The 57,671-nt window shown below is 32.3% G+C and carries 55 protein-coding genes (1 of these 55 cut by a window edge); 30 read left to right on the top strand and 25 right to left on the bottom strand.

All coding sequences use genetic code 11. The annotated features are described in order from the left end of the window. Positions 1-862, top strand: the 3' portion of a protein-coding gene (locus ABGB03_RS08375) for a hypothetical protein (protein WP_347921810.1). The gene continues 23 nt to the left of window position 1, outside the view; only the last 862 of its 885 coding nucleotides appear in the window; the start codon falls outside the window, past its left edge; it ends in the stop codon at positions 860-862. Between the two features lie 90 nt (positions 863-952). On the opposite strand, the gene dnaN is transcribed toward ABGB03_RS08375, so the two are convergent. The 4 genes from dnaN to ABGB03_RS08355 all read right to left on the bottom strand — a co-directional run bounded on the left by dnaN (position 953) and on the right by ABGB03_RS08355 (position 5,664). Beyond that, positions 953-2,071 (bottom strand): DNA polymerase III subunit beta, encoded by a 1,119-nt coding sequence (gene dnaN / locus ABGB03_RS08370; protein ID WP_347921808.1) that lies wholly within the window; start codon positions 2,069-2,071, stop codon positions 953-955. A 74-nt stretch (positions 2,072-2,145) separates the two neighbouring features. Further along, positions 2,146-4,530 carry a gliding motility-associated ABC transporter substrate-binding protein GldG gene (gene gldG, locus ABGB03_RS08365; protein ID WP_347921806.1) on the bottom strand — a complete coding sequence of 795 codons (2,385 nt, stop codon included), beginning with the start codon at positions 4,528-4,530 and terminating at the stop codon, positions 2,146-2,148. Next, positions 4,530-4,826, bottom strand: a complete 297-nt coding sequence (locus ABGB03_RS08360) for an antibiotic biosynthesis monooxygenase family protein (protein ID WP_347921804.1) — start codon at positions 4,824-4,826, stop codon at positions 4,530-4,532. Before ABGB03_RS08360 ends, gldG begins: the two co-directional genes overlap by 1 nt. A 1-nt stretch (position 4,827) precedes the next feature. Further along, on the bottom strand, positions 4,828-5,664 hold the full coding sequence (locus ABGB03_RS08355; RefSeq protein WP_347921802.1) for an SAM-dependent chlorinase/fluorinase: 837 nt from the start codon (positions 5,662-5,664) through the stop codon (positions 4,828-4,830). 110 nt (positions 5,665-5,774) lie between these two features. On the opposite strand from ABGB03_RS08355, the gene ABGB03_RS08350 reads away from it, so the two are divergent. Both ABGB03_RS08350 and ABGB03_RS08345 read left to right on the top strand, forming a co-directional pair. Next, on the top strand, positions 5,775-6,728 hold the full coding sequence (locus tag ABGB03_RS08350) for a PhoH family protein (protein ID WP_347921800.1): 954 nt from the start codon (positions 5,775-5,777) through the stop codon (positions 6,726-6,728). Between the two features lie 78 nt (positions 6,729-6,806). Further along, positions 6,807-7,754, top strand: coding sequence for a phosphoribosylaminoimidazolesuccinocarboxamide synthase (locus ABGB03_RS08345; protein WP_347921798.1), 948 nt, complete (start codon positions 6,807-6,809; stop codon positions 7,752-7,754). Between the two features lie 4 nt (positions 7,755-7,758). On the opposite strand, the gene ABGB03_RS08340 is transcribed toward ABGB03_RS08345, so the two are convergent. Then, positions 7,759-10,590 carry an ATP-binding protein gene (locus ABGB03_RS08340; protein ID WP_347921796.1) on the bottom strand — a complete coding sequence of 944 codons (2,832 nt, stop codon included), beginning with the start codon at positions 10,588-10,590 and terminating at the stop codon, positions 7,759-7,761. Between the two features lie 212 nt (positions 10,591-10,802). Here ABGB03_RS08340 and ABGB03_RS08335 point away from each other — a divergent pair, with 212 nt between their 5' ends. After that, complete coding sequence (locus ABGB03_RS08335; RefSeq protein WP_347921794.1) at positions 10,803-11,210, top strand: hypothetical protein; 408 nt, start codon at positions 10,803-10,805, stop codon at positions 11,208-11,210. Between the two features lie 319 nt (positions 11,211-11,529). Here the strand turns inward: ABGB03_RS08335 and ABGB03_RS08330 are convergent, their stop codons facing one another. After that, the gene (locus tag ABGB03_RS08330; protein ID WP_347921793.1) at positions 11,530-11,898 is read right to left on the bottom strand and encodes an RNA methyltransferase; all 369 of its coding nucleotides are present in this window, start codon (positions 11,896-11,898) and stop codon (positions 11,530-11,532) included. Between the two features lie 151 nt (positions 11,899-12,049). Here ABGB03_RS08330 and ABGB03_RS08325 point away from each other — a divergent pair, with 151 nt between their 5' ends. Both ABGB03_RS08325 and ABGB03_RS08320 read left to right on the top strand, forming a co-directional pair. Then, positions 12,050-13,432 carry an alanine/glycine:cation symporter family protein gene (locus tag ABGB03_RS08325; RefSeq protein ID WP_347921791.1) on the top strand — a complete coding sequence of 461 codons (1,383 nt, stop codon included), beginning with the start codon at positions 12,050-12,052 and terminating at the stop codon, positions 13,430-13,432. A 15-nt stretch (positions 13,433-13,447) separates the two neighbouring features. Further along, on the top strand, positions 13,448-14,377 hold the full coding sequence (locus tag ABGB03_RS08320) for a hypothetical protein (RefSeq protein ID WP_347921789.1): 930 nt from the start codon (positions 13,448-13,450) through the stop codon (positions 14,375-14,377). On the opposite strand, the gene ABGB03_RS08315 is transcribed toward ABGB03_RS08320, so the two are convergent. Next, entirely contained in the window at positions 14,374-14,793 is a 420-nt protein-coding gene (locus ABGB03_RS08315; protein ID WP_347921787.1) for an Lrp/AsnC family transcriptional regulator, read from the bottom strand. The genes ABGB03_RS08320 and ABGB03_RS08315 overlap by 4 nt on opposite strands. A 128-nt stretch (positions 14,794-14,921) precedes the next feature. Between ABGB03_RS08315 and ABGB03_RS08310 the strand changes: the two genes are divergently transcribed. The 3 genes from ABGB03_RS08310 to ABGB03_RS08300 all read left to right on the top strand — a co-directional run bounded on the left by ABGB03_RS08310 (position 14,922) and on the right by ABGB03_RS08300 (position 18,286). Next, positions 14,922-15,644 (top strand): sulfite exporter TauE/SafE family protein, encoded by a 723-nt coding sequence (locus tag ABGB03_RS08310; protein WP_347921785.1) that lies wholly within the window; start codon positions 14,922-14,924, stop codon positions 15,642-15,644. 166 nt (positions 15,645-15,810) lie between these two features. After that, a complete protein-coding gene (acs, locus tag ABGB03_RS08305) occupies positions 15,811-17,739 on the top strand; it encodes an acetate--CoA ligase (protein ID WP_347921784.1) in 1,929 nt (642 codons plus the stop codon). Positions 17,740-18,001: 262 nt separating this feature from the next. After that, positions 18,002-18,286, top strand: a complete 285-nt coding sequence (locus ABGB03_RS08300; RefSeq protein WP_347921782.1) for a DUF2188 domain-containing protein — start codon at positions 18,002-18,004, stop codon at positions 18,284-18,286. A 70-nt stretch (positions 18,287-18,356) separates the two neighbouring features. On the opposite strand, the gene ABGB03_RS08295 is transcribed toward ABGB03_RS08300, so the two are convergent. Further along, complete coding sequence (locus tag ABGB03_RS08295) at positions 18,357-19,061, bottom strand: hypothetical protein (RefSeq protein ID WP_347921780.1); 705 nt, start codon at positions 19,059-19,061, stop codon at positions 18,357-18,359. Between the two features lie 178 nt (positions 19,062-19,239). On the opposite strand from ABGB03_RS08295, the gene ABGB03_RS08290 reads away from it, so the two are divergent. The 3 genes from ABGB03_RS08290 to ABGB03_RS08280 all read left to right on the top strand — a co-directional run bounded on the left by ABGB03_RS08290 (position 19,240) and on the right by ABGB03_RS08280 (position 22,716). After that, a complete protein-coding gene (locus tag ABGB03_RS08290) occupies positions 19,240-21,012 on the top strand; it encodes an ABC transporter ATP-binding protein (protein ID WP_347921778.1) in 1,773 nt (590 codons plus the stop codon). A 10-nt stretch (positions 21,013-21,022) separates the two neighbouring features. Beyond that, positions 21,023-21,469: a large conductance mechanosensitive channel protein MscL gene (mscL, locus tag ABGB03_RS08285; protein ID WP_347921777.1), complete on the top strand. Its 447-nt coding sequence runs from the start codon at positions 21,023-21,025 to the stop codon at positions 21,467-21,469. Positions 21,470-21,948: 479 nt separating this feature from the next. Next, the gene (locus ABGB03_RS08280; RefSeq protein ID WP_347921775.1) at positions 21,949-22,716 is read left to right on the top strand and encodes an NYN domain-containing protein; all 768 of its coding nucleotides are present in this window, start codon (positions 21,949-21,951) and stop codon (positions 22,714-22,716) included. A 453-nt stretch (positions 22,717-23,169) separates the two neighbouring features. On the opposite strand, the gene ABGB03_RS08275 is transcribed toward ABGB03_RS08280, so the two are convergent. After that, the gene (locus tag ABGB03_RS08275; protein ID WP_347921773.1) at positions 23,170-23,922 is read right to left on the bottom strand and encodes a LytTR family DNA-binding domain-containing protein; all 753 of its coding nucleotides are present in this window, start codon (positions 23,920-23,922) and stop codon (positions 23,170-23,172) included. After that, complete coding sequence (locus ABGB03_RS08270; protein WP_347921771.1) at positions 23,915-25,786, bottom strand: histidine kinase; 1,872 nt, start codon at positions 25,784-25,786, stop codon at positions 23,915-23,917. Before ABGB03_RS08270 ends, ABGB03_RS08275 begins: the two co-directional genes overlap by 8 nt. Before the next feature lie 577 nt (positions 25,787-26,363). Between ABGB03_RS08270 and ABGB03_RS08265 the strand changes: the two genes are divergently transcribed. The 3 genes from ABGB03_RS08265 to ABGB03_RS08255 are packed head-to-tail and all read left to right on the top strand — an operon-like array spanning position 26,364 to position 29,766. Next, on the top strand, positions 26,364-27,335 hold the full coding sequence (locus ABGB03_RS08265) for a hemagglutinin protein (protein WP_347921769.1): 972 nt from the start codon (positions 26,364-26,366) through the stop codon (positions 27,333-27,335). 21 nt (positions 27,336-27,356) lie between these two features. After that, positions 27,357-28,166, top strand: coding sequence for a T9SS type A sorting domain-containing protein (locus tag ABGB03_RS08260; protein WP_347921767.1), 810 nt, complete (start codon positions 27,357-27,359; stop codon positions 28,164-28,166). 10 nt (positions 28,167-28,176) lie between these two features. Next, positions 28,177-29,766 (top strand): tail fiber domain-containing protein, encoded by a 1,590-nt coding sequence (locus tag ABGB03_RS08255; RefSeq protein WP_347921765.1) that lies wholly within the window; start codon positions 28,177-28,179, stop codon positions 29,764-29,766. 81 nt (positions 29,767-29,847) lie between these two features. On the opposite strand, the gene ABGB03_RS08250 is transcribed toward ABGB03_RS08255, so the two are convergent. After that, a complete protein-coding gene (locus tag ABGB03_RS08250) occupies positions 29,848-31,041 on the bottom strand; it encodes a multidrug effflux MFS transporter (protein WP_347921763.1) in 1,194 nt (397 codons plus the stop codon). A gap of 99 nt (positions 31,042-31,140) precedes the next feature. Between ABGB03_RS08250 and ABGB03_RS08245 the strand changes: the two genes are divergently transcribed. Then, positions 31,141-31,755 (top strand): DEAD/DEAH box helicase, encoded by a 615-nt coding sequence (locus tag ABGB03_RS08245; protein WP_347921761.1) that lies wholly within the window; start codon positions 31,141-31,143, stop codon positions 31,753-31,755. Here ABGB03_RS08245 and ABGB03_RS08240 read toward each other — a convergent pair. The 3 genes from ABGB03_RS08240 to ABGB03_RS08230 form a co-directional block, all read right to left on the bottom strand. Next, positions 31,752-32,522: a response regulator gene (locus tag ABGB03_RS08240; protein WP_347921760.1), complete on the bottom strand. Its 771-nt coding sequence runs from the start codon at positions 32,520-32,522 to the stop codon at positions 31,752-31,754. The genes ABGB03_RS08245 and ABGB03_RS08240 overlap by 4 nt on opposite strands. A 228-nt stretch (positions 32,523-32,750) precedes the next feature. After that, positions 32,751-34,343 (bottom strand): tetratricopeptide repeat protein, encoded by a 1,593-nt coding sequence (locus tag ABGB03_RS08235; RefSeq protein WP_347921758.1) that lies wholly within the window; start codon positions 34,341-34,343, stop codon positions 32,751-32,753. A 190-nt stretch (positions 34,344-34,533) separates the two neighbouring features. After that, positions 34,534-35,091 (bottom strand): hypothetical protein, encoded by a 558-nt coding sequence (locus ABGB03_RS08230; RefSeq protein ID WP_347921756.1) that lies wholly within the window; start codon positions 35,089-35,091, stop codon positions 34,534-34,536. A 336-nt stretch (positions 35,092-35,427) separates the two neighbouring features. Here ABGB03_RS08230 and ABGB03_RS08225 point away from each other — a divergent pair, with 336 nt between their 5' ends. From ABGB03_RS08225 to ABGB03_RS08180, 10 genes are all read left to right on the top strand, one after another. Then, positions 35,428-36,780, top strand: coding sequence for a hypothetical protein (locus tag ABGB03_RS08225; RefSeq protein WP_347921754.1), 1,353 nt, complete (start codon positions 35,428-35,430; stop codon positions 36,778-36,780). 213 nt (positions 36,781-36,993) lie between these two features. Further along, positions 36,994-37,245, top strand: coding sequence for a hypothetical protein (locus ABGB03_RS08220; RefSeq protein ID WP_347921753.1), 252 nt, complete (start codon positions 36,994-36,996; stop codon positions 37,243-37,245). A 44-nt stretch (positions 37,246-37,289) separates the two neighbouring features. Further along, on the top strand, positions 37,290-37,628 hold the full coding sequence (locus ABGB03_RS08215) for a hypothetical protein (protein ID WP_347921751.1): 339 nt from the start codon (positions 37,290-37,292) through the stop codon (positions 37,626-37,628). A 122-nt stretch (positions 37,629-37,750) separates the two neighbouring features. Further along, entirely contained in the window at positions 37,751-38,197 is a 447-nt protein-coding gene (locus ABGB03_RS08210) for a DUF1572 family protein (RefSeq protein WP_347921749.1), read from the top strand. Positions 38,198-38,208: 11 nt separating this feature from the next. After that, entirely contained in the window at positions 38,209-38,622 is a 414-nt protein-coding gene (locus ABGB03_RS08205) for a hypothetical protein (protein ID WP_347921747.1), read from the top strand. A gap of 17 nt (positions 38,623-38,639) precedes the next feature. Beyond that, on the top strand, positions 38,640-39,254 hold the full coding sequence (locus tag ABGB03_RS08200) for a hypothetical protein (protein WP_347921745.1): 615 nt from the start codon (positions 38,640-38,642) through the stop codon (positions 39,252-39,254). 10 nt (positions 39,255-39,264) lie between these two features. After that, positions 39,265-39,738 carry a hypothetical protein gene (locus tag ABGB03_RS08195; protein WP_347921743.1) on the top strand — a complete coding sequence of 158 codons (474 nt, stop codon included), beginning with the start codon at positions 39,265-39,267 and terminating at the stop codon, positions 39,736-39,738. 81 nt (positions 39,739-39,819) lie between these two features. Then, positions 39,820-40,455, top strand: a complete 636-nt coding sequence (locus ABGB03_RS08190) for a MarC family protein (RefSeq protein ID WP_347921741.1) — start codon at positions 39,820-39,822, stop codon at positions 40,453-40,455. A 75-nt stretch (positions 40,456-40,530) separates the two neighbouring features. Next, the gene (locus ABGB03_RS08185; protein ID WP_347921740.1) at positions 40,531-41,619 is read left to right on the top strand and encodes an amidohydrolase family protein; all 1,089 of its coding nucleotides are present in this window, start codon (positions 40,531-40,533) and stop codon (positions 41,617-41,619) included. A gap of 12 nt (positions 41,620-41,631) precedes the next feature. Next, on the top strand, positions 41,632-42,096 hold the full coding sequence (locus ABGB03_RS08180; protein WP_347921738.1) for a hypothetical protein: 465 nt from the start codon (positions 41,632-41,634) through the stop codon (positions 42,094-42,096). 11 nt (positions 42,097-42,107) lie between these two features. On the opposite strand, the gene ABGB03_RS08175 is transcribed toward ABGB03_RS08180, so the two are convergent. From ABGB03_RS08175 to ABGB03_RS08155, 5 genes are all read right to left on the bottom strand, one after another. After that, the gene (locus ABGB03_RS08175) at positions 42,108-43,649 is read right to left on the bottom strand and encodes an acyl-CoA carboxylase subunit beta (protein WP_347921736.1); all 1,542 of its coding nucleotides are present in this window, start codon (positions 43,647-43,649) and stop codon (positions 42,108-42,110) included. Positions 43,650-43,655: 6 nt separating this feature from the next. Then, a complete protein-coding gene (gene accC / locus ABGB03_RS08170; protein WP_347921735.1) occupies positions 43,656-45,095 on the bottom strand; it encodes an acetyl-CoA carboxylase biotin carboxylase subunit in 1,440 nt (479 codons plus the stop codon). Between the two features lies 1 nt (position 45,096). Next, positions 45,097-45,582 carry an acetyl-CoA carboxylase biotin carboxyl carrier protein subunit gene (locus ABGB03_RS08165; RefSeq protein ID WP_347921733.1) on the bottom strand — a complete coding sequence of 162 codons (486 nt, stop codon included), beginning with the start codon at positions 45,580-45,582 and terminating at the stop codon, positions 45,097-45,099. A gap of 95 nt (positions 45,583-45,677) precedes the next feature. After that, complete coding sequence (locus ABGB03_RS08160) at positions 45,678-46,349, bottom strand: PrsW family glutamic-type intramembrane protease (protein ID WP_347921731.1); 672 nt, start codon at positions 46,347-46,349, stop codon at positions 45,678-45,680. A gap of 18 nt (positions 46,350-46,367) precedes the next feature. Continuing rightward, a complete protein-coding gene (locus tag ABGB03_RS08155; RefSeq protein ID WP_347921729.1) occupies positions 46,368-46,916 on the bottom strand; it encodes an NUDIX domain-containing protein in 549 nt (182 codons plus the stop codon). Between the two features lie 101 nt (positions 46,917-47,017). Here ABGB03_RS08155 and ABGB03_RS08150 point away from each other — a divergent pair, with 101 nt between their 5' ends. Next, positions 47,018-49,408 (top strand): penicillin acylase family protein, encoded by a 2,391-nt coding sequence (locus ABGB03_RS08150; protein ID WP_347921727.1) that lies wholly within the window; start codon positions 47,018-47,020, stop codon positions 49,406-49,408. A 5-nt stretch (positions 49,409-49,413) separates the two neighbouring features. Here the strand turns inward: ABGB03_RS08150 and ABGB03_RS08145 are convergent, their stop codons facing one another. Both ABGB03_RS08145 and ABGB03_RS08140 read right to left on the bottom strand, forming a co-directional pair. Beyond that, entirely contained in the window at positions 49,414-50,571 is a 1,158-nt protein-coding gene (locus tag ABGB03_RS08145; protein ID WP_347921726.1) for an aminotransferase class V-fold PLP-dependent enzyme, read from the bottom strand. Then, positions 50,572-51,660, bottom strand: coding sequence for a M42 family metallopeptidase (locus ABGB03_RS08140; protein ID WP_347921725.1), 1,089 nt, complete (start codon positions 51,658-51,660; stop codon positions 50,572-50,574). It abuts the gene before it with no gap. Positions 51,661-51,783: 123 nt separating this feature from the next. Here ABGB03_RS08140 and ABGB03_RS08135 point away from each other — a divergent pair, with 123 nt between their 5' ends. Both ABGB03_RS08135 and ABGB03_RS08130 read left to right on the top strand, forming a co-directional pair. After that, positions 51,784-52,494 (top strand): DUF4294 domain-containing protein, encoded by a 711-nt coding sequence (locus tag ABGB03_RS08135; RefSeq protein ID WP_347921723.1) that lies wholly within the window; start codon positions 51,784-51,786, stop codon positions 52,492-52,494. Further along, positions 52,478-53,101, top strand: a complete 624-nt coding sequence (locus ABGB03_RS08130; RefSeq protein ID WP_347921721.1) for a hemolysin III family protein — start codon at positions 52,478-52,480, stop codon at positions 53,099-53,101. The genes ABGB03_RS08135 and ABGB03_RS08130 overlap by 17 nt, the downstream gene beginning before the upstream one ends. Before the next feature lie 116 nt (positions 53,102-53,217). On the opposite strand, the gene ABGB03_RS08125 is transcribed toward ABGB03_RS08130, so the two are convergent. After that, positions 53,218-54,804, bottom strand: a complete 1,587-nt coding sequence (locus ABGB03_RS08125; RefSeq protein WP_347921720.1) for a serine hydrolase domain-containing protein — start codon at positions 54,802-54,804, stop codon at positions 53,218-53,220. Between the two features lie 177 nt (positions 54,805-54,981). On the opposite strand from ABGB03_RS08125, the gene ABGB03_RS08120 reads away from it, so the two are divergent. Continuing rightward, positions 54,982-55,734 (top strand): peptidase E, encoded by a 753-nt coding sequence (locus tag ABGB03_RS08120; protein WP_347921718.1) that lies wholly within the window; start codon positions 54,982-54,984, stop codon positions 55,732-55,734. On the opposite strand, the gene ABGB03_RS08115 is transcribed toward ABGB03_RS08120, so the two are convergent. The 3 genes from ABGB03_RS08115 to ABGB03_RS08105 are packed head-to-tail and all read right to left on the bottom strand — an operon-like array spanning position 55,731 to position 57,567. Continuing rightward, a complete protein-coding gene (locus ABGB03_RS08115) occupies positions 55,731-56,159 on the bottom strand; it encodes a DUF4268 domain-containing protein (RefSeq protein ID WP_347921716.1) in 429 nt (142 codons plus the stop codon). The genes ABGB03_RS08120 and ABGB03_RS08115 overlap by 4 nt on opposite strands. Next, complete coding sequence (locus tag ABGB03_RS08110) at positions 56,159-56,833, bottom strand: ZIP family metal transporter (RefSeq protein WP_347921714.1); 675 nt, start codon at positions 56,831-56,833, stop codon at positions 56,159-56,161. Before ABGB03_RS08110 ends, ABGB03_RS08115 begins: the two co-directional genes overlap by 1 nt. A 2-nt stretch (positions 56,834-56,835) precedes the next feature. Then, on the bottom strand, positions 56,836-57,567 hold the full coding sequence (locus ABGB03_RS08105) for a class I SAM-dependent methyltransferase (protein WP_347921712.1): 732 nt from the start codon (positions 57,565-57,567) through the stop codon (positions 56,836-56,838). Between the last annotated feature and the right edge of the window lie 104 nt (positions 57,568-57,671).

The following is a 57,671-nucleotide window of genomic DNA, read 5'->3' as shown; positions in this document are numbered from 1 at the left end:
AACACTTTTGAGTTATAGTTTTTGCTTAGCTCAATATGATTCAATAACATTACCTATTGGTGGTGTTAACAAATTTGATCTTAATAAAAACCATTACACTATTCATTATACTAAAGAAAAAGAGATGTTTTTTAATCATAAGAGAATAAGGTTTTGGGACCAAATAGCTAGTTCTATACTGGAAGAGGAAAGACAGCCCAAGTTAAATGCAGTTTCAAACATAATTATATATGCAGACAAAGAATTATCTTATGCATATATTGAAAGAATTAGACATGAAATTGGAAAGGTTTGGAATGGCTTTTTGCATTATAAAAGTGACGGTTATAAAACAGAAAATTGCTTATCTTTTTATATTAATGGGTCAGCAATGTCGGCAACTAAATATAAGGATACAGATTGGGTATATGGTCCCAAAATCATATATACTTCTAAAGAGTACACTGGAGAATCAACAATTCCAACTTTAGAAGGTTGGGTTTGGCCTATTAATACTGTTTGGCAACATAATTTTGCAGGTGATTTTTTTGATAATAATATTGCTTATGCAAAAAATATTTTGGAAGAACTAAGTTATAATTCTTTGGAAATAGTTTCAAAGTCAGCATTTATTTATAACTCAAAGCTTCAAAAGTTTGAAAATCTAGAGTTAATAAATAAAATTACTTTTAATAATGATTTATTGTTTGTAAAGACAAGAAGAGGCTTAAATTATAATACATATTTTGAAGCAATGACAATAATTCAAGATAATAGAATACAAGATAGAGAGCATGGAGTTTTAAAAAAGCCATTTATTATAGAAGTCCCTTACATTTATGAAAAAAAAATATCAGATAATAGTATTAAACTATTTAATTAAAAACTTGTTTTAGATTCTTTAAATTCATTTAAGGTATAAAAAAAGCAATAACTAAGTTATTGCTTTTTTTTGATTTTTATTTATGTTCGATTAGTTATTCAACATCACAGGCATTACCAACATAGTGACATTTTCACCTTCATCTAAGCCATCAATTGGCGTTAAAATTCCAGCTCTATTTGGTAAGCTCATTTCTAGCTGTACTTCACTTGCGCTAAGGTTACCTAACATTTCGCTTAAAAAGCGAGAGTTAAAGCCAATTTGCATATCATCACCTTGGTAATCGCAAGTAAGGCGCTCTTCGGCTTTGTTACTGTAGTCAATATCTTCAGCAGATATATTTAATTCTGCACCAGCTATCTTTAATCTAATTTGGTGTGTCGTTTTATTTGAGAAAATTGATACACGTTTTACAGAGTTTAAAAACTGTGTTCTATCTATCGTTAATTTGTTTGGATTCTCTTTTGGTATTACAGCCTCGTAATTAGGGTATTTTCCATCAATTAAACGACAAATTAACACAGAACTATCAAACGTGAATTTAGCGTTAGAATCGTTATATTCAATTAGCACATCTTCGTCGCTTCCAGATAAAATTCCTTTTAAAAGATTCAAAGGTTTTTTTGGCATAATGAATTCTGCTGTTTCATTGGCAGATACATCACTGCGTGTATATTTAACTAATTTATGAGCATCAGTTGCAACAAAAGTTAAACTATCTGTTGAAAACTGAAAGAATACACCACTCATCACAGGTCTTAAATCGTCATTTCCTGCAGCGAAAATAGTTTTTGAAATTGCTGTAGCTAGTACATCTCCAGAAAGTGTTGTAGCACTCGGATTTTCAAGAGCTACTGCTTTTGGGAATTCTTCTCCATTGGCATACGCTAACGCATATTTACCGTGGTTAGAACTTATTTCAACTGTATTATTCTCTTCAACAACAAAAGTTAATGGTTGCTCAGGAAATGTTTTTAAAGTATCTAGTAATAATTTTGCAGGTATTGCTACGCTCCCTTCACTATCGCTTTCAACATTTATTGTTGATGACATCGTAGTTTCAAGGTCACTAGCAGAAACTGTTAACTTAGAATTGTTAAGTTCAAACAAAAAATTATCTAAAATAGGTAAGGTATTCGAGCTATTAATAACGCCTCCTAAAACTTGTAACTGTTTAAGTAAGTAGGTACTTGATACTATAAATTTCATGTATATCTTTCGTATAATTAGTTATTACAAATATATCTTATCGCTGCTTAAATTGGAAACAAACTTATTAACAACTAAGTGGCATATTTTTTCTTTCTAATAAAGTTGAAAGCAAAGCCAAAAACCGCTAGCAAAATAAGTGGTAATGCGATATTTACAATTTGCCATTTACGCTTTTGTGCACTAATTTTTTCAGAATCCATAAAAGCAACTGCAATTTCTTTGGAACGAATGTTTATAAGTCCGTCGTCATCCAATAAATAGTTGATAGCATTTAGCAAAAATTCTTTGTTTCCATACATGCGTCCAGTCCATGCATCAAAACCTAATTCTAATGGACCGCTTCGTCTTATTTCATTCTTTATAACATCACCATCTGCAATGACAATCATTTTTGTAGACTTGCTAATAGATATATCATCTTTTAAGTCAAAAGGCTTTACACGATTGTTATAAACCGATGTAAATTCACCTTCTAGTAATACTGCTAGATTTTGATTTCCGTTATTATAAGTATTCCTGTCAGGTTCTTGCGTAATACTTTCCAAACTAATTTCTTTTGGTACACCAACTAACTTAGAAAGTGGCGAACTTTTTAAGAGTACAGTTTTTGAAACTGAATTTTTTAAAGTGTCAATCTGATTTGCAAAATCAAACTTCACCAAGTTTAAATTGTTGCCTATTGGATGGTTACTATTTCCAGAAGCTAAAGGCGAATATTGCCATTGTACAGGTTGAAATTGTGCATCACTACCTTCACCAATAGCTAACGCAATAGGAGCAGAGTACATATCGTTTACCAAAACAGGATTGATGCGAATACCATATTTAAAAAAGAAATCGGTTAAATTTAAGTCTCTAACTGTTGCAAAACTTACTCCAGATTCGTTATAAAGACTGTCCTTGTCCATGGCCACTTTATCAACTAACCATAAACTTTTTCCACCATTCATGGCATATTGATCTAGCACATATTTTTCTTGTTCTGTAAACGCTTCTGTTGGTTTTGCAGATACAATCAAATCGTAATTTTTTAAATCTTTGAGCGCTTTTTGAGGATTACTCGCAACGCTATCTAATGTAAAAGGTGCAGTTAAGTAGTATTGGCCAATGGTTTTAACAAAATCGGCTATATAGCGATTCTCTAATTGACCATTCCCTTTTAAAACAGCAACCTTTTTACTTCTTGGATTAATTAATTTATTAAAACCATCCGAAAAGGCATATTCTAAATGTTGAATAGAATTGGCTACTTTTTCTTCGGTTGAAGCTCCAATATTATTTTTTAGTAGTGAAATTTTTACGGTTTGGTCGTTGTAGCTTGCCAAGGCCCAAGGAAAAATAACTTCTTGAGTGGTTCTTCCGCTTTCTTGCACATTTAATTGCATTGGCGTCAAGCCTCTTTCAGATAATTGCTGAATATTTATATTTCTATTCGCTTCATCTGCAATGGGATTGATAAAACCAAAATTGATGTTTTTATTTGTGTTTACAAACTCTTCTAATAATTGTTGTGTTTCGGTTTTTAAACGTCTAAATTCTGAAGGAAACCCATCTCCTTCCAAAAACACATCAATAATAATTGGGGAATTCACATCTTTTATTAATTGTTTTGAAGCTTCACTTAGTGTATAACGTTTATCGGATGTTAAATCGAAACGTTTAAACATTGAATTCGAAAATATATTTGCAACAAGCAATCCTAAAAGAAGTATAGATAAAGCTGTCCACTCTTTTTTATAGACTTTTCTGTTACTAACCTTTACAACTGTTAACGCTAGAAAAAATACGGTGATACTTATAAAATATATCACATCTCTTGTGTCAATAACACCACGACCAATGCTTTTAAAATGATAATTCATACCAAATTGCTCTACAAAGGTGCTTGTAACAAAATCGGCAATAGCATCAAAACCGTAGTAAAAGAAAAAACTAATTGCAATAGCAGTAATAAAAGCTACTATTTGGTTATCGGTTATGATTGATGCAAAAATGCCAATAGAGGTGTATGCTGCAATAAGAAATAGCAATCCAAAATAGGATCCAATGGTGCTTCCTGTGTCTAAATTCCCAATAGGATTTCCTAATTGATAAACCGTGTAAACGTAAAGTAATGTTGGTAGTAAAGCTATAAGAATGAGTACAAAAGCACCTAAATATTTTTCTAAAACTATATTGGTATGTGATATAGGTTTAGTAAGTAAAAGTTCTAAAGTACCTTGTTTTTTTTCATCACTAAAACTTCGCATGCATACTGCAGGAATTAAAAAAAGCAATATCCAAGGTGCTAAAAAGAAAAAGGACGATAAATCGGCAAAGCCATAATCCAATACATTAAATTCACTTTTAAATACCCATAAAAACGATCCATTGGTTAATAAAAATATAGCGATTACTAAATAACCAATTGGTGAGGTAAAAAACGACTGAATTTCTTTTTTAAGGATTGCAAACATTATCGTAAACTTACAATTTTATCCACACTCCAAGCTTGTGGTTTATCATTAAATAGTATTTTGGTTTTTGACCAAACATTTTTAAACAATTCCGATGTTCTATAATTTTCTAAATCGGCTTCATCATTCCAGTAGCTATAGGTGAAAAATATATTAGAATGATTTTTATCTTGGTATAATTCTAATAAACGGCAACCAGGAAAATTTCGTATAGATTCTTTATTAGTGTTAAAAATACTTTTAAAAGTACTAATCATAGTTTCATCAAAACTCATTTTTACTATTCTAACAAACATATTAAGTGTTCAAAAAGTTAATAGTTACAGTATCTCTCATTGTTAATCCCATAAGTGTTGATGCACTTCCAACGGTTGTAGTATTACTTTTATAAATAGCAATTTCAAGATATTTTGAAGAATTGAAAACGACCATAGCTTTTCCTTCATCATTACGCTTATCCTCATCAATATCGAAGTTGACAATATCACTATATTTTGAAAACACAGTTTTGAATTTATAATTCCTAGCAGAAATCTCAAAAGGTCTACCTTTTTGAATTTCTTCAAAAAACTTCTTTCTAATATTGGTTACAACATTTCCGTAATTATCAATATAAATTACGTTACCAATAATTTGACTCTTTTCATCATTAACAAACGGAATCAAGTTTTTTATTGGTTTTATAGTAGCAATTGTTTTACCAATGACCTCTAATGTCCCACCTCTGGCAATATGACCAGCTACTTTTACAAACACATCCAATACAGGAAAACTAGTTTCTATTTTATCGTGAATATTTATTTCTACAATTTTTTCTGGTGCAATTTCTGAGCATATCATACTCATAATGCCATTATTGGCACAAATAAAATAATGGTCATCGAGCTTTACAGCAATATGTTTGTTTTCTTTATTAAGTTCGGAGTCAATCCCTATGACATGAATGGTGCCTTTTGGAAAACTACTATAAGCATTTTGAATAATATAAGCAGCCTCCGAAATATTAAAAGGAGATACAGAGTGTGAGATATCAACAATTTTTACTTCAGGCTGCTCGCTGTAAATGGCACCTTTAATAGCACCAGCAAAGTGATCCTTCTCTCCAAAATCTGTTGTTAATGTGATAATTGCCATTGGCAAATTTGTTGATATTTTTTTTAACCTTTTTGAAGGTAATTTTTGTACTTTTGAGACATACAAAACTAATAAATCCAAAGTGATTTATCTTATAAAATTTTCAGCATTTGAATGAACTAATTATCGAGCTTGAAGAGATAAGCCCAAAAGAGTTTTTTGGTGCCCAAAACGCCAACATTGAACTTCTAAAAAAATACTTCCCAAAATTAAAAATTGTTGCACGAGGAAATAAACTTAAAGCTTTTGGTGATGAAGAATTACTAGAGGAATTTGATAGACGATTGACTATGCTTATGACCCACTTTGGAAAATATAACAAGCTAGACGAAAACGTTATTGAGCGTGTACTTACAAGTCTTTCAAGTGACGATTATGCGACAACCGAAGCTAGTGGCGAGGTGTTGGTGCATGGTGTAGGAGGAAAACTTATTAAAGCGCAAACTGCTAATCAACGTAAATTAGTTGAGAGCATGCGTAAAAATGATATGGTGTTTGCTATTGGTCCAGCTGGAACAGGAAAAACCTATACAGGAGTAGCTTTAGCAGTAAAAGCATTGAAGAATAAAGAAGTCAAGCGTATTATTTTAACACGTCCAGCAGTTGAAGCTGGTGAAAACTTAGGATTTCTTCCAGGTGATTTAAAAGAAAAGTTAGACCCTTACATGCAACCTTTATATGATGCTTTAAGAGACATGATTCCTCATGAAAAGTTAGAGGGTTATATAGAAAAAGGGATTATTCAAATTGCACCTTTAGCGTTTATGCGTGGTCGTACGCTTGATAATGCCTTCGTGATTTTAGATGAAGGTCAAAACACCACACATGCGCAAATGAAAATGTTTTTAACCAGAATGGGAAAAAACGCTAAGTTTTTACTAACTGGTGATCCTGGTCAAATAGACTTACCAAGACGTACCATTTCTGGATTAAAGGAAGCTTTACTAATTTTAAAAGATGTTGAAGGTGTTGGTATTATTTTCTTGGATGATAAAGATGTAATTCGTCATAAATTGGTTAAAAAAGTTATTGCAGCATACAAAAATATTGAAAATAGAGAATAGAATTAGTTGGCAGTAGCAGTCAACAATAAAATTAGTTGTCACACTGAGCGTAGTCGAAGTGTCTTTTAAATTGTAAAAATGAACAACACCATCACAGATACCAATTTTAATTTTCCAAACCAGAAAAGTGTTTATAAAGGAAAAGTTCGCGAAGTTTATAACATTAATGATAATTTGTTAGTCATGATAGCTACTGATAGATTATCTGCTTTTGATGTGGTGATGCCTAAAGGAATTCCTTATAAAGGACAGATACTAAATCAGATTGCTACAAAAATGATGAAGGCTACAGAAGATTTAGTTCCAAATTGGTTATTAGCAACTCCTGATCCTAATGTCGCTGTCGGATATTTATGTGAGACTTTTAAAGTAGAAATGGTCATTCGGGGTTATATGTCTGGTCATGCTGCTCGAGAATATAAAGCTGGAAAGCGATTGCTTTGTGGTATGCCAATGCCAGAAGGCATGAAAGAAAATGATAAGTTTCCTGAGCCAATTATTACCCCTGCAACTAAAGCAGAAATGGGAGATCATGATGAAGATATCTCTAGAGAAGATATTTTGGCAAGAGGCATCGTTTCAGAAGCAGATTATGTAGTGCTTGAAGATTATACGCGAAAATTATTTCAACGAGGTTCAGAAATAGCAGCATCAAGAGGTTTAATTTTGGTAGACACTAAATACGAATTTGGTAAAACCAAAGAGGGCAAAATTGTGTTGATTGATGAAATCCACACACCAGATTCGTCACGCTATTTTTATGCAGATGGTTACCAAGAACGTCAAGATAGAGGAGAAGCGCAAAAGCAACTCTCTAAAGAGTTTGTGCGTCAGTGGTTAATCGCTAATAACTTTCAAGGACTCGAAGGACAAACGGTTCCAGAAATGAGTGATGCTTATGTAGACACCGTATCAGAACGTTACATTGAACTTTATGAAAATATTACTGGTGATGTTTTTAAAAAAGCGGATGTGTCCAATATTCAGGAGCGTATTGAAAAGAATGTTTTGGAATACCTAAGTTAGCACCTTATATTTTACTAGGTAATTTTCCGAACTTTTCCTTAAAGCTTTTAGTAAAGTATGATAAGTTAGAATATCCCACAGAATAGGCCACTTCTGAGACAGTTCCAGTTTTTAATGTTAACATTCTATGGGCTTCATTTAGTCGTATTTCAGTTATAAGTTGATTCGCTGATTTGTCAGATAATGCTTTTAGTTTTCGGTGTAATTGGGATCTACTAAAACCAACTTGTTTAGCAATATCTTCAACGCCAAAATGTTCATTATCTAAATTGTTTTTAATTGTTTTAAAAACGTCTTGTAAAAATTTATCATCTATGGATGATACATCAATATCATCCACTAAGAGCATATCTAAGGCCTTGAAGTGTTCCCACAGCTTTTTGCGAGATGCTATAAGGTTTTTCATTCTTAACAATAACTCTTTATCATCAAAAGGTTTGGTTAAGTAAGCATCTGCACCCTGTGTAAGGCCTTCCATTTTATGTTCATGTCCTGCTTTGGCTGTAAGTAAGATGATAGGTATGTGACTAGTTTTTGGATTTGCTTTTAATGAATTACAAAGCATATAACCATCCATTTTTGGCATCATAATATCGCTAACTATAATATCTGGTATGTGCTCAAATGCCATGCGTTCACCTTGCATGCCATCTTTAGCTGTTAAAATAATATAATGTTGCTTTAAAATGTCCGAAATAAAATATTGCAGATCTTGATTATCTTCCACAATAAGAGCAACTGGTAATTCTTTTGCATTTGTGGTAAGTGAATTGGTTTCTAAAAAAATATCTTCACTTGTGTTTAACTTTTTAGGTTTGGTTTTTGTTGTTTCTGTAAACGAAATTGCACGAGGCAAATTATCTAATGAGATAGGTAATCTAACTTTAAAAGTTGTTCCTTTATGTTTAACACTATCCACACTAATTTTTCCATTATGCAAATCAACCAATTCTTTGGTTAAGGCCAAACCAATACCTGACCCTTTTTCTTCACTACTTTCAACGCGGTAAAACCGTTCAAAAATACGTTTAACCTCATCTTTACTCATGCCTTTGCCAGTATCGGATATTTCTAAATTTATATAATGTAGGTCATTAACTATAGTCACGGTAATGGTACCTGTATTTGAGTTATACTTAAAAGCGTTTGATAAAATATTAGTAACAATTTTCTCTAATTTGTCTTTATCATAAAAGGCAAAATCAATTTCTTCAGGAAAGCTTGTGTTAAGACTGATGTTATTTCTTTCGGCCATACTTTCAAAAGAAAAGATAATTGACCTTAAAAATTGAATTAAGCCACCCTGTTTTAATGATAGATGCACTTTACCGCTTTCTAATTTTGATAAATCTAAAAGCTGGTCAACTAAGTTTTGTAATCTGGAAGTGTTATTTTTTACAATTTCATAAGATTTTTTGTCTAACACGACAACGTCAGTACCGTTAGAGCTGCTATTGAAGGCTTTTATTATCGGGCCCGAAATTAAAGCTAAGGGTGTTCTAAACTCATGGCTAATATTTGCAAAGAAACGTGTTTTTACCTCGTCTAAATCTTTTATACGCAGCATTTCTGAATAAGCTTCTTGTGCCAATTGCTTTTCATTTTGTGTTTTTTTTGCAAGTTGCTGTTGTCTAAATGCAATTCCAAATGAATAGATAACTATTTGTAAAAACATTCCAGTCGCATAAGGATCAGCGAAATTTTTTATGGGTGAAATAATTCCTAATGACCAAAATGTACCTGCTATTAAAAACAATGAGAAAATTATTGATCCAAAACCAAAATATTTTGCAAATAGATCACTTTTTAAAAGTAGTAATACTGAAATAATTAAACTTAAAAATGAATAAACACATAAAACTATAAAATGAATACCAATATTTAAAAATATAGGTTGTGTATCAAATACAGAAACAAAAATCACAGTGATTAATATTTCTGCTATTAAAAAATAAGACAAACTCAATATTATTTTATCTAGTTTAGGAAATTTATGCTTTGAATTAATAAATGAACGACCAAAAAACCACCATGAGTAAAACACACCATTTGAAATGATGATCTGCAACGGAAAGCGCATTGTAGTAATTGAACCTATAAAGAAACCGATAGTCATTGCTTGTGTGATTACACAGAATAGTAACCAAATTGAAAACCACAGAAAAACACTTTCTTTTAAATAAAAATATTGTAATAAATGATATAGAAAAATAATAAATGTGACTCCAAACAAAAAAAGATTAAAACTATTATTAAACTGATATATCTGATGATAATGGGGCTGTTTAGGACTTCTAGCTGTCAAATTAAAATAAGGAGGATATCCAAGTTGGTTACCTCTTACTTTTATAATAATTGTAATTAATGATTTTGGAGGTAATTCTTCCAAACTCACCTGATTTAAGATCCAATGATTTTTAACGTCGCGGTCTTTTTTAGTATATTCTACTCCAGTTTTTTTATGAAACAATGGTTGGTTGTTCGTAAACGCAAATACATCTACTTTACCATTGCTTTTAGTCCATGCTGGAGGTCCAATAAATTTGTCTTCAAAATGTAATGTCCAATCTTTTAAAGAATCAAGAGTAATAACTCTAAATTTTCCCCAATAGGTGGAGGTAATATTTAAGTGCTTTCCAAACTCATTTCTTTTTTTAAATGAAAGTGTAGAATCCATTAATACATCTTCTACGCTTAATTCTTCATTAGGATCCTCAATAATGTTTAAAGAGGTCATTAAATCATGAACAGGATATGTTGTATCTATGTTATAAACTTCTTGTCCATAACCAATCAAACAATACAAAAGCATAAAAAAAGACACAATGTATTTCATAGAACTTCTTTTCGTTTCTCAAAAGTCATTATTCATTGTCGAAAGGCATAACACTTATGTCGCAAATAGTAGCATATATGTTTCAAAGTACTAAAAATCCATGAATAACGCAACAAATGTGATATAAGTTACAACAGGAGTTATAGTAATTAAAACTGTATGTAAGTATCTTTGTTACAAATAGTTATAAATGTAATTTAAACCTATAAATCATGAAAACAAATTCAATTCATTCTAAATTCATTGTTAGCCTATTGGCTATAGTATTGATGTCTAACTGTAGTAGTGATGACGATAATAACGTTGCGCAGGAACAATGGAGAATAGAAATCGAACAAGCAAAAACGGCAACAGCAAATTATACAGATATTACTTTTGCAACTAACGAAGGTAGAATAGATGTGTCTGGTTATGTACCTAATATGGGGCATCATTATTTAAATCCTGCATTAGCTGATGGCACTTTTGAGCTAACACAACCAGAATTTATCCTATATGCTCCAGACGTTAACGGAGACATGCAAATGATAGCCATTGAGTATGGTATAGTTCCTGAAGATACTGAAAGCCCAGGCAATCCGCCAGAAGGATTTACTGGCAGTAAAGACGTATGGTATTAAAATGAAATGATTGGTATGTGGACTTTACATGTTTGGACTATTCTAGAAAACCCTAATGGTATTTTTAGTCCAATGAATCCAGCTATTGGAGATTGATATTAGTTTACTTGAGTTAGTACTATTTAAATGGGACAGTTATACTAAATATAATAGTCTCATTTAAATTTTTATTTACTGTCCTATTCGGAAGCAATATGTTTAAAACTTTGGAGTAATTAAAATAAACGTATTTAATTATTAAGACTCCATTAGTTCTATGAAATCCTAAGCCAAAAGTTATTTGACAGAGATAATAATCTCGAGTTACTTTCTGAATTTATTACTTTTTCTTTTTAGGCTTACTAGCTTTAGCTAAAGGGTTAAAAGTCAAACACAAATCTATATAATGTGATAAATCGTCTTCATTATCAAATCCACCAGGTGTTACAAAAATATAACCACGCATGGGTCGTCCTGTAAAATCCATTGGTAAACAATGTGGCTTATCTATTTCATTCTCATAGGCATCTTCACCAATACGCGCCATAAGTAAACTATCACCATATTTTTTATCGATATGGATACCACAAAACATTTTATTATCGACTTTAAAGAGCAACCCTCCCATCATTTTCATTTCTAAAAAGGGAATCCTTTTCTCTTTAAATTGTCTTCTTATTCTATCTGCTAGGTACTCGTCGTAAGCCATAAATTAATTGTAGTGTTGAGCTTGTAACGAAATTAGTTCTTAAAATTTTTAAAATCAATGGAATACAATGCTAATTAGTAAGAAATTATTAACATCCTCTAAAGTTTCATGCATCTTTCTTACATTTATAACTTAAACTAACTAAATTTCTATGGAATTACTTAACGACCTAACTGCAGCTTTTTCTAGTGCAGTATGGGGATTACCTTTGTTAATACTACTTATTGGAGGTGGATTATATTTATTAATCCGCTCAAAATTTGCGCCATTTTTAATGCTTGGTCATGCTATTCAAGTATTGAGAGGTAAGTATGACGACCCAAACGACCCTGGACAAATAAGTCATTTTCAAGCTTTAACAACAGCGTTGTCTTCAACCATTGGTATGGGAAATGTTGCAGGCGTTGCTGTAGCTATTTCTATTGGTGGACCAGGAGCAGTGTTTTGGATGTGGATAAGTGCTGTGGTAGGGATGTCTACTAAGTTTTTCACATCAACATTGGCAATTATGTTTAGAGGAAAAGATAGTGCTGGAGAATTGCAAGGTGGTCCCATGTACTTCATAATGGAAGGCTTAGGCAAATCTTGGAAGCCATTAGCTATTATGTTTGCTTTTTGTTGTATGATTGGAGCACTACCTGTGTTTAATGTCAATCAGTTAACACAAGCCATTAATGATATTTTATTAGCACCTAATGGCGTTGAGGTTGGTTTTTCTTCAAATTTAATTATCGGATTAGTACTAGTTGGGATTACATCCATAGTGATTCTTGGTGGTTTAGGACGTATTAGTAAAACAGCAGCCAAAATGGTACCATCAATGGTATTACTATACTTTGTATCTGTATTAATAATTTTAGCTGTAAATATTGATGTAGTACCAAAGTATTTAAGTTTGATTTTTACAGATGCTTTTACTGCTAATTATTTTCCAAAAGACGACACGTTTTTAGGAGGTGTAATAGGTGCATTGATTTTACACGGAATAAAACGTGGTGCATTTTCGAATGAAGCAGGTTTAGGGACAGCACCTTTAGCTCATGGAGCAGCAAAAACAGATGAACCAGTTCGCGAAGGATTAGTTGCTATGTTAGGTCCAGCTATTGATACCTTAGTGGTTTGTACACTTACAGCTTTAGCTATTTTGGTTACTGGTGTTTGGGAAACGACGTCTAATAATGGAGTGAGTTTAACGGCCTCTGCTTTTGGAGAAGCAATGCCTGGATTTGGTAAATATTTATTGTTAATATGTATTGCAGTCTTTAGTATTTCGTCTTTATTTTCATATTCATATTATGGCACAAAATGTATGTCGTTCTTAATTGGAGCCAATAAAAAACATTATTACAATTATATATATATTGTTAGTATTATACTTGGAGCAACAACGTCTTTAAGCGCCATGATAAACCTTATTGATGGTGTGTTTGCACTTATGGCAATACCAACCATGTTATCTACAATAATATTAGCACCAAAAGTGGTCAAAGAGCTAAGAGCTTATAAACAGCGATTAAAAGAAAATAGAACATAAATAAAAGTTAGTTGTATGCGTATAGTTTTAAGTATCTTGTTTATATGTTGTTTCATTAAAGGAAATGCATTTCAGGTGGAACCAGCTTTACCAATCTTAAAAGATTATGATAAGGTTAGGGACTTTACCATGAATAATAACCAAACCGAAGCATATGTGTCAGCTCAAAGCAATCTTGAAGAGAAATCAGTTATTCTAAGAATTTCTAAAGAAAATGGAGTATGGAGTAGGGTAGATATAGCTTCCTTTTCTGGGAAGTATAGAGATTTAGAGCCTTTTTTAACCCCAGATAATTTAAAACTCTTTTTTGTGTCTAATAGACCTTTAAATCAAGAAGGGGAATTAAAAGATGTGGATATTTGGTATGTAGAAAGAACGTCAATAACAAGTGATTGGTCTGAGCCTAAAAATATTGGAGCTCCTGTTAATACAGAAGCCGATGAGTTTTACCCTAGTATAGCAAAAAATGGTAACCTCTATTTTACATCCGTTGGACATAATGCTATGGGTGAAGATGATATTTTTGTAAGTGAATATAAAAACGGTACATATACGACACCAGTGGCACTTAAAGGTGGTGTAAATACCAAAAGTTATGAATACAATTCGTTTATTTCTCCAAATGAAGATTACTTGATTTTTGGCGGCTACAATAGAAAAGATGGTTTAGGTAGTGGAGATTTATACATTAGCTTTAGAAACAATGATAATACTTGGACGCTAGCTAAAAATATGGGAGACAAAATTAATTCTAAGTATATGGATTTTTGTCCTTTCGTAACACAATCTGGTGAAGAAATGTATTTCACAAGTAGACGAAGCAATTTAGAGTCAACTAAGGGCGTCACTTCAGTAAAAAATCTATTAGAAGAATTTAATAGTTACGAAAATGGTTTCAGTCGTATTTACAAGACTAAATTTAGTCTACTAGAGTTTAAAAATTAATCTTTTCCTAACTCGGATAGAATTAAATGTGTTGTAGGATCTCCATAATTGATTAGCTTATCAATGAATTGTTGTAAATGCATTTGATTTTTGAGTACAACTTTCATATGTATATTGTGAGATCCAGTAACTCTATAGCTTTCTTTTATTTCTGAAAAACTATTAATGTCAGATATAAATATTTTTAGTTTTCCGCTAAATAATTTAAGCATAATAAATACTTCCATACCTAATCCAAGCTTACTATTATCTAGTTCAAGTTTATAACCTTTAATAATGCCTAAATCTTCTAATTTTTGAATTCTTTCTCTGACCGACGAAGCAGAAAGATGAATTTGTCTACCTATATCTGCAAATGAAACTCTAGCATTTTTATTCAATTCCTCAATTATTCTGTAATCTGTTTTATCTACCATCGATTTGTTTGTTTTGTTAATAAAAATAACTTTTTAAATTGGTTTTATGAGCTAAATCTAGTGAAATCAATTTCATATAAAATTGTCCGTGAATTATTTTTGAGCAATATCTATAACTAATAGTATTAATGGAATTACAAGTGTTGTTTATTATATGTCTAGGCGTTTTTTTAGGCTTTTTTATTCAAACTATTATTGGTTTTGCTGGAGCTTTAGTGGCTTTACCTATTTTATTGCTAGTTATAGGATTACCAGATGCAATAGCTTATATATCAATATTTTATTTGTGTTCGAGTATTTATCTTATTTCAAAGGAATGGGAGAATATTGATAGAAAAATTATTATTAGGCTCGCTATTGCTTCCATTTTTGGAATTGCTTTAGGAATTTGGGTGTTGTCTCATGGAAAACCTCTCTACCTTAAAAAGGGATTGGGAATATTTATTTTAATATATGTAGTTTATACTATGTATTCGAATATGAAAATATGTAACCAATCAAAATTTGAGTTTATCTTTGGTTTTTTTGGAGGCTTTTTTTCTGGATTGTTTTCAGTTGGAGGGCCATTGTATGTTATCATAGTTAAAAATACGGCGATAGATATAAAAACTTTTAGAGCAACAATGCTTGGCATTATTGGTTTTGTGACTTTGGTTAGAGTTCCAATTTTATGCTTAGAGGGAATTTTAAATTTTAATCATTTATATTATTCACTGTATATATTTCCTTTTTTCATACTTGCAGTATATCTAGGAAAAAGAATGTACTTAAAATTAAATGAGTCAATATTGCGAAAAGGAGTTATTTTATTATTACTGCTGTCAGGATTTGTTTTAACTTTTAAATCGTAATCATTTATGTTATTAACAAGAGATACTATAAGTTTAGTAGGTAATTTATTGTTGTCAGTAGAAAAAAAATAGTATTTACTAAGTAATTTGTTAATTTAGTTAGCTCATAAATTTCTAGTTTAAGTTTACTAATTTATTTTCAATTTATTTTCAAATTAAAATACCAATGAGTAATTACCACATAAAACATTTAGAAGAATATTATCAAGTTTATAGAAAGTCTGTACAAAATCCCGAAGTGTTTTGGGAAGAAATTGCTGAAGAGCATTTTGTATGGCGAAAAAAATGGGATAAGGTATTATCGTGGGATTTCACTAAGCCAGAAGTCAAATGGTTTGAAGGTGCTCAATTAAATATCACTGAGAACTGTATCGATAGACATTTGGCGACTAGAGGTGATAAAACAGCTATTTTATTTGAACCTAACAATCCAGACGAGCCAGCAGAACATATTACGTACAAGCAGTTATACGCACGAGTTAATAAATTCGCTAACGTTTTAAAAGCGCAAGGCATTAAAAAAGGCGATCGTGTGTGTATCTATGTGCCAATGATTCCTGAGTTGGCTATTTCAGTATTGGCATGTGCTAGAATAGGCGCTATTCACTCTGTGGTGTTTGCAGGGTTTTCTGCAACAGCCTTAGCAACCAGAATAAACGATTCCGATTGTAAAATGGTCATTACAAGTGATGGCTCGTACCGTGGTGCAAAAACGATTGACTTAAAAGGTATTGTCGATGATGCTTTAGAGAATTGCCCTTGTGTAGAAACAGTATTGGTAGCAAAGCGTATCAATTCAAATATTGCCATGAAAGAAGGACGGGACAAATGGCTACAACCATTATTAGACGAAGCCTCTCCCGAAGGGAAAGCTGAGGTAATGAATGCCGAAGACCCTTTATTTATTTTATATACATCTGGTTCAACAGGCATGCCAAAAGGAATGGTGCATACAACCGCTGGTTATATGGTATATACTGCCTTTTCGTTTAAAAATGCCTTTCAGTATAAAGAAAAAGATGTGTATTGGTGTACCGCAGATATTGGTTGGATTACAGGACACAGTTATATAGTGTATGGTCCATTAACTAACGGTGCGACCACAGTGATGTTTGAAGGCGTACCTAGTTACCCAGATTTCGGACGCTTTTGGCAAATAGTAGAAAAGCATAAAGTCAACCAGTTTTATACAGCTCCAACTGCTATTCGTGCATTGGCAAAACAAGGTTTAGAAGTCGTTGAAAAACACGATTTATCCTCTCTAAAAGTCTTAGGATCTGTAGGAGAACCAATAAACGAAGAAGCATGGCATTGGTACAACGATAATATTGGTAAAAAGAACTCGCCTATTATCGATTCTTGGTGGCAAACCGAAACAGGAGGTATTATGATTTGTCCAATTCCGTATGTAACACCAACAAAACCTACCTATGCCACCTTACCATTTCCAGGAATTCAGCCCTGTTTAATGGATGAAGCAGGTGAGGAGCTTAAAGGCAATCAAGTAAATGGTCGTTTGTGTATTAAATTTCCTTGGCCAAGTATGGCAAGAACCATTTGGGGAAATCACCAACGCTATAAGGACACCTATTTCTCAGCTTTTGAGAATAAATATTTTACTGGTGATGGTGCCTTACGTGACGAAGTAGGTTATTATCGTATTACTGGTCGTGTAGACGATGTTATTATCGTGTCAGGACATAATTTGGGGACGGCGCCAATTGAAGATGCAGTTAACGAACATCCAGCAGTGGCAGAATCTGCAATTGTTGGTTTTCCACATGATGTAAAAGGAAACGCCTTATATGGTTATGTGATATTAAAAGATACTGGAGAGTCTAGAAACCATGATAATGTTCGTAAAGAGATTAACCAAATTATTACAGAACATATTGGTCCAATTGCAAAGCTAGATAAAATTCAATTTACTCAAGGTTTACCAAAAACACGTTCTGGAAAAATTATGCGTCGTATTTTACGTAAAATAGCACATAATGATACGAGTAACTTAGGTGATACAAGTACACTATTAAACCCAGAAGTGGTAGAAAGTATTATTGAAGGCGCTAAAGATTTTAAAAATACGAATTGGTAACCTAATTGTCACTTCGAGTGATTTGCGAAGCTTTAGCAAATAGTATTGAGAAGGAGTGAAATTGAGTAGCAATTTAGTATCGAGAACCTTGTTTACATGCATCTCGATACAAAACCTCACAAGTTCGGTTTCACTCGATGTGACATCATAATAAACGTATTGTCACTTCGAGTGATTCACGAGTTTCGAGTGAATTGTATCGAGAAGTTTTCACAACCTATAACATCAAAAAATAGTATCTTAGGCACATAACTAATACTCTATGCCAAAAAGCAGCAACTCAAAAAATTGGATAAACATACTCATCGAGTTACTAGAAGCGTTTTTTAAAAGCTCAAGTGCTAGACCAAGAACATGGCACCAACACGTCGTGCCTTATGAGGACGATTGGGCGGTACGACGCGAAGGCAACAAACGCATTACCTCTAAACACCGAAAGCAAAGCACTGCCATACGAAAAGCCAAAACACTAGCCAAAAAACACAAAGCCGATGTCATTATACATCGAGCAGATGGTACGATACGTGATAGGATTAGTTTTGACTAAGTTCTTTGTCTAGAGCAATGAATTATACACGTTGTTAGCTACAGTAAACTCCATTCTTTAACTATTGTATTCATTCATTAGAATTAATATCTAATCCAGGTGGTGGTGGTATCGTTTCATTAAGACCAATTCCATAAAATTTAGTCGTTTCTCTAGGTGGTGGAGGAGGAACAACAAATCTAGGTCTTTGTACTTTTTCAGCCAAGTCTTCCATGCTACTTATTCTTTTTTCAATTTCACCAAGTGAATTAAGAATTAGTTTTGATTCAGGTGATATTTCTTTACTTTCACCTAAAGCAGCTGATTTAATACCTAAAAGAGAAACTAAAGAATTCACATCTTCAATTTCTTTTTTTGAAGTAGAAGTAATTATTTCATTAAGTTTTTTTATCTCCTTTTGAACTGAGTCTACTCTAAGAGTTCCGTCGTATTCAAAATCTCGAAAACCTTGAATGTCAAAAATTCTTTTGGTTTTTGAATCTTTTATAAGGACTACAGGTTTGTCGAAAGCTTGTCTTATTCCTAGTTCATAAAGTACATTCGGGTTTTGCGAACTTAAATCACAGATAACCATGTCAGATTCTATGATTCTTCTTATTACATCTATTGCTATGTAATTCGTTTTTTTGACATCATCAGCTCTTAAAGGTTCATAATTAGCTTGCTCGCAAGCTGGTTTAATAAGATGTTGATAAACTCTACTAAAATGCCCTTCAGGATAATCAATGCTATCACTAATTGGCATTATTACAAAACATGATTTCTTTTTACTCATATTATTATTCTATTGTAGCTAACACTTTGATATGAACTGTTGTAATTGTTTATATCAGTAGTAAAACGAAGATAGTTGTTTTACAACAAAAAATCAATACGTAGTTATACGTATATATGAACAATTGCAAATATGTCATGCAGCTTCGCTATGGCATATTAATTGCCACAATCAGTGCATGCAAGATTTGAAAAACCCACCAAAAAAAACAGACAAAAAGAAACCTAAAGTCACCATGAAACAAGCGTTTAAGACCATTATCTGGCCTAGACGTAACTTAGTGTTTATTGGTTTACTACTTATTGTAATTAAAAGCGTTTCTGGATTAATTTTGCCTTGGCAAAGTAAAGTGTTACTAGATGAAGTAGTGCCTAACAAAGATACAAGCCAGTTATATACATTAATCGCCATTGTGCTCACTGCTATTTTATTGCAAGCAGTGACGTCTTTTTTATTAACACGTATTTTAAGTGTACAAGCACAGTATTTAATTAGCGAGTTGCGTGCGCAAGTGCAAAAGAAGGTGTTATCACTACCTATTAGTTTTTTCGATAATACAAAGTCTGGAGCCTTAGTCTCTCGTATTATGAGCGATGTAGAGGGTGTACGAAATTTAATTGGTACAGGATTGGTACAATTAGTTGGAGGAAGTATTACAGCCATTTTTTCGTTAATACTATTAATTAATTTAAATCCATGGATGACCTTGTTTGTATTTGTGCCCATATCTATATTTGGCATTATAGCCCTAAAAGCGTTTAAATATATTCGTCCAATTTTTAGAACACGAGGTAAAATTAATGCAGAGGTTAAAGGACGTTTAACTGAGACACTCGCAGGTGTACGTGTTATTAAAGCATTTAACTCGGAAGCACAAGAAAATGAGGTATTTGAAAAAGGTGTGGATAGATTGTATCAGAATGTAAAAAAGAGTCTAACAGCCACCGCTTTTATGACGAGTTCCTCTACCTTTTTAATTGGTGTAGCCACTACAGGCATTATGGGAATGGGTGGTTATTATATGATTGAAGGTACTATGACTACAGGTGATTTCTTGTTCTTTACATTATTACTAGGGTTTATGATTGCGCCCATTGTACAAATGAGTAATATTGGTAGCCAACTAACTGAAGCTCTTGCAGGATTAGACAGAACGGAAGAATTAATGAATATGGCTTCGGAAGAAGATGATCTAGATAGAACCATTGAATTAGAACAACTGGATGGCGATATTGTGTTTGATGATGTGTCGTTTTCGTATGAAGAAGGCAAAGAAGTATTACACAACATTAACTTTAAAGCACCATCAGGTTCCGTGACAGCCTTGGTAGGAAGTTCAGGTTCAGGAAAGTCAACGATTGCTGGATTGTCGGCAACGTTTTTAAATCCAAATTCTGGAACCATTACTATAGACAATCAAGATTTATCTAAAGTCAAATTAAAAAGTTACAGACAGCATTTAGGTGTGGTGCTTCAAGACGAATTTTTATTTGAAGGTACTATTAAAGAAAACATCATGTTTCCAAGACCTAATGCGACTGAAGACGAATTACAAAATGCCGTAAAAGCAGCCTATGTCAATGAATTCACGGATCGTTTTGATGATGGCTTGGAAACCTTGATAGGCGAGAGAGGTGTGAAATTATCTGGAGGTCAACGTCAACGTATTGCTATTGCTAGAGCGATTTTGGCAGATCCTAAAGTGATTATTTTGGATGAAGCAACCTCTAACCTCGATACCGAAAGTGAAGGCATGATACAAAAAAGCCTATCGGAACTAACTAAAGACAGAACCACGATAGTGATTGCTCACAGATTAAGTACCATTAAGCGTGCAGACCAAATTTTAGTTATTGAATCTGGAGAAATTGCCGAACGTGGAACGCATGATGAATTGATTGCTACAGAAGGCAGATATTTCGATCTTTATACCTATCAATCTAAGATATAATACTGTAACTATGAAATTTGTAAGAGAATTTAAAGAGTTTGCTGTAAAAGGCAATATGATGGACATGGCCATTGGTATCATTATAGGAGCGTCCTTCAATAAAGTGATAGATGTGTTGGTTAAAAAAGTCATTATGCCACCATTGTCATTATTAACCAATAGTTTTGATTTTCAAGAGCAAAAAATCATTCTACGTGATGTTATTACTGATGCTGAAGGCATTATAACAACCACTGAAGTTGCTATTGAATACGGAACCTTATTTGGGGTGTTTTTAGATTTCATTATTGTTGGTATTACGGTGTTCATTGTAGTGAAAGCTATGAACCGTTTGCGTAAAAAAGCACAAGACACAAAAGATACAACCGTCGCTACACCAAAGGATATTGAGCTGTTGTCGAAACTCACAGATCTTATGGAAGAACAAAATACGCTCTTAAAAGAACGTACAAAATAAAAGGACAGACATCTCGATAGAATTTACTCGTCTCTCACAAATCACTCGATGTGACATTAAATTATGATTGCATTTACATTCAACACAATTTCTATTAAATACAAAACGCCTGTTAGTTTGAGTTGAGGCCTAAGCAAAGTATCGAGAACAATGCGTGACTACATCTCGATACAAAACCTCACAAGTTCGGTTTCACTCGATGTGACAAAGTAATACGTTTTGTCAGTTCGAGTAAAATTACGTAGTAATATAGTATCGGGAACCATATTAATTAGCATATCAACATCACTAATACCCTTTTACGTACCTTTAAGCAAAATAAACAAAAACACCCATGGCTAAAACACAAGATACAAAGCGAAATGTTAAAAAAGAACCCCTTTTAACTGCTAAAGAAAAAAAAGCAGCAAAACGCGCTAAAAAAGCTACTAAGGGATAATAGTAAAGCAAAAAATTAAAGTAAGAAACACAAAGTATATATGGATATTAAATTAGCAGTACTTATTGATGGTGACAACATTCCATCGGCTTATGTGAAAGAAATGATGGAAGAAATTGCTAAATACGGTAACCCCACCATTAAGCGTATTTATGGTGATTGGACGAAACCGCATCTTTCCAAATGGAAAAATATGCTGTTAGAAAATGCCATTACACCTATACAGCAATACGGTTATACCACAGGAAAGAATGCTACAGATTCGGCGATGATTATCGATGCGATGGATATTCTCTATTCTCAAAAAGTAGATGGTTTTTGTTTGGTGTCCAGTGATAGTGATTTTACGAGATTAGCAACACGCTTACGTGAAGCAGGCATGAAGGTGTATGGAATTGGTGAAAAGAAAACGCCTAATCCGTTTATTGTAGCTTGTGATAAGTTTATCTATATAGAAATTTTAAAACATCAAAAATCTGAAGATGAGTCAGCATCTGGTGAGACTTCAGAGGACTCTAAAGATGATTATGATAAAATAACACCTAAGGATATCCACTTTATTGCAACAACCATTTCTGATTTAGCGGATGATGATGGTTGGGCTTTTTTAGGGGATGTTGGAAGTTTGTTACAAAAAAAGCAACCCAATTTTGATTCTAGAAACTTCGGTTTTGAAAAGTTGACACCACTTATTAAATCTATTGGTAAATTCGAAATTGAACGACGTGAAGATTATAAAGGGCGTTCAAAATTAGTATACGTAAAAAATAAACCAAAGCCAGCAAGACGTTCACGCGGAAAAAAGTAGTACTTACTTTTTAGATGTGTTCCCAAAACCAATCGAAGCAATAAAGAAATACAACTGTCAGTTCGAGTGAAATTGCGTAGCAATTTAGTATCGAGAATCAAGTTAACAAGCATCTCGATACAAATTTTCGCTTTGCTCAAATTCACTCGATGTGACATTAAGTTATGATTGTGTTTGCATTCAATACAAAATGCTTGTCAGTTCGAGTTGAGGCTTTAGCCGAAGTATCGAGAACAATACATGACTACATCTCGATACAAAACCTCACAAGTTTGGTTTCATTCGATATGACATTAACTGTTAATAAAAGTTTCAGCATTCTCTAGCGTTATAATTCGCTATATTTGAGAATAATCAACCAATTATTCTTTTTATGAAAGGTATACAGTCCTTTAAGGTGTTGGCATTCACTTTATGTATATCTAAACCAACAATGATGAAGTAATAAATACATTATACTTTAGTAATACGTTCAAGAAAGAGTGATTTACGGGAGCGTGAAAGTGGGACAATACTGTTATCAAGCATTTTTAAATAACCACCATCTTCTTTAATATAACTAGCAAGTTTGCTTAAGTTAATTAAATGCGATTGATGTACTCTAATAAACTGGTTTTTGTCTAGAAGTTCTTCAATACTTTTTAGGGTTTTAGAAATGGTAGTTTTTTTTGAATCTGTTGTATGTATTTCGGTATAATTAGAGTCGGCTTGAAAGCGAATAATATCATTAACACGAATAAATTCAATTCCTTTTTGTGTTGGAAAGGGAATGCGTTCTAGTTTTAAATTATTTTCAGTAAGTAAATTTAGGATACTTTTTAATTCTTCTTTTTGCAAATTATTACTTTTTGTATCTATTCGCTCTAATGTGTTTTTTAGCTCAGTACCGTTTACAGGTTTTAGTAAATAATCATAAGCTAAGTATTTAAAGGCTTTAATGGCATATTGGTTATATGCTGTAACAAATACAAGGTTGAAATCTAAATATGTGAGTTGATCTAATACCTCGAAACCACTTAACCAAGGCATTTCAATATCTAAAAATACCAAATTTGGTTTTTCGCTTTCAATAATATTAGCAACTTTACGTGCATCACTGCATTTGGCAACGATCTCAATATCTCTATTTAAATTTAGAAGTTCATACTCTAATATTTCAAGACTATTTACTTCATCGTCTATTAAAATAGCTCGTTGCTTAATCATTTGTTGTCTTTTTAAATTTTATTACTACCTTGGTTCCTATTGCTAGATTATTTGATGAATATAAGTCAAAAATTTCGAACGAACTTTTTATGTTACTAAGCATCTCTAACTGTTTTAATCTATTTGAAGTTATAGAAATGCCTAAACTAGATTTGTGAGATTTCTTTTTCGAAATGTTGTTAGAGGCTTTTCTGCCAATACCATTATCCTCTATTTCTAAGATTAGAGTTTTAACTTCTTGCTTAATTCTAATTGTTAATTGCCTATCTCCATCTTTATGCATTAGTCCATGCCAAATAGCATTTTCAATAAATGGTTGAATAATCATTGGCGGAATTTGAAAATGATGATCAACACTCGTGTCAATATCAATGTGATAATTAAAAGTTTTACTAAACCGCAGTTTTTCAATTTCTATGTACGAAGTAATTGTTTTTAATTCATCATCAATAGATACTAAAGGTTTTCTTGAAGTTTCTAAGATTTGACGAATAAGCGTAGAAAATTCATTTATAAAATTTAGTGTTTCATGTTTGTCTTTTTTTATAGTATAATATTTAATACTATTCAAAGTATTAAATATAAAATGCGGATTAATTTGAGAACGCAATGCTTCTGCTTCTAACTTAGTGAGCTTTAATTCGTAGCTTGTTTTTAGTTCTTCTTCTCTTATTCTACGACCTTTTTTATATCTACCAAAAAAATACGTAAGGATTAATAAAGCCAAAAGAATTAAACCTAAAAAATAAGATGATTTATAAAAAGGTTGATATATATAAAATGATAGCTCTCTGGATGCTAAATTATTACCAGTGTTGCTGATAGCCCGAATAACAATATTGTGATGACCAACAGGTACATCATATAATTTTAAATCATTGGGATCTGTAATTGTTTCCCAACCACTTTCATCTAGGTTATATTGATAGGTAAAATCGTCAAGTACATAAGGCTTAGATATTGAAAATTCTATATCAATATTTCGCTCAGTTTCATTTAATTGAATTGGAGCGTATCCATCAATATTTGGCCTTTTTACTAAAGTATTATTTGCTTTAAATGAGCTTACGTCTATAATATGCTTAAAAGGTTTTATATATGTTTTTAAAGGAATAGTAGATCTAAAAATTTGCCCTCGCTTGGAAGCCCAAACGTAGCCACTCCTATCTAAATTTAAAAAGACACCATCCATCATAGCATCTGGAGTTTTTAACCATTTATAAGTTTTGGTATAATTGTTAAAAACGGCGTTACCCAATTTTGCAACATTTACGAGTGCTGTACTGTCGTTAATAGGAATTGCGGAACGAATAATATTATAACGCCAATCGTCCTTATATTTTATTCCGGTTTCGAAACGTGAAAATGCTTCTGTTTTAAAATTGAATGCCACCATACCTAGCCCATATGCAGGCATCATAAGATTGGATTCATGTTGGTATCCACGATTAAAATTATGTGCTAAGGAATCTGACCAAATACTTGATATTGTATGTTTTTTATGTGTATTGGTTCTTAAATCGAGTCTATAAAAACCATTCATTAATGCAACCCAAACAACATCTTTTTCTAGTTTTGGATATATTGATTGTACAGATTGAGAACTTTCTCTGTGTTTTACATCTTTGCCATTAATAAAGTGTTTAGATATTATTTTATGACTATTCTTATTAACAAGATAAAGTCCATTGGCTGTGCCAACATAAAGAGTGTCTTTTACTAATTCCAACTCTAAAATATAGTTTCGATAATTAGGTGGAAATATAGGCTCGTCTAATTTAATCTTAGTGGACGTTAAATTTTTTAAGTCTAATTTGTACAATCCTTTACGTTCTCCGTACCAAATAATGCTGTCACTCTCCATTAGAAATCGAATGCTAGGTTGAGAACCGATATCAAAATTATAAGTACTAGATAAATAATGAGTTACGTTTATAGCAGAATGTCCATTGTATCTATAAAGACCATTATTAATTATAGCCCAAATAATGCCATGGTCATCCTCATAAAATTGATCAATATTTTCCCAAGATTGTAAGCCATCATCTGAAGTAATAAAAATGCGTTCAAACTCAATATTCTTTTCATTGCTAGACTGACTCCAAGAATTAAAGAGGGAAAAAGAACATAAAACAATAATGTATAAAAAAGTTCTGATACAGTGTATTTTTATAGATTAAATGTAATTTAAATTACTGAGACTAACATCTATAACTTATCATCTACAAGGTTAAGCTGTGTTATTTGAATACTTCAATGAGTATTTGGAAAATTTGATTGCTTATAGTTTAGTTCCAAATACACTAAAAATGATAGGATAGATTATTGTATCGAATACTAAGTCATTTAATCCAGTTTTAGCCAAAATTAAGCAGCTTACTAAATGGGAACATAAACTCATGAAACTTAAAGTTATTTTAGTTAACTAATAAATAATGAGTATGTTAAGATTATTTGTGTTTGTAGTTTTTGCTAACTGCACAATTATTAATGCCCAAACTATAGAAAAATATAGTATAGATAGTGGTGGAGCTATAGCTTCAGCAGGAGGTATGGAGTTAATGTATACTTTAGGTGAAACTAGTATTCAAGAATTAAAGGTTAGTGGCACCAGTATGTCCGAAGGCTTTATAAACTCAAACTTTAAAGTGTTGGTATTACCACAGGTGTTTTTACAAGGACCAATGCTAAACCCTAGCACACCAGGACTTATGAACGATGATTTACGTTCTGGAAACCAGCTTCCAACTACAAGCCCTTATGCAGATGTAGCCACTGTTAATGCTTCAATTTTTACAGTTACTGGAAACAATGCTATTGTAGATTGGGTTTGGTTAGAGTTAAGAGCAAGCAATGATACAGGTGAATTAATAAACGGAAAATCAGCCTTATTACAACGCGATGGTGATATTGTAGATTTAGATGGTGTTTCCAATTTAAAAATGCAAGCAGCACCCACGCAACATTATGTGGTGGTTAAACACCGTAACCATTTAGGGGTAATGACAGGGAATACGGTTGGTTTAAAAGAAACAGCCAATACATCAATTGCTTATAAACAAAATGCATTAGTTACTTACGGTAGTAATGCACAAGTGCAACTTGCAAATGGCAGTATGGCATTATGGGCTGGTATTACCGATACTAATAAGAAAATTAGATTTTCTGGAGCCAATAACAACGCCAATGTTATAAAGGATGCTGTATTAGCACACCCTGGAAATGGCTTTAACTCTGTTACTTATGGAATCTCTGGATATTTACTTTTTGATTGCGATTTAAACGGTCAAGGTAAGTTCTCTGGTTCAGGAAACGATAGTAATATTATAAAAGACAATGTTCTATCTCATCCAGCAAATGGATTTAACTCTCCAACATTTACAATTAATCCAACAGTACCTCCAAAAAATTAAATTAATTATCAAACATAGATTATGAAACAACAATACATTCTTTTAATATTGAGCATGTTCACTTCCATTTGTATGGCGCAAACCTATGAGTTTGCTTTAGTTCATAATGGAAATTACGATTTTAAAGTGGTAGCAATCCCAAATTTTGATTCAGGAGGAAACACCGATATTTCTGATATTGGTTTTACACTAATGCTTCCAGCAGGAACAGCCGATATTGTAAATCATAATGGCTTATTAACCTCTAGAACTTGGACTGTGCAACAGCATGATGCTGCTTTTTTAACAGGACAAGGCTTAGGCGATGGAACTTTAGATGCTTTTCAGTTTAATGTACCACCTGGACAAAGTATTATTACACATACAAATGGGCAACAAATAGACTTGATAAGTTTTCAAGTAAGTAATAATCCAACCAGTGGAACAATGTATTTCTTGTTAAATAGCGACCCTATTGCAACAGGAGCTGGTAGTGTATTGGATAGTTTTTATAATACAGATTTAGATGGTCCAGGAGGAAACCCAACAGCCGATTATTTTGGTGGATTAGCCTCTGGTATGGAAAGTTTTTCATTTGCGCCATTAAGTATAGATAATGCCAAAATTGATCTGGCATTTATATCAGTCTACCCAAATCCAACTAAAGGTGTTGTTAATGTAGATACATCAAAAACGATAAGTAAACTGGAATTGTACGATGTTTTAGGAAAATTAGTAGTTACAAAAACTAATTCTTATAGAATTGATTTGACGCAACTACCAAATGGTATTTATTTTTTAAAAGGAGAGGTAGATAATACAAGTTTTACAAGAAGAATAGTAAAACAATAATAGGTTAGACATGAAAAAAATAATAGTATTTATAATTGCGATTTTTAGCTTAACACTAAATGCGCAACAAGGCATTAACTATAAAGCCTTAGTAAAAGATAATTTAGGAAATGTAGTAGCTAACCAAAGCATTACAGTACAGTTTCAAATATTAGAAGGTGTAGGACAAACCAACGTCTATCAAGAAACACATACACCAACAACAACAACAAATGGTTTTGTGGTACTTATCATGGGTACAGGAACTGTTAATTCTGGTGTGTTTAATACGATAGATTGGGGAAACGACGATCATTATCTAAATGTGCGAATAAATACAGGCAGTGGTTTGATAGATATGGGAACCACTCAATTTAGTGCAGTGCCTTATGCGTTGCATGCTAAGAGTGTAGATGGTGCAGTTTCTAAACTTAACGATTTAACCGATGCCAAATCGGATAACGATGGTACAGATAATGGTTCTTCTGTATTTATGGGTATAGATGCTGGACTAAATGATGACGGTACTAATAATCGTAATGTTGGTATTGGTTATCAAGCATTATATAGTAATACTACAGGAGCTGTTAATACCGCTAATGGTTTTCATGCATTATATAGTAATACTACAGGATCTAGCAATACCGCTAATGGTTTTCATGCATTATATAGTAATACTACAGGATCTAGCAATACCGCTAATGGTTATCTAGCATTAGAAAGTAATACTGAAGGAAATTATAATACCGCTAATGGTTATCTAGCATTAGTTAAAAATACAACAGGAAGTTTTAATACCGCTAATGGTGATGAAGCATTATTTAGAAATACAACAGGGTATTATAATACTGCGAATGGTTACCGAGCATTATATAGTAATACTATAGGAAATAGTAATACTGCTAATGGTAATGAAGCATTATATAGTAATACTACAGGAACTGCTAATACCGCTAATGGTAATAAAGCACTAGATAGCAATACTACGGGACATTATAACACTGCTTTTGGTAATACTAGTTTAAAGACTAATGTTTCTGGAAGCTATAATGTTGCTATAGGCAACGACGCTTTGTATAACGTTACTAGTGGGAGTAATAATATTGCTCTAGGTGCTGCTACTACAGTGCCTAGTGCTACAGGAAGCCATCAAGTACGTATTGGTAATTCTCAAATCACCTATGCAGGAGTACAAGTAGCATGGACAGTAACCTCCGATAAACGTTGGAAAGACCAAATACGTGAGTTGCCTTATGGTTTAAACATGGTAAATAGATTACAACCAGTAGATTATGTACGTAAAAACAATACGCAACAAACTCGCGAAATAGGTTTTATTGCACAAGATGTACAAAAGGTATTGCAAGACTTAGGCTATAACAACCAAGGGCTGTTAAGTAAAGACGACCAAGGTTATTTAAGCATTCGTTATAACGATTTAATTCCTGTGTTAACCAAAGCCATACAAGAGCAGCAAGAACAAATAAAGAAATTACAAACTGAAAAAGCATCGTATAATGCAGAATTAAATAACTTACAAGTAAAAACAGAGCAACAATCAAAAGTTTTACAGCAGCTTTTAGAACGTGTTTCTATTATTGAAAATGCAAACTCAAACTAGAGATTATTAATATTTTTAGTAATTAGGGAAAAAGTGTTTCTATGTTTAGGAACACTTTTTTATGAATTTCAATTGTAAGCTTTATGCTTTGGAAACTTTTAACCTTAAAAACACTAATAACGACAAAATCCCAAATATTGAAAACCCAATAAAAAGCGGTAACACAGAATCTGAGACAAAGCTTCCAATATAGTTTGCAATAGGAACAGCCATTACAGTAGATACAAAACCATTAATTGCTGCACCAATACCAGCAATATGCCCTAAAGGTTGCATCGCCAACGAGCGTAAGTTTCCAAATAAAAATCCTATTGCAAAAAATTGTAAAGCGAAAAAACTAATAAGTATTTTAAAGCTCGGATTTACTCCAGACCAAAATAAAACAACATAAAGAATTGAAATTAAACAATAAGCAATAGTAGCAAAATATGCTATGCGCCACATACCAAATTTCACGACATAACGGCTATTTAAAAAAGTCGCTAAACCAACAGAAATAGCTAAGCTAGCAAAGATATATGGGAACATATCTCCTAGATCATATTGCTGCTCAAAGATTTGCTGAGCTGTACTCAAATACACCATAAAGGAACCTGTAATAAATCCAGATACCAACGTAAAACCAACGGCATGTTTATGCTTCATAAACTCTATAGTACCATTTACAAATAGCATAGGTGTAAATTTTATGCGTTTGTCTTTGTTTAGCGTTTCATCTTGACGTCTCCAAAACCAAATCATGACAACAAAACCAAATAAAAGATTTACATAAAAAATGGATTCCCAGTTGTAATAATTTAATAAAAACTGTCCTAGAGTAGGAGCAATAACTGGAACTAAAATGAAGAACATCACAACAATGGAGAGCACTTTAGCCATATAATTACCACTATATGAATCTCTAATCATGGCAATGCTTAATGTTCTTGGTGATGCGAGACCAACTCCTTGTAATACACGACCAAAAATCATCATCTCAAAACTTTTAGTAGACACACAAATAAAAGTGGCAATAATAAATAGTGTAAAACCAATATATACAATAGGTTTTCTTCCAAAACTATCTGATAAAGGACCAAAAATAAGCTGACCAAAACCTAAGCCTAAAAAAATCATGGTCACCAATAATTGGTTGTCATTTGGGTTTTGAACACTTAACGCAGTTCCAATTTCAGGAAGTGCAGGTAAAAGCGCATCTATAGAAAGTGCTACGATAGACATTAATGAAGCCATTAATGCTACGAATTCGAATTCAAAAGTTTGCCTATTTTGCATTGTGCAAATGTAGTTTAATTCTGTAGAGTATATAATATATTAATGCTAAGATGCTCTATTTATATTGTTACATTTGTATTGCACATTTAAAAAAGAGATTTGTCGTTTAAAAAATTAATAGAGCCTTTAAAAATCACCCTTGAGAACTTACAATTTGAAGCACCTTTAGATTTTCAAAAAGTAAGTTTACCAAAAATTAAAAGTGGTGTGGATGTATTTGGTATTGGTCCAGAAGGTTCAGGAAAAACAACAACATTAATCCTTAGTGTTGTTCAAAAACTAAAAGGAATAGCCTTCGAAGATGCACCAAGAGCATTAATTATTGTGAGGGATAAGCAGGAAGCTTTAGCTTTAAAAGATAAATTTAATGTGTATACTAATCAAACAGATTTGCGTGTATACTGTGCTTATGAAGAACATAATATTGATACACAAAGAGATGAAATTTACGACGGTGTAGATGTGCTTATTGCAACACCTAAGCGTTTAAATAAGCTCTTTTTATTAAATAGTATTAATTTGAGTCAGCTGAAAATGTTTATTGTTGAAGATGCTGAATTTTCAACTATAAGTAATAATTTTCAGGATATAAATCGTATTTCAGAGAGTATAAATAAATGTCAGTACGTAGTTTTTGCTAAAACATTTGATGCTAAAATTAGACGTTTTCAAGAGACGTTTATGTATAACTCACAAAAAGTTGAGATTAACTAAATGGTATGAAATAATTTAAAAACTTTATTTCTATAAGTTTTACTTACAGGTATTTTTTTGTTTCCAATAAAAAGCATATTTCCTTCAAATCCATTAACTAAATTAATGTTTACAACATAGCTTCTATGTACTCTTAAAAATTGAGTTATAGGCAAATGCTTTTCTATTTTTTTAAGTACCATAGAGTAAATAAACCGCTCAGATTTTGTGCTTACTGTACAATAATTGCTATCTGCTTGTAAAAACAAAATGTCTTTTAAAGGAACGCGTTCAAAATGATGGTTCTTTTTAAGAAACAAACTGTCTTTAATTTGCAATACTTGATTATCTTTTTTATTAAAAGATTGTTTTTTTAAAAGTGATCTTTCATGAGTTTTGTTTGCATAATTCATTAGAGCTAATTCTATTGCTATACTCACTTGACGGTCATTAAAAGGTTTTAAAATATAAGCATAAGGACGAACACTTTTTGCGCGTTCTACTAAATGTGTGTCGGCATGTGATGTTAAAAATATAAATGGAATATGATGATGATTATTAATGATGCGAGCAAGCTCAATACCATCAAGCTCTCCTTTTAAAATAATATCGATTAATAAGATGTCAATATCAGTATGTTCTTTAATTAATTGCAAAGCACGTTCAGCAGAAGCAGCAATTCCAACAACATGATAGTTGATTGCTTCAAGCCTATTTTTAATGTCTTTAGCAATTAATGTTTCATCTTCTACGATAAGAATTTTTACTTTAGCGGTTTTACTATTCATGCTTTATATTGAATTATACTTTTATTGTGTGTTTTGGTTAATTTGGCTAAACTAAATGTCAGTTCGAGTGATTTTCTATGATATTGAGCGCAGTCGAAATAAGTAGAAAATTGTATCGAGAACAGGTTTTATACCACAAAGTTTGATTCTCGATACTAATTTTACTCTTTTTAAATCGTAAAATTCACTCGAATTGACAAATTTTAATAAGCATGTTCGGCAGGTGCGTTATGCAATTTTTATAGTCATTTTCCAATGTGCTCCATGTTTGCTATCCAATTTTTTAATAGTCCCTTCTAATTGTTCAATTAATGAGTAGATAAGCTTAATACCAAAAGAGTTGTTTTTTTCTGCCTCATTAGTATTAAAACCAATCCCATTATCTATAATTTCAATATTTAGATACTCTTTTTCCTGTGCCATAACTATTTTGAGTTTTGGTTTATGAATGTTATTATATGCATATTTTAATGCATTGATTATAATTTCATTAATAACTAAAGCCAGTGGAACAGCTGTATCTAGATTCGCACTAATATCATCAATTTTAAAATCTGGTTCAAAAGGCGCATCATAGCCATGAAAAAGCCCTAGAACTAATTCTTCTACATAGTCCTTTAATAATATTCGTGTATCTAAATCTTCTTGATAGAGTTTTCTATGCACTAGAGAGAGTGCTTCTACACGATGTTTACCTGCTACAATGGCTTCTTTGGCAGGATGACCTGTAAGCTCATGGCTTTGAAGGTTTAGTAAACTTGAGATCATTTGTAAATTATTCTTTATACGATGATTAAGCTCTCTAAGCAGTAATGCCTTTTCTTGCTCGCGCTTAAATAAACTAGCATTAGCGACCTTAACTTTTTTATTACCGCGATAGAGTAGGTAAGCAAAAAGCAACAATAAAGAAACACCTATAGCTAAAGAGGTGACCCAGTATTTTTGGTTGGTATTAGTGATGTTTAATAAATCTATTTCAGACTCGCGTTTGTCTATTTCGTAACTAGCCTTAACTTGTTCTATTTTCTGGACATTCTCTTTGTTGACCAAACTATCTTGATACACCTGAAACTGTTTTTGATACTCTAAAGCTTTACGATACTGTTTTTGCTCTTCATAAAAACTAGTAAGAAAAGCACTAAAATCTCTAATCTGTTCTTTTAGGCCAGCTTGTTTAGCCATAGAATGCGCTTCTAAAAACTTAGCTTCAGCAAGTTTGTGCTTTCCTTCTTTATTATAGACTGTCCCTAACTCAGCAAGATATACAGAAGTAGAATAATCATCTCCCATGGGAGCTAGAATAGTAATTGCATCGTTTAGGTTTTCTTCTGCTAATTCTAACTTGTTTTGAGTATTATAAACCATTCCAAGGTTACCTTGGGAATAGCCTTGTACGATATCATTATTTAAAGTTTTGTTTAATTGTAAAGTTTGTTGAAAAGCGGTTGCTGCACTATCCAAATGTTGAGCTAAACGATAGGCTTCTCCTAGATTTAAAATAGTTAAAACATGATTTTGAATATTATCTGAATCCGCATAAATGTTTTTTGCTTTTTTTAGATATTGAATTGCCAAATCATAATTTTCATCACTCATATAATTATTTGCCAGTTGTGAATATGATGCCGCTTGTCTTTTCACCATATTTAAGGATTCATAAATTTGTAATGCCTTTAAAGAGGCTTGAAATGATAAGTGATTGTTACCAAGGTTTCTCTCTATATGACTAACTTCTTCTAAGGCTTCGGCTTGTAAAATTGGTGACTCTATTTCAATTGCTAGATCCAAAGATTGTTTCGCAAAACGTAATGCAGTATTCATATCTGGATGATTATAAGCAATATCAGCAAGTAATTTAAAATGCTCCTTTTTCGAAAAGACACCGTGATCTAAAATATTTAATAAACTGTCAGCTTTCCTTATATTCTGAGAGAAAACTAAAATGGGACATATTAGAACAAATTTTACAAGATAATTAAGGCGCATAATACTCAAGATGAAAATGATTCAATTAGTCTCTATTAGAGCTAATTTTTACTACAGGATCTAATATAAAATAGTATCTACGTTTATAACCATCTTTGTGCTCAATGATTAATGAAAACATAATACTATAAGCTACAATAGTATCAGGAAATTTTTTTCTTGTAGAGATACTACATTTCCCTTTTTTATTTGGGGAGACAAATAATGTTCCTTCTGGAGCACTAAAAATGTACTTAGAATCACAATTAAAAATCTTTTTCCAATACCCTTTTGCGATACGGTCTTTATCGTTAAATTTTCTATCAACGTTTTTAACTTTACAGCATACCAGTTTAGGGTCACTTAATTTGTATTGGCAATCATCCTCATCTTCAGGGCACAGTTTAATAGAAACCTTTGCTTTTGCAGGAATAGCAGGGAATTGACTATCTCCTAAACTTACAAAATTGTCTACAGGAATAGGCTGGTAAGGGGTGCCTAAACCTAAGTAGCACATTTTAATCGCTTCTTCTAAATCTTTTAAATTAATAGGAAATTTTCTCGGATAGTTTTTTTTAGTTGTTAGATTAATTTTAATGAACATGTTATTGGTTTTTAGTTAGTACATGTTCTTAGGGATTTTACATTGCTATTGTTTAAAAGTAGCAAAAAAACAGACATTAAGCTATTTAATTGAAATAAAGAGTTTCTTCTAATGCAACAGATGTTTTATTTTAAGAATACAGATGCTACTTTACTCATTAATAATTATCACCCACTCAATAAATTAGCTCATCCACTCATCTCTTTTCTTTTTACTCTAGTAAAAAAACATATTTGACTAATCTTTGATATTGTAGCTACAAATAATGAGATTAATGGCGCTAACCGAAAAGCCAATTAAAAATAGAGTAGGTATTAATTAATTAAAACAGTTATTATGGCTTTTTCATCAGAACAAGTATGGGCAAAATTTTACGAAAAATTAGTTCAAACAGCAGTACCAAATTTCGACAAAACAAAGCAAGTTGTATCTGTATCAGGAACAACATTGAGTGCAGACATTGTTAATGCAGATCCAGATATTAGTAACGCTAATATTTATAATATTGGTAATTTATTACCAGCTGCAAGTGCCTCATATGCTCCAGGAGGAGATTTAATTACATCTTATGCACTTTTTCTTCAAAATATAGATTTAGGAGGAAATACAGATCCTGCATTGGTTGCAAAAATTAATGTTGCTTCAGCTAATGTAAATAGTAACCAATCTAATTTCACAAAAGTACAAAGTGAAGCCTATACTCAGTATTCAACATACAAAACAACTATCAATCCTGGTTATACAGGTGATTTTGACACGTGGGCTAATGCCAATTATCCAGTTTATGCTTCAGCAAAATCCTCACTTAATGGGGCGATAGCAGATTATGATGGTTTAATGGTAGAGGCTCATGGAGCTGGATATTCAATTATTGAAGCGGCAGAAGCAGCTGTTAGCTCGATCACAGGAGCAAAAAGCCTTACAAGTAAAAACTCATATAATATGCCTGTAAAAGTTGGGTCAGTTGCTCCTGCTGGTGGAACTCCAGTACTTCCAGGGCAAGATCCGGCAGCACCTGTAAGTTCTTTAACATCAACATTTCGTCCTGCATTTAGTGTAGGAGGAGGGCTTAATAAAGTTTTATCTGCATGGCAAACGGAAAGTGTTAATAAGAATTTTCCAGTATCTTTTTCTTTATCTGGAAATTTTGCAGATGGAAATTATAGAGATTTTGGTTGGAGTGAAGCAGTTAGTGCATCCTATAGATCATGGTTTTCAGTAAAAGTGAATCAACAAGCATCTTATCAATCTGTAAATCAAGATTGGAAACAATCTTCTTTTGATTGTAAAATTTCTTTTAATGGGGTGCAATCATTTCCAATAAATCCAAGTGCAAATTGGTTTTCAAGTGGAATAATTCAAAATTTTAAAGATAAATTACTTAAATCAAGTCCACAATTTTTTGGTGATGGAGGCTCTCTTAATATCATACCTTCATCTATAATATTAGGATACGGTCTTAAAATTACAATTACTGTAGATAATGCAAGTTATACATCTTTAAAAACTGCATTTCAGCAATCTGCTTCAGTTTCAGTAGGTATTGGGCCATTTAGTTTTAGTGGTTCTGAATCTTCACATTTAAACACATCTAGTTTTACTTATAATGATGATTCCAATACTATTGAAATCAATCCAGGGCCTACTAATGTTCCTTTTTTATTAGGAGTAGTGAGTAATAAGTATTAGTAGAATATATGGGCTCAGACACAAGATTATTATTTTCTGTTTCTGAGCCATATAACTTATTAAATTAAAATAACCCAAGTATATATAGATATTATTGAAATGATAATAAGCTAACATAGTAAGAAGAAAAAGGGACTTACAAATTATAAAAACTATAGGCAGTATCCGAAAAGCTTATATTACAGAGTAAAAAAAACTTTAAATAAATTTAAGATGGCGCAATTTGACAATCAATTACCCGTAAGTGCAAGTGTTCGTTATACGGCAACAGATAACACTAAACCTTTACAGCATGTGAATGCACATTTTATTGTTGCTAGCATAAAAGATGTTAAGCCAAGTAAAAATGTATCAGTAACGGCAGGAGGCGTTACACATAACACGATGGCTCCTCTCAATGCGAACCAAGCTACTTTAGCAATAATACAGGGAGCTGGTAATGCATGGCAACTTCAATGGGTTTAACATCAGTTAATTAAATAGAATAAACAATTTAAAACAAAAGTATTATGGCAAAATATCCAAAAATATCTAGAGATAAATTCTCCAGAGAAGTAAAAGAATATCTAAGAGAGATGAATGATAGAGCTATGAATGGCACTGCTTATCCAGATCTAAATTATGGACCTTATGGTAATGAAGGTGGACATGGGTCTATGAAGTTACCACCAGTACCTTCTAAAGGAGATACACATTATTTTGAAGGTCGTTGTGGCATGACTAGAAATCATGATCCAGGTAGGTATCGTTTTGTTTTTTTAGTAGATATGACAACAACAACCCCGTTAATCCTTAAACGCTATTATTCAGATAATCACTATGCAAGCTTTTATGAAATTGTAAGTTAATTGTTTTTATTAATAGAGATCAACAAATTTAAAACCAGAATTTTTTAATTCTGGTTTTATTACTTAAAGTATAGCCTGTTATTCTATATATTGCTAAATTTGTTTTAAAGAAAACAGTAGTTATGTTACTAGACACTTTAATAAAAATATTTAATAGAGATCTTAATAAGTTAAAAACGGAAATTGAGCTATATAAAAGTGAATCTAATTTATGGATTGTAGACAAAACAGTTACGAATAGTGCTGGAAACCTTTGTTTACACATTATAGGAAACCTTAATACTTATATTGGTGCAGCTCTTGGAAATTCAGGCTATGTTAGGCAGCGTGATTTAGAGTTTTCTTTGAAAGATATTCCAAAAGTAGAACTGTTACGTCAAGTAGACGAAGTTATTCATATCGTTGAAAATACTTTATCGAAATTAACATCTGAAGATTTAAAAAAAGAATTCAAACGAAGAGCTACAGAAGACAAAATGACAACAGGTTATTTTTTGGTGCATCTTTCCACACATTTAGCATATCATTTGGGACAAATTAATTATCATAGACGATTATTAGATTCATAATTAATTAAAATATGAATAATCACTATCAATTTAATGATGAAGCCTTCGAATTACAATTTCGTAATGGAACTTTAAATCCGTCTCTATTTAATCATGAAGCACATATTAGGTTAGCTTGGATTCATGTTGTTAAATATGGAATTGAACAGGCTTTAATTAATGTAGATAGCCAATTATTCAATTATGTTTGTTCACTTGGTGCCCAAGATAAATATAACAAAACGGTAACTATAGCTGCTGTTAAAGCTGTTTATCATTTTATTCTAAAATCGAAGTCTAATAACTTTAAGGATTTCATTTCTGAACATCCAAGATTAAAAGCAAACTTTAAAGATCTTTTGGCACAGCATTATAATATTGATATATTTAATTCAGAAACAGCAAAATCTTCCTTTTTAGAACCAGATTTGCTACCATTTGATTAAATAATTTGTCTAACATTATGAAACTACCCCAAAAAATTATTTTCCTTTCTTTATTTACATTATTACTTACTTCTTGTGTAGAACCTTCTGGAAACAAAAAAAATAATACACTACTAAACACAGATTTTGAATTAATAAGGGTTAACAACCAATATAGTATTGAGCTTCCAACCTTTATGAAAGAATCTGAAGACCTAAATGAAGATGCATCGTTAGAATATCAAAATATATTTAAAGAGACTTACACCATTGTTATTGATGAGTCTAAAGAAGATTTTATATCAGCTTTCAAGGATCTAGGAGAATTTAATGAATCATTGTCGATAGCTAAAAATTATAAAAACATTCAATTACAATTTTTGGGTGAAGAAGTATCAATTAGTAGAGCAGAAGATATTGAATCATCTACTATAAACGGTCTTCCATTCGAAATTACAGAAGTAGATGCTACTATAGATGGGATTGATATAGGTTACACACTAGCTTTTGTTGAAGGTGAAAATTATGTGTATATGGTAATGGCATGGACTTTACAAAATAAGCATGACAAGTATCGTGATTTATTTCAAAAAATTGTAAAATCATTTAAAGTTATAAGTAGAAGGAAAGGTGTAAAAAAGAGCGTTAACTAATTAGAATTATATGAAACCAGCCAGTATTATAGAGCTTAAGAAAGAATTAAAGTACCGTTCGCAAGAGCAACTTATAGACTATTGTATGGCAATGGCAAGGTTTAAGTTAGAGTCTAAAGAATTATTGACCTATTTAGTGTTCGAATCGGAGAATGAAGACGCATATATTGAAAGTGTAAAGACTTATATTGATATAAATTTTTCAGAAATAAGTGCTACTAACTATTATTATATAAAAAAATCTGTTCGTAAAATATTGAGACAAGTTAAACGCTTCATTCGCTATTCGAAAAAGAAAGAAACAGAAGCAGAGTTACTTATTTATTTTTGTAAAGTTCTAGCTAAAATAAAACCGTCTTATACACAAAATACTATTCTAACCAATATGTATAATAAGCAGTTAGAATTTGCTCAAAAAGCTATCGCGAAAATGCACGAAGACCTACAGTATGACTACAATTTAATGATAGAAGATTTAAAGTAAAATTTTACATTTTGGTAATCATTGCTTAAAGGTTAAGTAACCGCGATAACAATAAATAGTAGTGACTTTGCATCAAAAAACATGAACTTACTATTAGTTACTTTTGGTGCTTTGTTTTCTATTATGAACCCTTTGGGAACAGTACCAGTATTTGTTGGTTTAACACAAAATAACTCTAAAAGAGAGCGAGCCCTAACAGCTTTTTGGACAGCTATAAATGTGTTGATAATTCTACTACTATCTTTTTTTGCAGGAAAATTTATTTTATCCTTTTTTGGAATTAGCCTAAACTCTTTAAAAATTGCTGGAGGATTAATAATTACCTCATCTGGTTTTGCGCTTTTAACAGGAAAGTTTGGGGAACATAAGGGGATGAAACGCTCAGGAGTACAAGAGGATATCCATACTAGAGATTCTGTATCACTTACACCTTTATCCATTCCAATGCTAGCTGGTCCAGGTACAATATCTATGCTTATTGGTTATAATCAAGAATTTCATTTAACAAAAGATATATTAATAATTATTTGCGCAATGGTTTTAGCAGCAGCAAGTATTTATGTAATTCTTAAAAGTGCCTATTTTATAGTGAAATTTTTAGGAGCTTCAGGCATTAATGCGTTATCTAGGATTATTGGATTTATAGTTATTGCTATTGGAATTGAATATATGATTTCTTCAATTGTCAATATACTATCAGGTGTATCATTTAAATAATCATGTTAAATACATGCTAAAACAGTATTAATATAAATTATAATAAATAACTTTATGGACTAACTAATTTAAATTATGAGAGTAGTTAAAACCTTTATTTTTATTCTAACTTTTTCGTTATCAGTAAATTCATTTTCACAAGAAATGTCTTTTGAAGACTATAATCCTAAATCAACATTAGTAGTTCCAGGAGATAGTATTTTTAAAGCAAAATTTCCTTTTATTGACATTCATGGTCACCAATACAGAATGCCAACGCAAGATTTAGCACCTGTAGTTGCAGATATGGATAAATTAAATATGAGAATCATGGTTAATCTTAGTGGTAGAACTGGAGATGAACTTGTGAAATCGGTAAAGAATATTGCTACTAATTTTCCAGGACGATTTGTTGTCTTTGCAAATATTAATTTTCAAGATGCAGGAAGTGAAGGATGGACCGAAAAAATGATAGCACAATTAGAGCAGGATGTTAAAAATGGCGCACGTGGATTAAAGGTCTATAAAAGTTTAGGATTAAGTAATAAAGATTTTCAAGGAAATCGTCTAGCAATTAATGATAAAAGACTTGACCCAATTTGGGCAAAATGTGGGGAATTAGGAATTCCTGTATTAATACATTCGGCAGATCCAGCATCTTTTTGGGATGATTTTGATGGCGATAATGAGCGTTGGTTAGAATTAAAAACGCATCCAAGGCGTAAACGTGATGATACAAATCCTGCACCATTTAAACAAATAATGAATGAGCAATATAGTATTATAAAAAAGCATCCAAAAACAACCTTTATAAGTGCACACATGAGTTGGTTAGCTAATGATTTGGGTAGGCTAGGAGAGTTGTTGGATGAAATGCCAAACATGAATGTTGGTATAGGAGCAATTATAGCCGAATTAGGAAGGCAGCCACGTTTTGCTAAAGCTTTCATTACTAAATACCAAGATCGTGTGTTATTTGGAAAAGATAGCTGGAAACCAGAAGAATTTCCAACCTATTTTAGAGTTTTAGAAAGTGCCGACGAATACTTTCCATATCATAAAAAATACCATGCATATTGGGCAATGTATGGGCTAGATCTTGATGATGAAGTGTTGAAAAAAGTATACTACAAAAATGCACTTCGCATAGTTCCAGGATTGGATAAGAGTTTATTTCCTAAATAATTTTAATTTGTCATGAGGTTCATTGCCTTTATAGTTTTTGTATTACTGTTTGTTTCTTGTAAAAAAGAAAATGATAATATTGATAAGCTAAACTTAGAATCAAGACTATCTGGAAAATGGATAGCTAAAGCTTTTGATGGTGAATTGCATGAAGCTTGGAAGCTTGATAGTAATGGATGGATGTTTCAAGAAGGTTATTATATTGAAAAAGTAGACACTAGTTACAGTGCAAGAACGCGTATTGAATTAGTGAATGAAGAGCTAATTCTACTTTCAGTAATTAAAAACTCGACTCCAAAAATTTTCCAAGCTGTTGAAAGATCTGATTCTAAAATTATTTTTAAAAATAAGGATTATAAAAACCCTTATGAAGTTGTTTATGAGTTTATAGATGTAAATAATTATCGAAGAACTATAAAAGGCTTCGAAAACGATAGTCTAGTCACTTATATTTTTAACTTCAAAAAAACAAATTAGAAAATAATTTCCTATAACGGAATATTTCCATGTTTGCGTTTTGGTTTATTTACTTGTTTGTCTTCCAACATTGAAAAAGCCTTTAACAATTTACGTCGTGTATCTGATGGTAAAATAACTTCATCTATAAAGCCACGTTCCGCAGCACTATAAGGATTTGCAAATAGTTCGGCATATTCTGCTTCTTTTTCTTTCCACTTAGCTTCTTTATCTTTTGCTGTATTAATCTCTCGTTTAAAAATAATTTCGGCAGCACCTTTTGCTCCCATAACAGCAATTTCGGCACTTGGCCATGCAAAATTCATATCCGCACCAATATGTTTAGAGTTCATCACATCATAAGCGCCTCCATATGCTTTTCTAGTAATAACCGTAACTCTTGGTACAGTAGCTTCGCTAAACGCATAAAGTAATTTGGCGCCATGTATTATAATACCATTCCATTCTTGATCTGTCCCTGGTAAAAACCCTGGGACATCTTCTAAAACTAACATTGGAATATTAAAACAATCACAAAAACGTACAAATCTCGCTGCTTTTTTTGAGCTGTCCACATCTAAAACACCAGCTAAGAACATAGGCTGATTAGCAATGATACCAATGCTTTTTCCGCCTAAACGCGCAAATCCAACTATGATGTTTTCAGCGTAATCTTTGTGTATTTCATAAAACGAATCGATATCAATAATACCTTTTATAACCTCATGCATGTCATAAGGTTTGTTTGGATTGTCTGGAACAATAGAAGAGAGGCTATCTCTAATTTCATCTTTTAGCTCATAAGCAAGACTCGTTGGTTTTTCTCGATTACTTTGTGGGAAATAGCTCAATAATTGTTTAACATCCTCTAAGCACTCAATATCATTAGCCGAGGTTTTATGAGCTACTCCAGATTTTGTAGAATGTGTTGAAGCACCACCAAGTTCTTCGCTAGTAACTTCTTCGTTAGTAACAGTTTTAACAACGTTAGGTCCTGTAACAAACATATAGCTTGTATCTTGAACCATGATAGTAAAATCTGTCATTGCAGGAGAATAGACTGCTCCTCCAGCACAAGGTCCCATAATCGCTGAAATTTGAGGTATAACACCTGAAGCTTGTACATTTCTATAGAAAATATCGGCATAGCCACCAAGCGAACGCACACCTTCTTGAATACGAGCACCACCAGAATCGTTTAACCCAATTAAAGGTGCTCCAACGTTTACTGCCATATCCATAATCTTACAGATTTTTTCAGCATGGGTTTCAGATAAAGAGCCACCAAAAACTGTAAAATCCTGAGCAAACATGTACACTAGTCTTCCATCAACTGTGCCGTAACCAGTAATAACACCATCGCCATAAAATTTTTGTTTTTCCATCCCAAAGTCTTTGGTACGGTGCGTTACTAAAGTGCCAATTTCTTCAAAAGAACCTTCATCGAGCAGATAATTAACACGTTCTCGTGCTGTAAGTTTCTTTTTAGCATGTTGCTTTTTAATGCGAGATTCACCACCACCTAAATAGGCTTGTTGAAGTTTTTCGTTAAGTGCTTTTATTTTTGAGTCCATAAGTATCTAATTTGGTAATCGTAATAGTTGTTGGTCTTCTAAATAAGATTTTAAGGCAATTAATGCTGCAATTTTCGCTTCTTCTTTATGTTGTTCTAATAATTTTTCAGGAGAATAATAATTTTTCACAAAATGTGTATCAAAATCTCCAGAAATAAAAGCTTCATGTTCACAAACAAATTTTCCAAATGGTAATGTGGTTTGTACACCTTCAATATGGTAGTTTTCAATGGCATGTAGCATTAATTGAATAGCTTCATTACGTGTTTTTCCATAGGTAACTAACTTTGAAAGCATAGGGTCATAATAAATAGGAATCTCCATGCCTTCTTCAAACCCATTATCCACACGAATTCCTTTTCCAACTGGCAATTTGTAGGTTTCAAGCGTTCCAACACTTGGCAAAAAGTCATTTAAAGGGTCTTCAGCATAGACACGTAGTTCTAATGCATGACCATTGATTTTTAAATCTTCTTGTTTTACTTCTAAAGTTTCGCCACGAGCTACACGAATTTGAAGTTCAACCAAATCTACATCAGAAATCAATTCAGATACAGGATGTTCTACCTGTAATCGTGTATTCATTTCTAAGAAATAAAAATTATGGTCGGCATCCATTAAAAACTCTACAGTTCCTGCGCCTAAATAATCACAAGAGCGTGCTACATTAATAGCAGCTTCTCCCATTTTTGCTCGTAATTCTGGTGTTAAAATGGTTGAAGGTGCTTCCTCAACCACCTTTTGATGTCTACGTTGTATGCTGCATTCTCTCTCAAAGAAATGTAACACGTTACCATGGCTATCTGCCATAATTTGAATTTCGATATGTCTAGGAGAAGTCACATATTTTTCTATAAATACAGAACCATCACCAAAAGCAGAAGTTGCTTCGCTAATAGCGCGATTCATTTGTGATTCTAGTTCAGACTCTTTTTCAACAATACGCATACCTTTTCCTCCACCACCAGCTGATGCTTTTATTAGAATAGGAAATCCAATGTCTTTAGCAATGTTTTTGGCTTTTTTTACATCTGTAATGGCTTCATCAATTCCTGGTACCATTGGAATATTATATGCTTTCACAGCGTCTTTAGCTGCAAGCTTGCTACCCATTATGCGAATAGCCTTAGATTGTGGTCCAATAAAAGTAATATTGTTATCTTCACATAATTCTGCAAAATTCGCATTTTCACTTAAAAACCCGTAACCAGGATGTATGCCGTCTACATTTAAACTTTTGGCAACTTCAATTATTTTTTCACCTAATAAATACGATTGATTAGAAGGCGCTTTACCAATATACACTGCTTCATCAGCATATCGTACATGTGGTGCATTTCTATCAGCTTCTGAGAATACTGCAACAGTTTTCAGTCCCATTTTTTTAGCGGTTCTCATTACACGAATAGCAATCTCTCCTCTGTTTGCAATTAGTATCTTCTTCATATTATTCAAATTCAATTAATAACTCATTTTTATCGACAGCATTTCCTTTAGTAACTGAAATATTTTTTATGATTCCATCACGAGGAGAGGTTATTATATTTTCCATTTTCATTGCTTCAAGAATTAATAAAGTATCATCCTCTTTAACTTCTTGACCAATTTTAACGCTAATTTCTAGAATCAATCCAGGCATTGGGGCTTTAATTTCATTGACTAATTTTGAAATGCCAATTTTAAAACCCATTTCTTTTATTAAATCATCTAAAATATTGCTTATGTTTATGTTATATATATTATTATTAACTTTTATTTTATATGTTTTTGTATTGAAATCTGACTCAATTGTTTCGGTAACTATTGATTTATTGTTATGAAGAACATGATATTTAGATTTAGATAATCTAATGATATCGGTCTTAGAAATATCTGAAGCATTTAGTTTAAATTCATGACCTGAATTTGATTTAAGTGTATATGTTTTATTCATTATTTTTTATAAATTCATTGGCTATTAAAGCTACAAATTTAATTGTAAGTTTTGTTTAAGAACATGAGGCAAGTCATGTTCTTAACTATTTTTTGCTATTTAAAATGTGAAATCTCTTGATGTGCTTTTATAGCACGTTTAGATAACACAATCCCTATAATAAGTGAAATAAATGCACCAATTGATAATCCTGGAATAAAGCCTATAAATAAGAAAAAGTCGTAAGACCCATGAAATAGAATTGCTAATGAGAGACCTATTAAGTTCCACTTAATGCGGTTATTAGTGAATTTGGCTTTTCCCATAAAGTATCCCATTAGTACTGCAAAAGAGGCATGCGCAGGAATAGCGGTAACAGCTCTAATTACTGCGACTTCTATTCCACCTTCAAGTACATAAAACAAGTTTTCAACTGCCGCAAAACCCATAGAAACCATAACTGCGTAAATAATACCATCAAAAGGTTCGTTAAAATCTTTTTTAGGTTGCGCATAATAACGAACCATAATATATTTGCTAAACTCTTCTATTAAAGCAACTACAAAAAAGGCTTTTACAAATTGTTGCCAAATACTATGATTATCTGGTAAAGGAAGAAATACATCAAAAAACACATACAACAGTGTCGTTATGATGATGCTTAAAATAGCACCTAAAAGGAAGCTAATTAATAGCACACGTTTAGATTCTTTTTCATACTTATCTTTAATATAGATGTAAATAATGACGATAAGTATTGGAGTAGCAGTAGCAATTAGAAGATTCATGTTGGAAAATTATAAAAATTAAAGCATTTTACTCACTTGATTTATAATAAAAGTATAATAAGTATAATCGGCTGGGACTAATTTAAATGCTTCATTACGATTTTCTGCATAGAATTTCAATTTATCTAAAGAAATTAAAGTAATACCGTCTACCTCTTCTTCCTGAATTTTTAAATTATTAACATCAGCCAATAATTCACATAAAAAAACATGCTGAAATTCACAGTCTTTGATACCATTTGGATGTACATTGACATTTTTTCTAATATCAATTTGTATTAGATTATTTTTAATAATATCTAGGCCTATTTCTTCTTTTATCTCACGTAAAGCAGCTTCTAGAATAGATTCTCCAGCTAAGATATGTCCAGCAACCGATACATCCCAAAAGCTCGGAAACGTTTCTTTATGCTTACTTCTTTGCTGTAGTAAAATATGACCATTTTTAGTGTAAAACCAAATGTGCACTGTTGGATGAAATAATCCTTTTAAGTGAGCTTCGTCTTTTAAGCAGTTAGTTCCTGTTGGAATCCCGTTTTCTGTCCAAATATCTATATATTCTTGCAAACTTATATTTTATAACCAAATATAGGTTTTAAATAAAATATGTGTCTTAAAAAATTAGTTTTACTTCTGTAAATAGTATTTTTGGTAATCAAACTTTTTTTATGCGAGTATTTAAAAAAATCTTACTAGGAATACTAATACTATTGGTAATTGGTGCTATTTCTGGCTTTATATATATCAACTCTCTAAAGCCTCAGTATTCAGGAAATCTTGAGCTTCAAAATTTACAATCAGAAGTTTCAACGTATTTTGATGACTATGGTATACCACATATTTATGCCAAAAATCAAGAAGATGCCTATACAACTTTGGGATATTTGCATGCACAGGACAGGTTATGGCAAATGGAACTTATGCGTCGTATTGCTCCTGGACGTTTATCAGAAATATTGGGAAAGGACTTGTTAATAACAGACAAATTTTTTGCTACTATTGGAATAGAGGAAGCTACAGAGAAAGCTATAAATAACTTAGATAAAAATACTGATGCTTACAAGTTAGCAATGGCATATATAAACGGTGTTAATCAGTATATTAATGAAGGCGCAACACCTATAGAATTTACTTTAGTTGGTGTTAAAAAAGAACCTTATCAATTAAAAGACATGTACAATATTTTTGGGTATATGGCTTTTAGTTTTGCGATGGCTCAAAAAACCGATCCAATGCTGACTGCAATACAAGAAAAGTTAGGTGATGAGTATTTGATAGATTTAGATTTATTGCCAAATACGAATGGTACTTTAATTAAAACCAATAATACGACAGAAGTTAAAGTATTAGAGACATTATCTAACCAAATAACCCAAGTCACAAATAAGTTACCAATTCCTGTTTTTATTGGAAGTAATAGTTGGGTTGTGAATGCTAATAAAACGAGCACAGGCAGTGTGCTGTTTGCAAATGACCCTCATATTGGATATGCGCAACCAGCTGTTTGGTATGAAGCTCATATAGTAACACCAAATTATGAAATGTATGGTTATCACTTGGCAGGTGTAGTGTTTCCATTGTTAGGGCATAATAGAGACTATGCATATGGTTTAACTATGTTTGAAAATGATGACATCGATTTTTATCAAGAGACAAATCATTCCTCTAATAATGATGAATATAAAACACCAAATGGTTATTCGGCTTATCAAAAAACTTCTAAAACTATAAAAGTTAAAGATGAAGATGATGTGATTTTAGATATAAAATCGTCCAGACATGGTCCAATAATGAATAATGTCCAAGATGAAATTTTGCATAGCAATCCAATAGCTATGTCTTGGGTATATACGCAGCATAAAATTGAAATCCTAGAAGCTGCTTACAAACTTTCGCACTCTAAAACAATTGAAGATGTAAAACAAGCAGCATCAATGATTCATGCACCAGGTTTAAATGTCATGTATGGTGATGCTAAAGGAAATGTCGCTTGGTGGGCTTCAGGGAAGCTTTACACGCATAAAGATCACGTTAATCCAAAGTTTGTTTTAGAAGGAGCAAGTGGAGAGGACGACCCAGATACCTATTTAGACTTCTCAAAAAATCCAATGGCAGAAAATCCTGATTGGAATTATGTGTACTCAGCAAATAACCAACCAGATTCAATTGCAGGAATGTTATATCCTGGATATTATTTACCAGAAGATAGAGCTAAGCGAATTGTAGAACTACTTGAACCCAAAAATAATTGGAATAGAGAGAGTTTTTCTAAAATGATTGTGGATAATACATCGTCTGTTGCTACTAGTAATGTTAGAGTGTTTACCAAGGTTATTAATTATAATAAATTAAACAAAAATCAACAACGAGCAATGGATATATTGCAACTTTGGGAAGGTGATAATGAGGTCGAAGGCATTGCTCCAACCATTTATCATCGTGTTATGTATCGTTATTTGGAGAACACATTTAAAGATGAATTAGGCGATACACTGTTTAACCAACTTTTAAAAACGCATTTAATAAAGAGGTCTATAGCATTGCAAATTGGTAACGATTCATCAAAATGGTGGGATGATGTAGAAACTACCAATGTAAAAGAATCTAAAGCAGATATTATTAATCAATCATTTATTGAAGCTATCTCCAGATTAGAAGCACAACTAGGGGAAGACATTATTAATTGGAAATGGGGAACAGTACACACCTTAGAGCATGGTCATGCACTTGGAGCTGTAAAAACATTAAGACCTTATTTTAATGTTGGACCGTTTGAAACAGGAGGAACGGAAGAGGTAATTGATAACAAAGCTTTTGACTTTAACGATACAGGTTTGTATGAAATAAAAGCTGGACCTTCTACAAGACGTATTGTTGACTTTTCAGATATTGAAAATAGTATTAGCATTTTACCAACTGGACAATCTGGAAACCCTTTTAGTGAACATTACGACGACCAAGCCGATATGTATAGTAAAGGAGAATTTAGAAAAATGATGATGAATAAAGAAGAAATTATAGCAACTTCTCGACTATTAAAAGTGTCTCCAAAGAACTAGAAAGCTTATAAACAAGACATTATGCAATTTGTTAGCTTTGTAAAATCGTCTTTTGTGTTGAATAAATGACAAGAAAGTCGGATATAATTACCTCTAAAAGAAATAAACACGTTTTCTTCTTTTAGTTTTTGTTTTAATAATTCTATATCAAGGTTTTTTGGAAGTTCTACACCAAATAAATGATGTGCTCTATTATTTTGAGTTTCAATATTGCAGCCTAATTTTTTTAAAGCTTTAACAGTGTCTTGTGTTATTTCTTTACAATATTCTTGAATCGCAAGCGGCGTCCAGCTTAAAACTTGTTTTAAAGCTGCAATCTGCATTTTTACATAAATAAAACTAGCATGTTCACCAGTAGAATAACGATTAGCCAAAGGCTTATATCTAGGCTCATAAGATGTTAATCTACTAAAATCTTCACTATTTAATCTGTTAGACCAATTTTCTTCTAGTGGAGTTCCGTTATCAAAATAATCTCCAAAATAGGCATAACTACATCCATAAGGACCAAACAACCATTTGTAACCTGCACAAATTAATGCATCTGGTTGAATCTCTTTTACCGAGAAAGGTAGTGCACCAATAGATTGACTTCCATCTATAATTAATAGAGCATGATGCTCTTTAGCTTTTTTACTAACCTTTTTTAAATCGAACAATGTACCATTTGCCCAATGTATATTTCCAATGCTAATTACAGCCGCTTTTTTAGTAATAGCATTTAAAAGGTCAGTATTCCAAAGAGCTCCTCTATTTTCTTTTGTTTCTGGTTGTTTAACAATTTTTAGTTTTGCATCATATTTTTTTGCTAGTTTTTCCCAAGCGTAGTAATTACTTGGGAACTGTTCGTCTATCAAAATAATTTCATCGTCTTTTTCTAATGTAATATTATTGGCAGCAGTTGCAATTCCATATGAAGCTGATGGTATATTAGCAACTCTGTTATAATCATCATTGTCAATCAATTTTGAAAATAACTTTTTAAGTTCAATTACTGGCTCAAAATAATTGCTAGTGGTAATTTTATATGGTTGACTTTTTTCAAGAATACCATCTATCCCTGCTTGTTCAACCGCCTTAAAAGAAGGCGATTGACTTGCAATGTTTAAATAGGTAACGTCTTCAGGAATACTAAAAAGATGTTTTTGATGTTTTAAATTCATTTATTCAAAATAGCTAAACGTTTCTCCAGTTTTTATTTTTAGAATGGTTTCGTAAATCATTCTAATGACGTTTTCAACATCATCTTTATGTACCATTTCTACGGTTGTGTGCATATAACGTAATGGTAACGAAATTAAGGCAGAGGCAACACCACCATTGCTATAAGCAAAAGCATCAGTATCTGTTCCAGTAGCTCTGGATAATGCTGAACGTTGGAATGGTATATTCTTCTCTTCAGCAGTATCTATAATTAAATCACGTAATTTTTGTTGTACTGCAGGAGCATAAGCAACTACTGGGCCTTTACCTATCTCCAAATGACCTTCTTTTTTCTTTTCAATCATTGGAGTAGTAGTGTCATGAGTTACATCTGTCACAATTGCTACATTAGGTTTAATTGTATGCGTAATCATTTCGGCACCACGCAATCCAATTTCTTCTTGAACTGAGTTTGTAATGTATAAACCAAAAGGTAATTTCTTTTTGTTTTCATGTAATAATCTTGCTACTTCAGCAATCATAAAACCACCCATTCTGTTGTCTAAAGCACGACAAACAAACTTGTCTTTGTTAAGTATATGGAATTCATCTGGATAGGTAATAACGCAACCAACATGAACACCCATTTTCTCAACTTCTGCTTTGTCCTTAGCACCAATATCAATAGTAATGTTATCTGGTTTTGGTGGCTCTTCTTTCGAACGATTTCGTGTATGAATTGCAGGCCAACCAAAAACACCTTTTACAATACCTTTTTTGGTGTGGATATTCACAATTTTACTTGGTGCAATTTGATGGTCACTTCCACCATTTCTAATCACATAAATCAATCCGTTGTCTGCAATATAATTCACATACCATGAAATTTCATCAGCATGACCTTCAATAACTACTTTGTAATCAGCCTCTGGATTAATAACACCAACAGCTGTTCCGTAAGTATCTGTAATAAATTCATCTACATAAGGTTTTAGATAATTCATCCAAATTTTTTGCCCATCCCATTCGTAACCTGTAGGTGCTGCATTATTTAAGTATTTTTCAAGAAAGTCCATAGACTTTTTATTGAGTATCTTCTTTTTTGCCATTCTAAAATATTTTGCTCTAAAATAATAATATTAATAAGAATTTAAGGTTTAAAAGAGTGTAAAATATTAACTTTACACTGTTAAGTTTTATTCAAAGCACCTCAATTTGAATTTAACCCAATTATGAAAAAGATTCTTTGCATATTATTTGTATTACCATTGTTTTGTTTTGGTCAGGTTGAAGAAACTGAAACCGATACTTCTCAAATAAAATATTTGATAATAAAAGGTGATTCTATTCCAAGATTAGCCATAGATTTAGACGAAGTTATGCTACTCCATAAATTGGAGTTTGATAGTAAAGAAGATAGACGACGTTACTTAATCTTAAAGCGTAAAACCTTAAAAGTATATCATTATGCACAACTGGCTGCTACTAGATTAGATACACTTAATGCACGACTAAATAGATTAGAAAAAAAGCGTGATAGAAAACAGTACGCTAAAAAGATACAACGGTATATTGAAGGTGAATTTTCAGATGAGTTAAAAAAACTCACACGAACCGAAGGACAAATACTTATTAAATTAATCCACCGACAGACTGGACATACAACCTTTGAGCTTATTAAAGAACTACGTAATGGTTGGCGTGCCTTTTGGTTTAATAATACAGCAAGTCTATTCGACTTATCTTTGAAAAAAGAGTTCGACCCGATGAATGTAAAAGAGGATTATTTAATTGAAGATATCTTGCAACGCAACTTTCAAAGCGGACGCTTAGAAAGACAAAAAGATGCTTTAGGATTGGACTTCTTTGAATTAACCCAGAAATGGTTAAGTGACAAACCTAAAACTGCCAAAACCCCAAAAACCATTGAGCGTACAAACTAAGTTAGAGGAACAGCTCAATACATTCTCTCATGCCATTGGAGCTGTATTAGGTATTGTTGGTTTAATAATACTAGTAAGCAAACAAGCTGATACACCATGGAGTTTATTTAGTGTATTAGTATATGGTCTTTCCATTATTGTGTTGTTTAGTGCTTCTGCATTATATCATGCAGCCAAAACCGAAAAACGCAAACACTATTTTAGAATTGTAGACCATATAAGCATTTATTTATTAATTGCAGGAACTTATACGCCTGTATTATTGTTAACATTATCAGATAGTAATGGTTGGCTTCTGTTTTATACCGTTTGGGGAATTGCTGCTTTCGGTGTATTTCTAAAACTCTTTTTTACAGGACGTTTCGAGGTGTTTTCAACGCTGTTGTATTTGGTTATGGGTTGGTTAATCGTCTTTGATTTTAGCGTTCTAGCTGAAAGAATGGACACCAATGGGGTACTTTTCTTATTTGCAGGTGGTTTGTTTTATACAGTAGGCATTGTGTTTTACGCCATTAACAAAATACCATACAACCATGTGATTTGGCACGTGTTTGTATTAGCTGGTGCTATTAGTCACTATTTTATGATTTTGTGGTATGTAGTTTAGCTGGAAATGCAGAACTAAATATTAGGTTCGTTTAACGTCGGATATGCGTCGTTTTAATGACTTATATCCGACGTTAAACGAAGTTCGACTTTTTTTTCTTACAAAGTCAAATATGTTTACTCGGATAGTGTTTCCTTAAATGACATATCCAAACGCTGTACTTTTGGTGATTTTTCAGGTGTAAGTGTAAAAAACATAGAGATAATACCATTCTCAGTTTGCACATTAAAGCGACCTCGTAATTGGTTTAAAGGTGTTAGGTCTTCTACTTTAACAACCGCTCCAGCTTCTGCAAAAATTTGTTTGGCTTGAGACATTCGTTTATCTCTAGACTTATCTAAATAAAAGTTTTCTGCAATAATTTCCTTTTCAAGGTTAGCATTCCAATTTTGTACTAAATCTAAGACTTGCGCTTTTCGCTTCTCAAGAATATCAGATACAGGAAGCTCTCGTGGTTCTAACCCAGTTTTATCAAATAATAATTGCTCTACTTTGTTTATTGGCAAAGGCCCTGTATACGTTAGGTTGCCAAAAGCCATCACACCAACACCATATTCAGGATAAAAATAATAGTTACTACCAAACCCTGGAAGCGCGCCTCCATGTGATACACGTTTTATGTCATTGCAATAGGTAGCAATACCAAGTCCAAATCCGTAGCCATTCATTAAAGCGCACGTATCACCATTGTAATCTCTAGCATTTGGATATAATCTTGGATATTGAGGTGTTTGCATCTCACGAAGTGAGCTTCGTTTAATTGGTCCATTATCGTCATCATTTCTTGGAGGCCATGCCGAAAGATGAAAACTTACATATTTACTAAAATCTTCAATGGTGGTGATAAGCCCACCCATAGAGCCAAACGAACCATCATGCAATATAGGTTCTAGTTTCCATTGTTCGTCTTCCCAACGGTAGCCAATGGCAAGTTCTTCTTTTGGAACATCATTCCATTCCCAATAGGTGTTGTTCATCCCTAAGGGTTGGAGTATGTTATTCTTGATGTAATCTTGGTAAGGCTCACCAGAAACTCGAGACACAATATTACCAAGCAACGCATAACCTGTATTACTGTATTCGTATTCAAATGATGGTGTGTTAGAGAAGGTTACACCATCGTCTATCATACCAATAAGCATCTCGTTTGTTTCGTCTAACTGACGGTCTCCCCAAGGATTATCTTCTGGAAAACCTGCTGTCATAGTTAATAGATTTTCAATATCGATAATAGGACTGTCTTTTGTAAGATATTCCAGATTAGTCATTTCAGGAATGTATTTACTAACAGGGTCGTTTAAAGCTAGTTTACCTTCATCTCTTAATTTTATAATTGCCATTGCTGTAAAACTCTTAGTCATAGAAGCGATTCGAAACGCCGATGTTGTAGTTGCTAGATTTTTAGTATCAACATCCAATACACCATCTGCTGAAGCAATAACCAATTGGTCATCGACTACAATACCATAAGCAATCCCTGGAATATGCCTGCCTTTGGCATGCTCAATCATCACTTTTTCAATCTCTGGAGCTATTTGTTTAATTTTTTCAACGCGATTATCGTTTTCAAATGCTGCAGCTTTGTAAGTGTTAGAAAATGATGTAGTTGTACTAGTTTCAATTTTAGTAGATTGATTAGAATTACAAGAACTCACAAGACACACACAAATAATTAACTGGAAAAGATGTTTTAAATGATTCATTGGTTGATAGTTTAGCATTATTAAGATGTTGAGAAAGTTAGTCATTTTTTATGTTAACATATTTTAAATGCTTGTTAATAAATCACAACTTTTTATAAAGTAATTAATTGATTTTGAAGGGATAAAAAATTACATTTGGTAGAACATCAAAAAAACAACCAACCAATATATCAACTCATGAAAAGATTTATCATTTTTTGTCTTGTCTCTTTTTTTATGACAGGATTCGCTTTTAGCCAAGATCAATATATTTTTCCTTATGGAAGTGGACCAAGTAAAGCATTCATTAAAGAAATCATTAAGCTCACTGGAAAGGAGAAACCAAAAATCTGCTTTTTACCAACAGCTTCAGGTGATAGAGAGAGTGGAATAATTAGATGGTACGAATTGGTTAACGACCTTGAAGTTGAACCTTATGTGCAGCGTGTTTGGATAAGCTCGTACAGACAAAAATATACGTTTGAAGAATTTCTATTAGGGATGGATGCTATTGTTGTTGGTGGTGGAAATACACTCAATATGATGGCTATATGGAAAGCACAAGGTATCGATAAAGTTTTAAAGAAAGCATTAGAAAAAGGCATTGTATTAGCAGGAGGTAGTGCAGGCTCGCTATGTTGGTTTGACAATGGCACAACTGATTCCAGACCAATAGAATTGAGTGTTGTGGAAGGTTTAGGCTTTTTGCCTTATAGCCATAGTCCGCACTACGATGGTGAGGAATTCCGAAGACCATTATATGAAAAAAACATAAAAAACGGCATTTTTGAAGCTGGTTATGCTATGGATAATCAAGCTGGAATTATTTTTAAAAATGGCAAACCTTTTAAAGTAGTTTCTATGGGTGAAGAACGAAATTGCTATTACGTATCACTTGTAAATGGTGAAATAGTTGAAGAGAAATTAGATAAGATTATTTTGAAAGATTAACTTTTAATCACATCTCTATATTCCTCAAAAAAAGCTTCAAACAAGTTCATTTTCTCATTAAAAAACGCCATGGTATCTCTCCAAGTATTTTTATTGTGAATAGATACTTTTTGATTTAAAGGGACATAGATACGTGATATTTCTTTACCGTTATCTAGATAAAATTCTTCTTCGTAAATGGCGTCAGGTAAATAATCGTCATGTAGAATACTTTTTAATGCCGTTAGTTTTTCCCAGCAATTCACACGATTCTCTAGGTCGTCTTCTAAATCTAAAGTTATAAAGGCTTTTTTGGTATCGAAGTAAAATTTAAAGAAGAGTCCTTTTATTTTGGTGTTATATAAAATCCATTTTCTAGGAAATGATTTTCCAAAGCTTGTCCAAAATTCTTGGCGTATTAATCTGGATTCTTCTTTACTAAACATTAAATCAAATACGCAACAACTACTGCAAAAACAATTGCTAGTAGCTTGTTTAAATTAAATTTATGGCCTTCGCTACTTTCAAATAAAATAGTGGTCGAAATATGTAAAAAGATACCAATTACTACAGCATTTATATGCGTTAATAGCCCAGGAATTAATTCAACATTATTTGAAACAATGGTTCCAAGTGGTGTCATTAACCCAAACAAAGTTAAAAACATAATGATTTGGTATGTTTTGTAATTTGATTGAAATAGATAAGTAGTGATAAGTATTGCGATTGGTATTTTATGAATTAAAACACCATAAACCATATCGTTATGTTGGTGAATTGGAAAGCCTTCTAAAAATGCATGAATGCATAGACTAATAAAAAGTAGCCAAGGAAAGGTATGACTATTTTTATGAATATGCACATGACCATGCTCAGCACCTTTTGAAAAGAATTCCAAGAATATTTGAAAGAGAACTCCAATCATTATAAACAAGCCAGTTTTTTTGGCCTCTAAGTGTTCATAAACTTCTGGTAGTAAATCGAAAAAAGTTAGTGACATTAAAAAAGCACCACTAAAAGCTAGTAATAGTTTTATATTTTTTATGGGTTTGTTTTTTGTGAGTTTCACAATTATAAACCCTAAAATGACTGCATATATGGGAAATAGATATTTATTCATAATTACATAAAAATCATGATTAAGCGTTCTGAGCTATGTTTATTAAATTTATTGAGTTTATAGTCGCCAAAGACATCCAATAACTGAATATTTGCCTTCTCAAACATCTTTTCAAAATCTTCAAGTGTTAATGCTTTTACTAACTCTTGGTAATGGTATGGTTTTCCATCAGATATAAACGAAATATCTTTTATAATAAAGCCATTTTCAACATAACGTTTCAAATTAAAATCAATACCATCAATAGTTTTAGTATTTTCTTTCACTAAATTATTTACAACAAAATCGGCATTTAAAAAGTCGATAACACCAATACCATTTTCTTTTAAATTCGCTTTAATTGCTTTAATAGTATCTAGATCATCTTTGTCATCATCAAAGAAACCAAAACTTGTAAACAAATTAAAAACAGTATTAAATTGTTTAGTATAGGCTTCACGCATATCATGTACATCAAAATGCAAAGTATCGTTTTCAAATTGTTTGGCAAACGCAATACTTTTTTCTGATAGATCTATTCCAGTCACATCATAACCAATGCTATTTAAATACACCGCATGACGGCCTTTACCACAAGCTAGATCTAGAATGGAGCTATTTTCAGGGATATTGAGATAACTTGTGAGGTTTTCCATAAAGGAGTGAGCTTCATTATCATCTCTATGTTTATACAAAATATGGTAGAAGGATGTATCAAACCATGATGAGTACCAATCTTTCGTGTCTTTTGTCATGCATTAATGTGTGTCGCAACAAAAATAAAGTATTTTTGCAATCTATTTGCTCGCTAAGCGAGATTTGAGTATTAAATTTTATTTGATAACCTAAGAGTTGTTTC

Origin of the sequence: Pontimicrobium sp. SW4, assembly GCF_039954625.1 — a bacterium.
GTDB lineage: Bacteria > Bacteroidota > Bacteroidia > Flavobacteriales > Flavobacteriaceae > Pontimicrobium.
The sequence above is the reverse complement of the archived record's forward strand: the minus strand, read 5'-3'. Positions and strand labels throughout refer to the sequence as shown.

What these genes read in the sequence shown, in the direction of transcription:
- dnaN (WP_347921808.1), bottom strand. Translation starts at nt 2,071, where the DNA reads ATGAAATTTATAGTATCAAGTACCTACTTACTTAAACAGTTACAAGTT.
- gldG (WP_347921806.1), bottom strand. Translation starts at nt 4,530, where the DNA reads ATGTTTGCAATCCTTAAAAAAGAAATTCAGTCGTTTTTTACCTCACCA.
- ABGB03_RS08360 (WP_347921804.1), bottom strand. Translation starts at nt 4,826, where the DNA reads ATGTTTGTTAGAATAGTAAAAATGAGTTTTGATGAAACTATGATTAGT.
- ABGB03_RS08355 (WP_347921802.1), bottom strand. Translation starts at nt 5,664, where the DNA reads ATGGCAATTATCACATTAACAACAGATTTTGGAGAGAAGGATCACTTT.
- ABGB03_RS08345 (WP_347921798.1), top strand. Translation starts at nt 6,807, where the DNA reads ATGAACAACACCATCACAGATACCAATTTTAATTTTCCAAACCAGAAA.
- ABGB03_RS08340 (WP_347921796.1), bottom strand. Translation starts at nt 10,590, where the DNA reads ATGAAATACATTGTGTCTTTTTTTATGCTTTTGTATTGTTTGATTGGT.
- ABGB03_RS08335 (WP_347921794.1), top strand. Translation starts at nt 10,803, where the DNA reads ATGAAAACAAATTCAATTCATTCTAAATTCATTGTTAGCCTATTGGCT.
- ABGB03_RS08330 (WP_347921793.1), bottom strand. Translation starts at nt 11,898, where the DNA reads ATGGCTTACGACGAGTACCTAGCAGATAGAATAAGAAGACAATTTAAA.
- ABGB03_RS08325 (WP_347921791.1), top strand. Translation starts at nt 12,050, where the DNA reads ATGGAATTACTTAACGACCTAACTGCAGCTTTTTCTAGTGCAGTATGG.
- ABGB03_RS08320 (WP_347921789.1), top strand. Translation starts at nt 13,448, where the DNA reads ATGCGTATAGTTTTAAGTATCTTGTTTATATGTTGTTTCATTAAAGGA.
- ABGB03_RS08315 (WP_347921787.1), bottom strand. Translation starts at nt 14,793, where the DNA reads ATGGTAGATAAAACAGATTACAGAATAATTGAGGAATTGAATAAAAAT.
- ABGB03_RS08310 (WP_347921785.1), top strand. Translation starts at nt 14,922, where the DNA reads ATGGAATTACAAGTGTTGTTTATTATATGTCTAGGCGTTTTTTTAGGC.
- acs (WP_347921784.1), top strand. Translation starts at nt 15,811, where the DNA reads ATGAGTAATTACCACATAAAACATTTAGAAGAATATTATCAAGTTTAT.
- ABGB03_RS08300 (WP_347921782.1), top strand. Translation starts at nt 18,002, where the DNA reads ATGCCAAAAAGCAGCAACTCAAAAAATTGGATAAACATACTCATCGAG.
- ABGB03_RS08295 (WP_347921780.1), bottom strand. Translation starts at nt 19,061, where the DNA reads ATGAGTAAAAAGAAATCATGTTTTGTAATAATGCCAATTAGTGATAGC.
- ABGB03_RS08290 (WP_347921778.1), top strand. Translation starts at nt 19,240, where the DNA reads ATGCAAGATTTGAAAAACCCACCAAAAAAAACAGACAAAAAGAAACCT.
- mscL (WP_347921777.1), top strand. Translation starts at nt 21,023, where the DNA reads ATGAAATTTGTAAGAGAATTTAAAGAGTTTGCTGTAAAAGGCAATATG.
- ABGB03_RS08280 (WP_347921775.1), top strand. Translation starts at nt 21,949, where the DNA reads ATGGATATTAAATTAGCAGTACTTATTGATGGTGACAACATTCCATCG.
- ABGB03_RS08275 (WP_347921773.1), bottom strand. Translation starts at nt 23,922, where the DNA reads ATGATTAAGCAACGAGCTATTTTAATAGACGATGAAGTAAATAGTCTT.
- ABGB03_RS08270 (WP_347921771.1), bottom strand. Translation starts at nt 25,786, where the DNA reads ATGGAGAGTGACAGCATTATTTGGTACGGAGAACGTAAAGGATTGTAC.
- ABGB03_RS08265 (WP_347921769.1), top strand. Translation starts at nt 26,364, where the DNA reads ATGTTAAGATTATTTGTGTTTGTAGTTTTTGCTAACTGCACAATTATT.
- ABGB03_RS08260 (WP_347921767.1), top strand. Translation starts at nt 27,357, where the DNA reads ATGAAACAACAATACATTCTTTTAATATTGAGCATGTTCACTTCCATT.
- ABGB03_RS08255 (WP_347921765.1), top strand. Translation starts at nt 28,177, where the DNA reads ATGAAAAAAATAATAGTATTTATAATTGCGATTTTTAGCTTAACACTA.
- ABGB03_RS08250 (WP_347921763.1), bottom strand. Translation starts at nt 31,041, where the DNA reads ATGCAAAATAGGCAAACTTTTGAATTCGAATTCGTAGCATTAATGGCT.
- ABGB03_RS08240 (WP_347921760.1), bottom strand. Translation starts at nt 32,522, where the DNA reads ATGAATAGTAAAACCGCTAAAGTAAAAATTCTTATCGTAGAAGATGAA.
- ABGB03_RS08235 (WP_347921758.1), bottom strand. Translation starts at nt 34,343, where the DNA reads ATGAATACTGCATTACGTTTTGCGAAACAATCTTTGGATCTAGCAATT.
- ABGB03_RS08230 (WP_347921756.1), bottom strand. Translation starts at nt 35,091, where the DNA reads ATGTTCATTAAAATTAATCTAACAACTAAAAAAAACTATCCGAGAAAA.
- ABGB03_RS08225 (WP_347921754.1), top strand. Translation starts at nt 35,428, where the DNA reads ATGGCTTTTTCATCAGAACAAGTATGGGCAAAATTTTACGAAAAATTA.
- ABGB03_RS08220 (WP_347921753.1), top strand. Translation starts at nt 36,994, where the DNA reads ATGGCGCAATTTGACAATCAATTACCCGTAAGTGCAAGTGTTCGTTAT.
- ABGB03_RS08215 (WP_347921751.1), top strand. Translation starts at nt 37,290, where the DNA reads ATGGCAAAATATCCAAAAATATCTAGAGATAAATTCTCCAGAGAAGTA.
- ABGB03_RS08210 (WP_347921749.1), top strand. Translation starts at nt 37,751, where the DNA reads ATGTTACTAGACACTTTAATAAAAATATTTAATAGAGATCTTAATAAG.
- ABGB03_RS08205 (WP_347921747.1), top strand. Translation starts at nt 38,209, where the DNA reads ATGAATAATCACTATCAATTTAATGATGAAGCCTTCGAATTACAATTT.
- ABGB03_RS08200 (WP_347921745.1), top strand. Translation starts at nt 38,640, where the DNA reads ATGAAACTACCCCAAAAAATTATTTTCCTTTCTTTATTTACATTATTA.
- ABGB03_RS08195 (WP_347921743.1), top strand. Translation starts at nt 39,265, where the DNA reads ATGAAACCAGCCAGTATTATAGAGCTTAAGAAAGAATTAAAGTACCGT.
- ABGB03_RS08190 (WP_347921741.1), top strand. Translation starts at nt 39,820, where the DNA reads ATGAACTTACTATTAGTTACTTTTGGTGCTTTGTTTTCTATTATGAAC.
- ABGB03_RS08185 (WP_347921740.1), top strand. Translation starts at nt 40,531, where the DNA reads ATGAGAGTAGTTAAAACCTTTATTTTTATTCTAACTTTTTCGTTATCA.
- ABGB03_RS08180 (WP_347921738.1), top strand. Translation starts at nt 41,632, where the DNA reads ATGAGGTTCATTGCCTTTATAGTTTTTGTATTACTGTTTGTTTCTTGT.
- ABGB03_RS08175 (WP_347921736.1), bottom strand. Translation starts at nt 43,649, where the DNA reads ATGGACTCAAAAATAAAAGCACTTAACGAAAAACTTCAACAAGCCTAT.
- accC (WP_347921735.1), bottom strand. Translation starts at nt 45,095, where the DNA reads ATGAAGAAGATACTAATTGCAAACAGAGGAGAGATTGCTATTCGTGTA.
- ABGB03_RS08165 (WP_347921733.1), bottom strand. Translation starts at nt 45,582, where the DNA reads ATGAATAAAACATATACACTTAAATCAAATTCAGGTCATGAATTTAAA.
- ABGB03_RS08160 (WP_347921731.1), bottom strand. Translation starts at nt 46,349, where the DNA reads ATGAATCTTCTAATTGCTACTGCTACTCCAATACTTATCGTCATTATT.
- ABGB03_RS08150 (WP_347921727.1), top strand. Translation starts at nt 47,018, where the DNA reads ATGCGAGTATTTAAAAAAATCTTACTAGGAATACTAATACTATTGGTA.
- ABGB03_RS08145 (WP_347921726.1), bottom strand. Translation starts at nt 50,571, where the DNA reads ATGAATTTAAAACATCAAAAACATCTTTTTAGTATTCCTGAAGACGTT.
- ABGB03_RS08140 (WP_347921725.1), bottom strand. Translation starts at nt 51,660, where the DNA reads ATGGCAAAAAAGAAGATACTCAATAAAAAGTCTATGGACTTTCTTGAA.
- ABGB03_RS08135 (WP_347921723.1), top strand. Translation starts at nt 51,784, where the DNA reads ATGAAAAAGATTCTTTGCATATTATTTGTATTACCATTGTTTTGTTTT.
- ABGB03_RS08125 (WP_347921720.1), bottom strand. Translation starts at nt 54,804, where the DNA reads ATGAATCATTTAAAACATCTTTTCCAGTTAATTATTTGTGTGTGTCTT.
- ABGB03_RS08120 (WP_347921718.1), top strand. Translation starts at nt 54,982, where the DNA reads ATGAAAAGATTTATCATTTTTTGTCTTGTCTCTTTTTTTATGACAGGA.
- ABGB03_RS08115 (WP_347921716.1), bottom strand. Translation starts at nt 56,159, where the DNA reads ATGTTTAGTAAAGAAGAATCCAGATTAATACGCCAAGAATTTTGGACA.
- ABGB03_RS08110 (WP_347921714.1), bottom strand. Translation starts at nt 56,833, where the DNA reads ATGAATAAATATCTATTTCCCATATATGCAGTCATTTTAGGGTTTATA.
- ABGB03_RS08105 (WP_347921712.1), bottom strand. Translation starts at nt 57,567, where the DNA reads ATGACAAAAGACACGAAAGATTGGTACTCATCATGGTTTGATACATCC.